The 55,920-nt window shown below is 70.8% G+C and carries 54 protein-coding genes (1 of these 54 only partly in view); 28 read left to right on the top strand and 26 right to left on the bottom strand.

The annotated features are described in order from the left end of the window. Positions 1-7 precede the first annotated feature (7 nt). The 3 genes from AB0J58_RS29780 to AB0J58_RS29790 all read right to left on the bottom strand — a co-directional run bounded on the left by AB0J58_RS29780 (position 8) and on the right by AB0J58_RS29790 (position 1,997). Positions 8-214: a hypothetical protein gene (locus tag AB0J58_RS29780; protein ID WP_364221766.1), complete on the bottom strand. Its 207-nt coding sequence runs from the start codon at positions 212-214 to the stop codon at positions 8-10. Between the two features lie 175 nt (positions 215-389). After that, positions 390-731, bottom strand: a complete 342-nt coding sequence (locus AB0J58_RS29785; protein WP_364221769.1) for a VOC family protein — start codon at positions 729-731, stop codon at positions 390-392. A gap of 339 nt (positions 732-1,070) precedes the next feature. Further along, a complete protein-coding gene (locus AB0J58_RS29790) occupies positions 1,071-1,997 on the bottom strand; it encodes an NmrA family NAD(P)-binding protein (protein WP_364221772.1) in 927 nt (308 codons plus the stop codon). 103 nt (positions 1,998-2,100) lie between these two features. Here AB0J58_RS29790 and AB0J58_RS29795 point away from each other — a divergent pair, with 103 nt between their 5' ends. Continuing rightward, positions 2,101-2,670, top strand: a complete 570-nt coding sequence (locus AB0J58_RS29795) for a TetR/AcrR family transcriptional regulator (protein ID WP_364221775.1) — start codon at positions 2,101-2,103, stop codon at positions 2,668-2,670. A gap of 94 nt (positions 2,671-2,764) precedes the next feature. On the opposite strand, the gene AB0J58_RS29800 is transcribed toward AB0J58_RS29795, so the two are convergent. Beyond that, on the bottom strand, positions 2,765-2,947 hold the full coding sequence (locus AB0J58_RS29800) for a hypothetical protein (RefSeq protein WP_364221778.1): 183 nt from the start codon (positions 2,945-2,947) through the stop codon (positions 2,765-2,767). 685 nt (positions 2,948-3,632) lie between these two features. Here AB0J58_RS29800 and AB0J58_RS29805 point away from each other — a divergent pair. Beyond that, the gene (locus AB0J58_RS29805; RefSeq protein WP_364221781.1) at positions 3,633-4,742 is read left to right on the top strand and encodes a hypothetical protein; all 1,110 of its coding nucleotides are present in this window, start codon (positions 3,633-3,635) and stop codon (positions 4,740-4,742) included. A gap of 232 nt (positions 4,743-4,974) precedes the next feature. Here the strand turns inward: AB0J58_RS29805 and AB0J58_RS29810 are convergent, their stop codons facing one another. Further along, entirely contained in the window at positions 4,975-5,193 is a 219-nt protein-coding gene (locus AB0J58_RS29810; RefSeq protein WP_364221783.1) for a hypothetical protein, read from the bottom strand. A 139-nt stretch (positions 5,194-5,332) separates the two neighbouring features. Here AB0J58_RS29810 and AB0J58_RS29815 point away from each other — a divergent pair, with 139 nt between their 5' ends. Continuing rightward, positions 5,333-5,902 (top strand): TetR/AcrR family transcriptional regulator, encoded by a 570-nt coding sequence (locus tag AB0J58_RS29815; protein ID WP_364221786.1) that lies wholly within the window; start codon positions 5,333-5,335, stop codon positions 5,900-5,902. A 194-nt stretch (positions 5,903-6,096) separates the two neighbouring features. Here the strand turns inward: AB0J58_RS29815 and AB0J58_RS29820 are convergent, their stop codons facing one another. After that, on the bottom strand, positions 6,097-7,203 hold the full coding sequence (locus AB0J58_RS29820; protein ID WP_364221789.1) for an RNA-guided endonuclease TnpB family protein: 1,107 nt from the start codon (positions 7,201-7,203) through the stop codon (positions 6,097-6,099). A 122-nt stretch (positions 7,204-7,325) separates the two neighbouring features. Here AB0J58_RS29820 and AB0J58_RS29825 point away from each other — a divergent pair, with 122 nt between their 5' ends. Beyond that, the gene (locus AB0J58_RS29825) at positions 7,326-8,501 is read left to right on the top strand and encodes a GDSL-type esterase/lipase family protein (RefSeq protein WP_364221921.1); all 1,176 of its coding nucleotides are present in this window, start codon (positions 7,326-7,328) and stop codon (positions 8,499-8,501) included. A gap of 306 nt (positions 8,502-8,807) precedes the next feature. Beyond that, positions 8,808-9,791 (top strand): DUF2804 domain-containing protein, encoded by a 984-nt coding sequence (locus AB0J58_RS29830; protein ID WP_364221792.1) that lies wholly within the window; start codon positions 8,808-8,810, stop codon positions 9,789-9,791. 104 nt (positions 9,792-9,895) lie between these two features. Here AB0J58_RS29830 and AB0J58_RS29835 read toward each other — a convergent pair whose 3' ends face one another. Beyond that, positions 9,896-11,644, bottom strand: coding sequence for a sugar-binding domain-containing protein (locus AB0J58_RS29835; protein ID WP_364221795.1), 1,749 nt, complete (start codon positions 11,642-11,644; stop codon positions 9,896-9,898). Further along, positions 11,641-12,930 carry an MFS transporter gene (locus AB0J58_RS29840; RefSeq protein ID WP_364221798.1) on the bottom strand — a complete coding sequence of 430 codons (1,290 nt, stop codon included), beginning with the start codon at positions 12,928-12,930 and terminating at the stop codon, positions 11,641-11,643. Before AB0J58_RS29840 ends, AB0J58_RS29835 begins: the two co-directional genes overlap by 4 nt. Positions 12,931-13,211: 281 nt before the next feature. Here AB0J58_RS29840 and AB0J58_RS29845 point away from each other — a divergent pair, with 281 nt between their 5' ends. The 3 genes from AB0J58_RS29845 to AB0J58_RS29855 all read left to right on the top strand — a co-directional run bounded on the left by AB0J58_RS29845 (position 13,212) and on the right by AB0J58_RS29855 (position 15,495). Further along, positions 13,212-14,330 carry an alkaline phosphatase PhoX gene (locus AB0J58_RS29845; protein ID WP_364221801.1) on the top strand — a complete coding sequence of 373 codons (1,119 nt, stop codon included), beginning with the start codon at positions 13,212-13,214 and terminating at the stop codon, positions 14,328-14,330. Positions 14,331-14,473: 143 nt separating this feature from the next. Beyond that, positions 14,474-14,653 (top strand): hypothetical protein, encoded by a 180-nt coding sequence (locus AB0J58_RS29850; RefSeq protein WP_364221804.1) that lies wholly within the window; start codon positions 14,474-14,476, stop codon positions 14,651-14,653. Next, on the top strand, positions 14,650-15,495 hold the full coding sequence (locus AB0J58_RS29855; RefSeq protein ID WP_364221807.1) for an SGNH/GDSL hydrolase family protein: 846 nt from the start codon (positions 14,650-14,652) through the stop codon (positions 15,493-15,495). The genes AB0J58_RS29850 and AB0J58_RS29855 overlap by 4 nt, the downstream gene beginning before the upstream one ends. On the opposite strand, the gene AB0J58_RS29860 is transcribed toward AB0J58_RS29855, so the two are convergent. Beyond that, a complete protein-coding gene (locus AB0J58_RS29860; protein ID WP_364221810.1) occupies positions 15,482-16,669 on the bottom strand; it encodes a helix-turn-helix domain-containing protein in 1,188 nt (395 codons plus the stop codon). The genes AB0J58_RS29855 and AB0J58_RS29860 overlap by 14 nt on opposite strands. Before the next feature lie 572 nt (positions 16,670-17,241). Between AB0J58_RS29860 and AB0J58_RS29865 the strand changes: the two genes are divergently transcribed. Beyond that, the gene (locus AB0J58_RS29865) at positions 17,242-22,704 is read left to right on the top strand and encodes a carboxyl transferase domain-containing protein (RefSeq protein ID WP_364221813.1); all 5,463 of its coding nucleotides are present in this window, start codon (positions 17,242-17,244) and stop codon (positions 22,702-22,704) included. Positions 22,705-22,932: 228 nt separating this feature from the next. On the opposite strand, the gene AB0J58_RS29870 is transcribed toward AB0J58_RS29865, so the two are convergent. Next, entirely contained in the window at positions 22,933-24,138 is a 1,206-nt protein-coding gene (locus tag AB0J58_RS29870) for a Cmx/CmrA family chloramphenicol efflux MFS transporter (RefSeq protein WP_364221816.1), read from the bottom strand. 539 nt (positions 24,139-24,677) lie between these two features. Then, on the bottom strand, positions 24,678-25,628 hold the full coding sequence (locus AB0J58_RS29875; protein WP_364221819.1) for a helix-turn-helix domain-containing protein: 951 nt from the start codon (positions 25,626-25,628) through the stop codon (positions 24,678-24,680). Between the two features lie 445 nt (positions 25,629-26,073). Here AB0J58_RS29875 and AB0J58_RS29880 point away from each other — a divergent pair, with 445 nt between their 5' ends. Continuing rightward, positions 26,074-26,502: a DUF6010 family protein gene (locus tag AB0J58_RS29880; RefSeq protein ID WP_364221822.1), complete on the top strand. Its 429-nt coding sequence runs from the start codon at positions 26,074-26,076 to the stop codon at positions 26,500-26,502. A gap of 120 nt (positions 26,503-26,622) precedes the next feature. On the opposite strand, the gene AB0J58_RS29885 is transcribed toward AB0J58_RS29880, so the two are convergent. Next, positions 26,623-27,084 (bottom strand): MarR family transcriptional regulator, encoded by a 462-nt coding sequence (locus AB0J58_RS29885; protein WP_364221825.1) that lies wholly within the window; start codon positions 27,082-27,084, stop codon positions 26,623-26,625. A gap of 84 nt (positions 27,085-27,168) precedes the next feature. Between AB0J58_RS29885 and AB0J58_RS29890 the strand changes: the two genes are divergently transcribed. Further along, a complete protein-coding gene (locus AB0J58_RS29890) occupies positions 27,169-27,546 on the top strand; it encodes a VOC family protein (RefSeq protein ID WP_364221828.1) in 378 nt (125 codons plus the stop codon). Positions 27,547-27,675: 129 nt separating this feature from the next. On the opposite strand, the gene AB0J58_RS29895 is transcribed toward AB0J58_RS29890, so the two are convergent. Together AB0J58_RS29895 and AB0J58_RS29900 are read right to left on the bottom strand one after the other, a co-directional pair. After that, positions 27,676-28,962 (bottom strand): DUF6596 domain-containing protein, encoded by a 1,287-nt coding sequence (locus AB0J58_RS29895; protein ID WP_364221831.1) that lies wholly within the window; start codon positions 28,960-28,962, stop codon positions 27,676-27,678. Positions 28,963-28,977: 15 nt separating this feature from the next. Beyond that, positions 28,978-29,397 carry a YciI family protein gene (locus AB0J58_RS29900; protein ID WP_343979366.1) on the bottom strand — a complete coding sequence of 140 codons (420 nt, stop codon included), beginning with the start codon at positions 29,395-29,397 and terminating at the stop codon, positions 28,978-28,980. A 407-nt stretch (positions 29,398-29,804) separates the two neighbouring features. On the opposite strand from AB0J58_RS29900, the gene AB0J58_RS29905 reads away from it, so the two are divergent. Continuing rightward, on the top strand, positions 29,805-30,377 hold the full coding sequence (locus AB0J58_RS29905) for a TetR/AcrR family transcriptional regulator (RefSeq protein ID WP_364221834.1): 573 nt from the start codon (positions 29,805-29,807) through the stop codon (positions 30,375-30,377). A gap of 274 nt (positions 30,378-30,651) precedes the next feature. On the opposite strand, the gene AB0J58_RS29910 is transcribed toward AB0J58_RS29905, so the two are convergent. The 3 genes from AB0J58_RS29910 to AB0J58_RS29920 all read right to left on the bottom strand — a co-directional run bounded on the left by AB0J58_RS29910 (position 30,652) and on the right by AB0J58_RS29920 (position 34,421). Beyond that, positions 30,652-32,181, bottom strand: a complete 1,530-nt coding sequence (locus AB0J58_RS29910; protein ID WP_364221837.1) for an FAD-dependent monooxygenase — start codon at positions 32,179-32,181, stop codon at positions 30,652-30,654. Positions 32,182-32,417: 236 nt separating this feature from the next. After that, entirely contained in the window at positions 32,418-33,686 is a 1,269-nt protein-coding gene (locus AB0J58_RS29915; RefSeq protein WP_364221840.1) for an erythromycin esterase family protein, read from the bottom strand. A gap of 90 nt (positions 33,687-33,776) precedes the next feature. After that, complete coding sequence (locus AB0J58_RS29920; protein WP_364221843.1) at positions 33,777-34,421, bottom strand: CatB-related O-acetyltransferase; 645 nt, start codon at positions 34,419-34,421, stop codon at positions 33,777-33,779. A gap of 143 nt (positions 34,422-34,564) precedes the next feature. On the opposite strand from AB0J58_RS29920, the gene AB0J58_RS29925 reads away from it, so the two are divergent. Then, positions 34,565-35,143 (top strand): TetR/AcrR family transcriptional regulator, encoded by a 579-nt coding sequence (locus tag AB0J58_RS29925; protein WP_364221846.1) that lies wholly within the window; start codon positions 34,565-34,567, stop codon positions 35,141-35,143. Positions 35,144-35,704: 561 nt separating this feature from the next. Beyond that, positions 35,705-36,508, top strand: coding sequence for a beta-phosphoglucomutase family hydrolase (locus AB0J58_RS29930; protein WP_364221849.1), 804 nt, complete (start codon positions 35,705-35,707; stop codon positions 36,506-36,508). A gap of 92 nt (positions 36,509-36,600) precedes the next feature. Here AB0J58_RS29930 and AB0J58_RS29935 read toward each other — a convergent pair whose 3' ends face one another. Continuing rightward, a complete protein-coding gene (locus AB0J58_RS29935; protein ID WP_364221852.1) occupies positions 36,601-37,179 on the bottom strand; it encodes a PadR family transcriptional regulator in 579 nt (192 codons plus the stop codon). Between the two features lie 102 nt (positions 37,180-37,281). Here AB0J58_RS29935 and AB0J58_RS29940 point away from each other — a divergent pair, with 102 nt between their 5' ends. The 4 genes from AB0J58_RS29940 (at position 37,282) to AB0J58_RS29955 (ending at position 40,629) form a co-directional block, all read left to right on the top strand. Next, positions 37,282-37,926 carry a class II aldolase/adducin family protein gene (locus AB0J58_RS29940; RefSeq protein WP_364221855.1) on the top strand — a complete coding sequence of 215 codons (645 nt, stop codon included), beginning with the start codon at positions 37,282-37,284 and terminating at the stop codon, positions 37,924-37,926. After that, the gene (locus AB0J58_RS29945) at positions 37,923-38,813 is read left to right on the top strand and encodes a VOC family protein (protein ID WP_364221858.1); all 891 of its coding nucleotides are present in this window, start codon (positions 37,923-37,925) and stop codon (positions 38,811-38,813) included. Before AB0J58_RS29940 ends, AB0J58_RS29945 begins: the two co-directional genes overlap by 4 nt. A 177-nt stretch (positions 38,814-38,990) precedes the next feature. Next, on the top strand, positions 38,991-39,197 hold the full coding sequence (locus AB0J58_RS29950; protein WP_364221861.1) for a tautomerase family protein: 207 nt from the start codon (positions 38,991-38,993) through the stop codon (positions 39,195-39,197). 1 nt (position 39,198) lies between these two features. Further along, a complete protein-coding gene (locus AB0J58_RS29955; protein ID WP_364221864.1) occupies positions 39,199-40,629 on the top strand; it encodes an aldehyde dehydrogenase in 1,431 nt (476 codons plus the stop codon). A 50-nt stretch (positions 40,630-40,679) separates the two neighbouring features. Here the strand turns inward: AB0J58_RS29955 and AB0J58_RS29960 are convergent, their stop codons facing one another. From AB0J58_RS29960 to AB0J58_RS29970, 3 genes are all read right to left on the bottom strand, one after another. After that, a complete protein-coding gene (locus tag AB0J58_RS29960) occupies positions 40,680-41,519 on the bottom strand; it encodes an alpha/beta hydrolase (RefSeq protein WP_364221867.1) in 840 nt (279 codons plus the stop codon). Further along, on the bottom strand, positions 41,516-42,109 hold the full coding sequence (locus AB0J58_RS29965; RefSeq protein ID WP_364221870.1) for a WHG domain-containing protein: 594 nt from the start codon (positions 42,107-42,109) through the stop codon (positions 41,516-41,518). Before AB0J58_RS29965 ends, AB0J58_RS29960 begins: the two co-directional genes overlap by 4 nt. 379 nt (positions 42,110-42,488) lie before the next feature. Then, positions 42,489-43,604 carry a diaminopropionate ammonia-lyase gene (locus AB0J58_RS29970; RefSeq protein WP_364221873.1) on the bottom strand — a complete coding sequence of 372 codons (1,116 nt, stop codon included), beginning with the start codon at positions 43,602-43,604 and terminating at the stop codon, positions 42,489-42,491. 91 nt (positions 43,605-43,695) lie between these two features. Here AB0J58_RS29970 and AB0J58_RS29975 point away from each other — a divergent pair, with 91 nt between their 5' ends. The 4 genes from AB0J58_RS29975 to AB0J58_RS29990 all read left to right on the top strand — a co-directional run bounded on the left by AB0J58_RS29975 (position 43,696) and on the right by AB0J58_RS29990 (position 46,387). Next, entirely contained in the window at positions 43,696-44,616 is a 921-nt protein-coding gene (locus AB0J58_RS29975; protein WP_364221876.1) for a LysR family transcriptional regulator, read from the top strand. A gap of 112 nt (positions 44,617-44,728) precedes the next feature. Continuing rightward, the gene (locus AB0J58_RS29980; RefSeq protein ID WP_364221879.1) at positions 44,729-45,517 is read left to right on the top strand and encodes an inositol monophosphatase family protein; all 789 of its coding nucleotides are present in this window, start codon (positions 44,729-44,731) and stop codon (positions 45,515-45,517) included. Between the two features lie 127 nt (positions 45,518-45,644). Further along, on the top strand, positions 45,645-45,986 hold the full coding sequence (locus tag AB0J58_RS29985) for a DUF3147 family protein (RefSeq protein ID WP_364221882.1): 342 nt from the start codon (positions 45,645-45,647) through the stop codon (positions 45,984-45,986). Further along, entirely contained in the window at positions 45,983-46,387 is a 405-nt protein-coding gene (locus AB0J58_RS29990) for a DUF3147 family protein (protein ID WP_364221885.1), read from the top strand. Before AB0J58_RS29985 ends, AB0J58_RS29990 begins: the two co-directional genes overlap by 4 nt. 204 nt (positions 46,388-46,591) lie before the next feature. On the opposite strand, the gene AB0J58_RS29995 is transcribed toward AB0J58_RS29990, so the two are convergent. Beyond that, complete coding sequence (locus tag AB0J58_RS29995) at positions 46,592-46,855, bottom strand: hypothetical protein (protein WP_364221888.1); 264 nt, start codon at positions 46,853-46,855, stop codon at positions 46,592-46,594. Between the two features lie 50 nt (positions 46,856-46,905). Between AB0J58_RS29995 and AB0J58_RS30000 the strand changes: the two genes are divergently transcribed. The 3 genes from AB0J58_RS30000 to AB0J58_RS30010 all read left to right on the top strand — a co-directional run bounded on the left by AB0J58_RS30000 (position 46,906) and on the right by AB0J58_RS30010 (position 49,282). After that, on the top strand, positions 46,906-47,937 hold the full coding sequence (locus AB0J58_RS30000; RefSeq protein ID WP_364221891.1) for a permease: 1,032 nt from the start codon (positions 46,906-46,908) through the stop codon (positions 47,935-47,937). Between the two features lie 67 nt (positions 47,938-48,004). Further along, the gene (locus AB0J58_RS30005; protein ID WP_364221894.1) at positions 48,005-48,781 is read left to right on the top strand and encodes a TIGR03943 family protein; all 777 of its coding nucleotides are present in this window, start codon (positions 48,005-48,007) and stop codon (positions 48,779-48,781) included. A gap of 282 nt (positions 48,782-49,063) precedes the next feature. Continuing rightward, positions 49,064-49,282 (top strand): DUF2795 domain-containing protein, encoded by a 219-nt coding sequence (locus tag AB0J58_RS30010; RefSeq protein ID WP_364221897.1) that lies wholly within the window; start codon positions 49,064-49,066, stop codon positions 49,280-49,282. A 53-nt stretch (positions 49,283-49,335) separates the two neighbouring features. Here the strand turns inward: AB0J58_RS30010 and AB0J58_RS30015 are convergent, their stop codons facing one another. Next, complete coding sequence (locus tag AB0J58_RS30015; RefSeq protein ID WP_364221900.1) at positions 49,336-49,614, bottom strand: hypothetical protein; 279 nt, start codon at positions 49,612-49,614, stop codon at positions 49,336-49,338. Between the two features lie 327 nt (positions 49,615-49,941). On the opposite strand from AB0J58_RS30015, the gene AB0J58_RS30020 reads away from it, so the two are divergent. Beyond that, on the top strand, positions 49,942-50,754 hold the full coding sequence (locus tag AB0J58_RS30020) for an aminoglycoside 3'-phosphotransferase (protein ID WP_364221903.1): 813 nt from the start codon (positions 49,942-49,944) through the stop codon (positions 50,752-50,754). Between the two features lie 4 nt (positions 50,755-50,758). Here the strand turns inward: AB0J58_RS30020 and AB0J58_RS30025 are convergent, their stop codons facing one another. After that, positions 50,759-50,881: a hypothetical protein gene (locus AB0J58_RS30025; protein WP_364221906.1), complete on the bottom strand. Its 123-nt coding sequence runs from the start codon at positions 50,879-50,881 to the stop codon at positions 50,759-50,761. Continuing rightward, on the bottom strand, positions 50,878-51,747 hold the full coding sequence (locus AB0J58_RS30030; RefSeq protein ID WP_364221909.1) for a bile acid:sodium symporter family protein: 870 nt from the start codon (positions 51,745-51,747) through the stop codon (positions 50,878-50,880). Before AB0J58_RS30030 ends, AB0J58_RS30025 begins: the two co-directional genes overlap by 4 nt. A gap of 91 nt (positions 51,748-51,838) precedes the next feature. Between AB0J58_RS30030 and AB0J58_RS30035 the strand changes: the two genes are divergently transcribed. Beyond that, on the top strand, positions 51,839-52,060 hold the full coding sequence (locus AB0J58_RS30035) for a hypothetical protein (protein WP_364221912.1): 222 nt from the start codon (positions 51,839-51,841) through the stop codon (positions 52,058-52,060). A gap of 147 nt (positions 52,061-52,207) precedes the next feature. Here the strand turns inward: AB0J58_RS30035 and AB0J58_RS30040 are convergent, their stop codons facing one another. Beyond that, entirely contained in the window at positions 52,208-53,086 is an 879-nt protein-coding gene (locus AB0J58_RS30040) for an alpha/beta hydrolase (protein ID WP_364221915.1), read from the bottom strand. 157 nt (positions 53,087-53,243) lie between these two features. Here AB0J58_RS30040 and AB0J58_RS30045 point away from each other — a divergent pair, with 157 nt between their 5' ends. Next, positions 53,244-55,920: the 5' portion of a BTAD domain-containing putative transcriptional regulator gene (locus AB0J58_RS30045; protein ID WP_364221918.1), read on the top strand. Its footprint extends 686 nt past the window's final position; the window shows 2,677 of its 3,363 coding nt (coding positions 1-2,677); the start codon lies at positions 53,244-53,246; its stop codon lies off the right edge, out of view.

Raw genomic sequence — 55,920 nt, forward strand, 5'->3', positions numbered from 1 at the left:
ACCAAATCTACTCCCGCCCCCAGCGCTTCGCGCTTTTTTTGGATTCGGTGCGGGTTTTGTTCTTGGGCATCCGTCCGGGCGGCCGGGTCGGGCGCGCGGGGCCCGCCCGCCCCGCGGCGACCAGCGCGTGGCCTGCACCGGCACGGATGTAGGCCAGGTACACGGTGTCGATGCCGTTGTCGATGCCGTTGTCGAGGCCGTCGCGCCACCGCACCCGCCGGTCCTCCACGACGAGTTCGGCAGCCGCTCATGATCTTGTCCTCGCCACACAGGCATGATCATGAGCGGCTGATCCCGTTGGGTCGCACCCCGTCACGAGATCGCATCGGCTGAACCGCGTCATCCCGGCTCACGCAGCGATGACCGGGTGTCACACCAGCCCGGGCCGGTCACACGGGAGCGCCGCCGAACCCGATCTCGTTCCCGTCGGGATCACGGTAGGTGGTCTTACGCACGCCGTTGGAGTAGGTCTCCCGCTCGGCGGGGGCGAGTCCCCGCTCGGCGATCTGCGCGACGAACGCGTCGAGGTCGTCGACGAAAATCGTGTGCATGGCGTAGCCGGCACGCTCGGGCCGCTGCTCGATGAACACGAACCGATGTTCTGCGAGCTCCCATACGGCCTCCGTGTCGCTCGCGACGAACGTGGGCGGAGAGCCCAGCAACCGTTCATACCACTTCAGGGCTGCCGCGTACTCGGTGACCGGAATTCCTGCGAACAAGTCGAGGGCCATGCCGCGATCATATGGACTTCGGCTGGTTTCCGTGGCCGTGCAGCTTCAGCTGTGCCCGCATCGTCGCATACGCCCAGCTCGGCTGACATGGCCCGCCGGATCAGGGTGGAGCCGCCCGCGGTCGGGGGTAGCACCGGCGGGGAAGAGCCGTCACCAGGTTCAACACGGTCGCGTGTACCTGGGTGACAGCTTCGTCACCGACAGCCCGACACCCCCGCGAGAGGCCGGACCCCGCCGAGGAGCCGGCCGGTGTCGGCGGTCGTCAACGTCCCGGCCGGGGCAGGTGCCCTTTGCGCGGCCCGGGTGAGGAGTGAACAGGGCGAGTGTCCCCAGGCAGTGTCAGGCTGTGGCCCGTAGGTGTTCGTGTGCCCATTCCTCGAAGGACGTGAGCGGGATGCCGAGGGCCCGCGCGTACTCCGGGCGGGCGGGCTGCCCGGCCACGTTCATGTGTTCGTGGGAGATGCCCGCCCACGCCGGCATTCCTGCGGCGATCGCCTCCTCCTCGGTCATGTCGGGCGCGGTCAGTTCGGTGTCCAGCACCCGGGAGAGGACCTCGGCGATCTCCGTCATCGTCAGGTGGTCGCCGGCCAGCTCCAGCTCGACGCCGTCGAACCGCTGCGGTGCGGCGACGGCTGCGGCGGCCGCCTTGCCGATGTCGTCGACCGCGATGAGGGAGAGCCGGGTGCCGGGCTTCAGCACGGTCGCCAGGCCGCCTTCGACGCCGCGGGGAATCAGGTAGGCCGCGGACGGGAGGAAGTTCTCCATGAAGCAGCCCGGCTTGATGAGCGTCCAGTGCGTGAAGCCCGCCTTGCGGACCCGGTCCTGGATCTCGGTCTTGGTGGTGTAGTAGGGCTCCAGGGGCGCCCAGCGGCCTTCGGCCCAGCCAGGAGTCTCGGTGTGCTGCCCGGCGCCGGAGACGGACGTGTGCACGAACTGCGGCACGCCGGCGGCCAGCGCGCCTTCGATCAGGTTGACGGCCTGGGTCAGCTCGCCGTCGAAGTCGATGGCGGCTCCCTTGATCACGGGCATCTGCACCGAGAAAACGGCCCGGACTCCCGTCGCGGCCCTGATCAGGGAGTCACGGTCCCGAAGGTCGCCGGTGACCAGTTCGGCGCCGAGGGCTTCGACCGCCCCGGCTCGGTCGGTCGTGGGGTCGCGAACCAGCGCGCGGACGGGGACGCCGGTCGCGAGCAGGGCGCGGGCGGTGGCGCCCCCCTGCTGTCCGGTGGCGCCGGTGACCAGGACGGGTGCGGGATCGGTGGACATGAGGCCTCTCCTGAGGTAGGCGTTCATTAAACGGCGGACCCCGCCGTTTATGCTTCGGTAAGATACGGCGGACCCCGCCACTTAGCAAATGTGAGGTGACGCCATGCCCGCCCAACGCGCGGACGCCCAGCGCAACTACGTACGCCTGCTCGCCGTGGCCGAGGAGGCGATCGCCGCGCACGGCGCCGACGCGTCCATGGAGCAGATCGCCCGCACCGCGGGAGTCGGATCCGCCACCGTGCGCCGGCACTTTCCCAGCCGCCACGCACTGCTGAAGGCGGTCTTCCGTGAACGGGTCGAGAGCCTGTGCGCCCACGCCCGCGACCTGACCGGCAGGGCCGACACCCGGGCGGCGCTGCTGGAGTGGCTGAGCGCCGTCATCGCGGACGCCGCGACCATCCGGGGGCTGGCCGTCGCACTGACCCGCGACCGAGCGGCCGGCCCCGACGTGGCGCACGAGAACTGCTGTTCGGCGCAGCTCACCGAGGCGGGCGAGCCACTGGTGCGCCGCGCCGCAGACGACGGCACGCTGACACCGGGCGTGACCATCGCCGACCTGCTCACCCTGGTCACCGGCATCGCCCTGGCCACGGAACACCACCCCGACCCCGCCGCCGAGGCAGACCGGCTACTCGGCCTGACCGTGGTGGGAGTCAGCCCTCCTCAGGGGTGAGCGGAGGGGAGAACCGGACGACTGCTGAGCTTGCGGGGTGGCCGCAGGCCGCGCCGCCCGGCGGCACGTCAGCAGCCCGGTTCGAGGTGGCCGCTCATTTCCTGTCGCGGTGGTTGTCGAGCAGGCGGACGAGCAGGCTCATGGTGGCGGCGCCGGCGGCGCCGCCACTGAGCAGGGCGGTGGGCCAGGCGGCGCCGGCGGCCAGGGTGAGCGCGCAGGCGATGGTCGTCACCAGCGTGGTGGTGGTCAAGGTGAGAAGTACGGGTACGGAGAACATCGGGGTCGCTCCTGAGGTGGCGTCGCCGGGGACCCGGCGGTCTGGTCATCGGCCCAGAACGCGATGAGCTCGGTCTCGGTGAGCTCATCGCTCGGGCAGTGGGGCGGAATACGTCCGGTGGTCAAGGCCCACGCGGTCACCAGCAAGGTCAACAGCTGGTCGTCGTCGTGAACCCACGGTGGGGGTGGGGAGCCCGGCCGGGTGCCGGTGACGCGGAGAAAGGCAGGCGAAGCGGCCGGGGCGTGCGCCATGGGCTTCCTCCTTCATCGTCGGCACTGGGGTGCGATCAACGATGAAGGTGCCGCCATCTTGGCCGCTACCGATTCAAACATGTCCGGAAGAGACCGGATAAATACCCTTTTGCAAGGTGAGAAATATTTACGTTCTCGACGCCGATATCCCTTTGCCCCGACCTGGCGGGCAGGATTTTCGGCGTCCTTCAGGGCGGCCCGAATCTATCCGATTTCATCCGGTTTCATCCGGACCCGTCCGGATCACTCCGATCTGAGCCGACCCTATCCGGACTCATCCGGACTCATCCGGGTTGCGTAACCGCAGGTCAACGTCTGGTTAATCCCGGACGAAGCGGAATATGCGATCTCCCTCAGCTTGACCGTCGGTTAGTGCCAATATGACTCCCGCTACTACTTGTAGATCACGGATCACTCATTTCCGGCTAAGGGCGATGGCTGAACAACATCGTGTTGCGGCGCTATGCGCCTTCGTCGATCAGCTCAACGAGCTGCGCGGCCTGGCTGGCTCCCCGCCGCTGTCTCGGCTGCACACGCTGTCGATGCGCATTCCAGAGAACAACGAGGGCAGGGGGCTGGCACCGAGCACCACCCACGACATCTTGACCGGCAAACGCAAACGCGCCCCGGCCTGGGCGTGGGTGGCGTCCTTCGTGGCCGCCTGCACGACTGCCGCCAAGCAGACCGGCCTGGACGTGCAGGCCATGGGCGACACCCAGACCTGGTATCAAAGCTGGCGGGCCGCCCACGATGCCCGGTCCGATCCGCCGGCCGTGCCCACCGAACCTGCCACGCCCGCCCTCACCACGCCGTCGGCGGGACCGGCCCCCGCCGTGTTCGCGGCCTCGCCCTCACCCGCACAACGGCCCGAAGCCGAGCAGGCGCCGTCCACACCGGCGCCCCCGGCGCGGCCAACGAGCGGCAGAGCACCGCACCGGTCGAGCACCACGATCGTGTTCGCGCCGCTCCCTGCGGCCCGGCAGCGGTTGTTGCGGATCTACGGCAGGACCGGTACCCGCCTGCTGAACCGCAGCGAGGCCGGCAACGGAGACGACTGCATGCGCCTGGCCGTCATCGCACTGCTGAAAGGCTGGCCCCAAGAGGCACGCCAGTGGCTGCGCCAAGCAGGCGACGCCGGTCACCCCGCCGCGCCGGGCCTGTTCGACGACCCCGATCGCCTGCAGGTGGCCGCCGAACTCGCCTACCACTACGGCCACCGCTACCAGTGCTCGGATCCGAACAAGCTCAGCGTCGCGATGTTCCTCTACCGGCTGGCCAGCGACCACGGCCACGCCGAGGCCGCCTATCGCCTCGCGAGGATCCACCGGGCCAAGGACGAGGACTGGGCGGCCGCGAGTCTGTTCAGCCGCGCGGCCGACAACGGCCACCCCGAGGCCGCCGCAGAGTTCGACGGCGCCTCCGAACAGCTCACCCAGCCCCCGTGGAACGCCGAGGGCGCGCTGCCCATCGGCCTGATCGAAGAACAAGAACCCGCCACGGAGCCGCCCTCGCCGGCCGGCGATCCTCCCGCGGAGTTCACTTGAGGCGGCCTGAAGGCCACCGGTGCCGCCCATCACCCCGGCCACCGGAAAGCGACACGGTGAGACGGTGAGAGCGACGTCGAGGTCCATCGCGAGGACACAGGCAGGCTCGAAGCGGCCCAGGCCGATGATCAGGATCTTGCCCCTTCCCCTCGGATGGGGGCGGTTCTGCCGCAGCGACCGACCTCCAGCAAAGTGTCTATCAGTGATCACCCTGTTACTTCAGGTGAATCCCTTAATTGCCGTGATTCTTCGAACCGCGCTTCCATCGGCCACCGCGCGCGCTCACCGCGACCGGTACCGCCCGGTAGAGCACGCCCCCTCCGCCCCCCGGCCCGTCACCGCGTTCCCGCGGTTCGGGCACCGGCATCACCAGGTCGGTGAACGCGAAGTCGCACTCCTCGGCCTCGCCGACCAGTCCACTCGACGCCTCCCTCGGAGCGGCGGTGATCACTATCGGCTCCGCGGAGCGGACGGCCCGCCCGATCCCGGTGCAGCCCCCTTGCCGGTCGGCGGCCTCCTAAACATCAGACTGATTTGCCTAAAACTATTAGGCAAATGCATAATACATGTCGCCGAAAGGGAGGAAGGCCATGGTTCGAGCGGGACTGACCGCGGAGCGTCTGACCCGGGCGGGGGCGGAACTGGCCGACGAGGTCGGCTTCGACCAGGTGACCGTCTCGGCGCTCGCCCGGCGGTTCGACGTCAAGGTCGCGAGTCTGTACTCGCACCTGAAGAACTCCCAGGACCTCAAGACCAGGATCGCCCTGTTCGCCCTGGAGGAACTCGCCGACCGGGTCGCCTCCGCTCTGGCCGGGCGCGCCGGCAAGGACGCCCTGGCCGCCTTCGCGAACGTCTATCGCGACTACGCCCGGGAGCACCCCGGCCGCTACACCGCCGCCCGGCTCAGGCTCGCCCCCAAGACGGCGGCCGCCAGCGCCGGCGTCAGGCACGCACAGATGACGCGGGCGATCCTGCGCGGCTACGACCTGACGGAGCCGGACCAGACGCACGCGGTCCGGATGCTGGGCAGCGTCTTCCACGGTTACGTCAGTCTGGAGATGGGCGGAGGCTTCAGCCATACCGCGGTCGATCCGCAGGAGTCCTGGTCCTGGATCGTGGATTCCCTCGACGCTCTGCTGCGGAACCGGACCGCACCCTGACCATCAGAGGGCCGCAGCGCACATCGGCGCATCCGAACAATCCGGAAATCTTGATCAACAGGCTGGGGCATTGACCTCCTCCCCTCCTTGAAGAGAGGGGATTCCCACGGTCACCCGTGAGAGTTCCTGCTTCATCGCCGGTTGCCCGCCCGAGAGGACTCTCGTTGAGGTCTCACACCGGCTCCACAGGCTTTTTACCTCTCCGCCAGCCCGGCGGCGAGAATGTTCTTCGCAGCGTTGACGTCCCGGTCATGGGTCGTGCCGCACCCGCACACCCACTGTCGGACACCCAGCGGCATCTTGTCGTGCAAGGTGCCGCACGCCGAGCACAGTTTCGAGGAGGGGAACCATCGGTCCACAACCAGGAGTTCCCGCCCATACCACTGTGCTTTGTACTCCAGCATGCCGCGCATCTCCCGCCAGGAGGCATCCGAGATGGCACGCGCCAGCTTGTGGTTCTTGACCATGTTGCGCACGGTGAGGTCTTCGATCACGACCGTTTGGTTCTCACGGACGAGACGAGTGGTGAACTTGTGCAGATGGTCTCGGCGACGGTCGGTGATGCGGGCATACACGCGGGCGACCACGAGTTTCGCCTTCCGCCGGTTCGCCGACCCCTTCTCCTTGCGGGAGAGGTTGCGCTGAGCTTTGGCGAGCTTGCGGCGGTCGGCCCGCTCATGTCCGGGGTTGACGATCTTCTCCCCGGTGGAGAGCGTCGCCAACGCTGTGGTACCCGCGTCCACCCCGACCGCGCTGGTCGTCGGCTCCAGCGGTCGAATGGCGTCTTCGCAGAGGATCGACACGAACCAGCGGCCCGCCGCGTCCTTCGACACGGTCACGGTGGACGGCTCCGCCCCTTCAGGCAGGGGACGCGACCACACGACGTTCAGCGGACCGTTCATCTTCGCGAGGGTGATCTGACCGTTCTTCCATCGGAAGGCGCTACGGGTGTACTCAGCGCTCGCCCGGGACTTCTTGCGGGACTTGAACGTCGGGTACTTCGCGCGCTTGGCGAAGAAGTTCGTGAATGCCGCCTGCAAGTGGCGGAGCACCTGCTGGAGCGGTACCGACGACACCTCGTTCAAGAACGCGAGATCGTCGGTCTTCTTCCGCGCCGTCAGTGCCGCCGACGACTCCACGTAGGAGATCTTCCGGCCTTCTTGGGTGTAGGCGCGGGTGCGGTGTTCGAGGGCTTTGTTGTAGACAAGGCGGGCGCAGCCGAACGTCCGGGCAAGCTCGGAAGCTTGTTCGGGGGTCGGGTGGAAGCGGAACTTGAACGCCCGCTTCACGATCTGCGTCACGCCTCACATAATACCGCCAGATCAGTTAACTGCGAACACGCGTTCGATTCACATCCGCGCGGCGCCGTGCCGCGTTTCCTCCCGGCCCCGAAGGGCCAGGTTTCCACGCTCAAGGAGGCATGATGAACACCGAGCACGACTGGATCATCACACCCGTCACCGCGGACATGCTGCGCGGCGTCCTCGACGTGGAACGCACGGCGCACGGCCTGTTGCCGCACCGGCTGCCCGCTCGGGCTCGTCGGCAGATCCCTGACGACCAACTGGCCGTGGCCGAGGCCCAGTCGTCCGGCGTGCGGCTGGCCTTTCGCACCCGGGCCACCATCATCGAACTGGACGCACTGCCCACCAAGAGGGCCTACCGAGGTCTCCCCGCCCCGGCGGACGGCGTATACGACCTGCTGGTCGACGGCCGTCTCGCCGCCCAGGCCACGGTGACCGGCGGCAAGGTCCGCACGATCGACATGACCACCCAGTCCGTCGAACTGCGTGAAGGGCCTCACGGCACCGCCCGGTTCACCGATCTGCCCGCCCGTGACAAGGACGTCGAGATCTGGCTCCCGCATACGGAGATCACCGAGCTGATCGCCCTGCGCACCGACGCCCCGGTCGAGTCGGCACCGGACAGCGGGCGCAGGGTGTGGCTGCACCACGGCAGTTCCATCAGCCACGGCTCGAACGCCACCAGCCCGACCGCCATCTGGCCGGCCCTGGCCGCCGCCCAGGGCGGAGTGGAGCTGGTCAACCTGGGATTCGGCGGCAGCGCGCTGCTCGACCCGTTCACCGCCCGCGCGATGCGGGACACCCCCGCGGACCTGATCAGCGTCAAGATCGGCATCAATGTCGTCAACGCCGACGTGATGCGCCTGCGCGCCTTCACCCCTGCGGCCCACGGTTTCCTCGACACCATCCGCGAGGGGCATCCGACCACGCCGCTGCTGGTCGTGTCCTCCATCCTGTGCCCGGTCCAGGAGGACACCCCCGGCCCCCTCGCGCCCGACTTCGACGGCGGTAGCTTGCGGTTCAAGGCCACGGGCGACCCGGCCGAACGCGTCGCCGGACGCCTGACGCTCAACGTCATCCGCGACGAACTCGCCCGGATCGTCGAACAGCGGACGGCTGACGACCCGAACCTGCACTACCTCGACGGCCGCGACCTTTACGGCGAGACGGACTACGCCGAACTGCCGCTGCCCGACGAGGTCCACCCTGACCCCGCGGGGCACCGTCGCATCGGCGAGAACTTCGCGCGGCTCGTGTTCGGCACCGGCGGCCCGTTCGCCACCAGGACCGGCTGACCAGAGGTGATCACTACGGAGCCGTGTCGCCCTGCCGCGCCGTGAGCACCATGGTGGCCACTCCCCCGGCTGTGCTGAGAGATCCGCTCCGCCGGGGCCTGGGCGCGGGAGGTGCGAGACGCCGAGGAACGCGTGATCACGGTCCGCCGGGAGCGGCAACGCCGCCCCGGTGGTGCACCGAGCCTCACGACGACCCTCCGGCGGAAGGCCGCACCGGTGGTGCCCGGGTGCCTCGCGATCCCGTTCCGTAGCGGCGTACGCCCACCCGGGGTGGGGATCCCGGCCGTGCGCCACTACCCTCTGGCTATGCCGACCCACGAGCGGGAGATCACCGCCCCCGTCGACCTGTGCCTGCCCGACGGGCGCCTCAACCCCGACGCGGTCGGCTGGAGCAGGCGCCCGCTGCACCGCGCGAACCTGCGCGGCTGGGGCAGGACCAAACGCTGGGAGTACTGGGGCGTCGTCACCCCCGGCCACATCGTCGGACTGGTGGCCTCGTCGCTCGACTACGCGGGTGTGCACGGCGTCTACGTGCTCGACCGCGCGACCGGTGTGGAGATCACCAAGGACGTGGTCGTGCCGCTGGCGCGCGGCGCGGTGCTGCCGGATCGCAGCGGTGCGGGCCGGGCGTCGGTACGGGGTCCGGGCCTGCGCATCGACATCGACCAGCGCCCCGAGGCCACCTCGCTGCGGGCCGCCGTGCCCGGGGTGCTGCTCGACGTGGAGGTGCCGCTGCCGGAGGGGCACGAGTCGCTCGGCGTGGTCGTCCCGTGGAGCGCCCGGAGGTTCCAGTACACGGTCAAGGACGTCGGCAGGCCGGTGCGCGGCACGCTGACCGTCGGGGAGAGCAGCCACGTCCTCGACGAGGCGACCTCCTTCGCGGTGCTCGACCACGGACGGGGCCGCTGGCCGTACTCGATCACCTGGAACTGGGCGGCGGGCAGCGCGCCGGGGCGGGCGATCCAGCTCGGCGGCAAGTGGACCGACGGCACCCGCTCGACGGAGAACGCGCTGTTCGTCGGCGGGCGGATGCACAAGATCGGCGATGAGCTGGCCTGGGTGTACGACCGGCGCGACTGGATGCGGCCCTGGCGGATGACCGGTCCCGGGGTGGAGGTGGTCTTCCACCCGTTCCACGAGAAGATCTCACGCACCGAGCTGGGTGTGGTGGGCAGCGAGACCCACCAGTGCTTCGGCCACTTCTCCGGTCGCGCCCGGACCGACGAGGGCGAATGGGTCGACCTCGACGGCCTGGTCGGCTGGGCCGAGGAGGCACGCCAGCGCTGGTGAGGACCGCGGCCATGCCGCCCGCCCGGCGCCGGCGGGGGACGGGCCCGGCCGGGGGCTTTCGCCCGATGGGACCGGCCGGGGCGGCCGTCCGGCTCCGGCGGAGGTCAGCCCAGCCGGAGCCTCCCGTTGACGGTCCGCACCAGTTCGGCGGGGAGTTTGAGCACCTCGCGGTCGTAGGTGAGCAGGCCGTTCAGCTCGTCCTCGACGTCGGAGAGCTGGGTGTAGACGGTCGCGCTCAGGCCGCGTGGCACGGCGGGCACGATCTGCCGGTAGTGCAGCCGGGCGAACGCCCCGCCGAGCTGCGCCGCCGTACGGCATCTGCGGTAGCCGAACTCGCGGTCGTTGAAGGTGTGGCCCTCGACGCGCAGCGAGTAGCCGCCGTACTCCGACAGCACCAGCGCCCGCCCGTCGCGCCCGGCCGGCGGGCGGAAACGGCGGAAGTACACGTGCAGGCTCCGCAGGTCGCCCGCGCCCTGGTCGTGCCACCCGCTCGCGTGGTCGACCGTCCGGGTGGGGTCGAGCTCGGCGAGCTCCCTGGCGGCGCCCGCCGCGTCGAACTGGCCCCAGCCCTCGTTGAACGGCACCCACACGGCCAGGCTCACCACGTTGCGCAGCAGCTCGACGGTCTCCCGCAGCTCGGCTGCGAACCGCTCGCGGCCCTCGGCGTCGCCGCGCCCGAACCACCGGTGGCGACGGTCGTCGAGGCGCAGCGGTGTCAGCACCGGCGCGGTGATCACCAGCGGGTGATAGCGGCCGCCGCCGTTCACCATGTCCTGCCAGACGAGCATGCCGAGCCGGTCGCAGTGGTGGTACCAGCGCATCGGTTCGATCTTGATGTGCTTGCGCAGCATGTTGAAGCCGAGCCGCTTCATGGTCTCGATGTCGCAGACCATGGCCTCGTCGGAGGGCGGCGTGTACAGGCCGTCGGGCCAGTAGCCCTGGTCCAGGACTCCGGCGTGGAAGTAGGGTCGTCCGTTGAGCAGCAGCCTGGGCACACCGTCCGCGTCGCACCCGACGCCGAAGGAGCGCACGCCGACGTAGCCGCGTACGCTGTCGGCCCCGAGACGCACCGACACGTCGTACAGGTACGGGTCCTCGGGACTCCACGGGCGGACTTCCGGGATCGGGATCCGCACCGGCACGCCCGCGTCCGCCTCGGCGGACGCGACCACCTCGCCGTCGGCGAGGATCTCGACGGCGGCCCGTCCCGAGGCGGCGTGCACCGTCACCTCGACGCACGAGGCGTCCAGGTGCGGGACGAGCGTGAGCCGCTCCACGTGTACGGCGGGCACGCACTCGGCCCACACGGTCTGCCAGATGCCCGACTGGGCGGTGTACCAGATGCCGCCCCGGCGCAGCTTCTGCTTGCCGCGCGAGTGCTGCCCGGTGTCGGAGTCGTCCCGCACGGCCACGACCAGCGTGTTGGGGCCCTCGCGCAGGGCGTCGGTGATGTCGCAGGCGAACGGCAGGTAGCCGCCGGTGTGCGTGCCCACCTCGACCCCGTTGAGCAGCACCCGGCAGGTCTGGTCGACCGCGCCGAAGTGCAGCAGCACCCGCCCGCCCGGGACGGCGAAGTGGTCGGGCAGGGTGAGCGCGCGCCGGTACCACAGCGTCTGCCCGGGCAGGAGCTGCCGCCCGACGCCGGACAGCGGAGCCTCGGGGGAGAACGGCACGACGATGTCGCCGTCGTAGCCGTCGTAGTCGTCGAGGGCCTCGGGTTCGGCCGGGGAGACGGCGTACCGCCAGCGGCCGTTGAGGTTGAGGTAGCTGTCGCGGACGAGCTGCGGCCTGGGGTACTCCGGCAGCACGGCCTCGGGGTCGAGGGCCGCGCCCCAGCGGGTCAGCAGGGTCATGCGGTCCCCCTGCGGCGCAGCGCCAGCACCGGTACGGCCATGAACGCCACCACGGCCGTGGCGGCCAGGAAGATGGCCGGTGAGGGGACTTGTTTGAGCACCCCGAGCTCCTCGTAGTAGACGTCGGCCCCCTCGATCACGGCGGCGCCCAGGAAGGGGCCGACGATCATGGGGATGAGAATCGCGAAGACCATCCGCAGTCCCTGGACGTGACCGGCGCGGTCCGGCGGCGAGTGGTCGCGGACGATCGCCGCGATGGGCGCGAGCACCAGCATGAACCCGGACATCATGACGAGCCCGGCGGCGATCACCGGGATCATCCCGGTCGCGACGGACATCAGCAGCAGGCCCGTGCCGTACACGGCGATGGCGGGCGGCAGGAAGCGCACCTTGCCCACCCGGTCGATGAGCGGCCCGCAGGCGACGCTGATCACCGAGGAGCCGGTCAGCACCACGGCCAGGACGATCGCGTACCCCTCGATGTTCAGGTATCGCTGCAGGTAGATGATCAGGTAGGGCAGGAAGACCCGGGTGGAGACCCCCCAGATCGTCCACGCGGCCAGGGCCAGGTAGAGGACGGGGTTGGCCCGTATCGCACTCGGCCGCAGCCCGTGTACGAGTGAGGCCAGGTAGGCGCCCTCCTGGCGCACCGGGTCCGGGCGGTCGCGCACGAGCACCCAGGAGACGGCTCCGACCACGACGATGATCGCCCCGATGAGCACGAAGAACAGCCGCCACTCCCCCGCGCGGGTCAGCGAGTCGAACCCGCCGAAGACGGCCAGCATCGACACCAGCGGCATGATCGCCAGCACTGACTCCACCCGGCCCCGGTTCGCCGGGCGGGTCACGTCGGTCACCCACGCCTGGAAGGCCGCGTCGTTCGCCCCGGCGCCGAGGAACGACATCACGCAGTCCAGCGCGATGACCGCGGCCACCGTGGCCGCGACGGCTCCGGCCGCCGGGGCGACGGCCGCGACCGCGTCGACGGTGACGAAGCCGAAGGCCGCCGTGGCCAGCCCCCACAGCACGTATCCGGCGGCGATGAAGGAGCGGCGGCGCCCCACCCGGTCGGAGAGCGCGCCGACCAGCAGGGTGGCCACCGTCGCGGTCGCCGCGCTGGCGGCGACCATGGTGGCGATGGCGCCGGGATCGTCGCTCACGGTGTCGTAGAGGAACACATTCAGGTACATGTTCTCGACGGTCCATGCCACCTGCCCGGCGAAGCCGAGCACGATCAGAGCCGCCCACGAACGTCCGCCCAGCCCGGCGGTGATCTCTGTGGTCACGGCGAGAGACTACAGGGGGTTTTGTCGCTATTTGGGACAGATTTCGCGTCCGTTGATGCCACGAAAACGCAATCCCGCCTTGCCGCACGGGAAAGCCGGCGAAGAGCGCGGCAGGGCCGCGCACCGGCGGCGACCGGGCCCGGAGCCCGATCCGCGCGTTCAGCTGACTGTGACGTGTCACAAGGTTTGACCACTCAGGTTTACCGCCCCCTCCAATTCCCAGAAGAGCGCTGCCAGCCCATGGTTTGTGGGAGACCTGTAGGCGATCACCGGAGTCCCCCATGCAGCGTCGCACCTTCATCGTGTCCCTCTCGGCCGTCGCCCTGTCCGGCACCCTGTGGCAGAACGCCGCGCTCGCCTCCTCGGTGGTCGCGGGCGAGAGCCCGTACGGTCCGCTCGGTGAGCCCGACGGCAACGGCGTCGCACTGCCGGCCGGGTTCGGCAGCAGGGTGGTGGCCAGGTCGGGCCACCTCGTCGGCGGCACCCTCTGGCATCCGGCCCCGGACGGCGGCGCCTGCTTCGCCGACGGCACCGGCTGGATCTACGTGTCCAACTCGGAGGTTCCGCTGGTCGGAGGCGCTTCGGCGATCAGGTTCAGGGCCGACGGTTCGATCGAGCGGGCCTACCGGATCCTGTCGGGCACCAACCTCAACTGCGCGGGCGGGGGCACGCCGTGGAACACCTGGCTGTCCTGTGAGGAGATCTTCCGCGGCAAGGTCTACGAGACCGATCCCTACGGCGTGCGCGGTGCCCAGCAGCGCCCGGCGATGGGCAGGTTCAAACACGAGGCCGCCGCCTGCGACCCCGATCACCGGGTCGTCTACCTGACCGAGGACGAGGACGACGGCTGTTTCTACCGCTTCGTTCCCAACGTCTGGGGCGAGCTGTCCAGCGGCCGTCTCGAGGTCTTCTGCACCGACGACCTCTGGCGGCCGGTACCCGATCCGACACCCGGCGTCCTGCAGAGGCAGACCAGGCATCAGGTGGGCGCCGCCAGGCACTTCGACGGCGGCGAGGGCTGCCACTACGCGGACGGCGTCTGCTACTTCACCGCCAAGGGCGACCGCACGGTGTGGGCCTACGAGACCGGCCGCCAGACGATAACCGCGATCTATGACAGCACCGGCACGCTCACCGGCATCGACAACATCACCGGCACCCGGGGCGGTGACCTCTACGTCGCCGAGGACGGCGGCAACATGGAGATCAACATCATCACCCCGGACCGGGTGGTCGCGCCGATCGTACGGCTCGACGGCCAGGGCGAGTCCGAGATCACCGGCCCCGCCTTCTCCCCCGACGGCACCCGCCTGTACTTCTCCTCCCAACGCGGCACCAGCGGCGAACGGGCGGGGACGGGCGGCATCACCTACGAGATCACCGGCCCCTTCCGTCGCTGACCCTCAAAACCCCCCATGGCTCTTGCCGGAACCCTCCTGCCCATCGCGTTGGCGATCATCATGTTCGGCCTCGGGCCGAGCCCGACGATCTCCGGCTGCCGCCGTGTCGTCGTCCATCCGTCGTCTGTCCGAAGGCCACCGCCGTGGCGCCCGGCCGCCAGATCCTGGTGCCGCCCGCGACCTGCTCCGGCCTGGTGGTCCTCTTCGACCTGCCGCCGGCCGTCGCCTACGGCGTGCTGATGTTCCCCACCGCGGCGGCAGCCGGGTTCCCGCTCAGATCTCGCACGACAGAGCCGATGCCCTTCGAAAGGAGTTCAGCATGATCCGATCAGTGATCGCCGCGATCGTCCTGGTGGTCGCCGTCACCCCCGCCGCCCGCGCCTCGGCCGGTGAGGTGTACGTGGCCCTGGGGGACTCGGCCGCCTCAGGGCCGTTGGTACCCAACCAGGTGTTACCCGACCTCGGGTGCTGGCGCTCCGACCGTAACTACGCCCACCTCACCGCGCAGGCCATCGGGGCCGCCACGTTCCGCGACGTCACCTGCTCGGGCGCCAAGACCAAGGACATGTACACCGCACAGGGCACCGATCTTGGCTCGGTGCCGCCGCAGCTGAACGCGCTCAGCCAGGACACCACGCTGGTCACCGTGCAGATCGGCGCCAACGACGTGGGCCTGACCGGGTTCATCGAGGACTGTCTGAACCTGCTGCCGCCGCCCGTCGGCGACGCCTGCAACGACGACTACATCGAGAACGGGCAGGACACCTGGCGGGTCAAGACCGACGCACTGCGGCCGAAGCTGACCGCTTTGGTCTCCGACATCCGGGCCCGCTCACCGCAGGCCAGGATCTTCGTGGTGGGCTATGGGACCTACGCCCCGCCCAACGGCTGCTACCCCCGGGTACCGATCATCAAGCAGGACGCCAACTACATCCGCGCCACCCTGCAGTACTTCAACCAGGCGGTGGCGGAGCAGGCGGCGGCAGCGGGCGTCGCCTTCATCGACCTGCAGACACCGAGCAAGGGCCACGACCCGTGCACCTCGGCGGGAACGCGGTGGATCGAGCCCTACGTCCCCGCCTCGCCGGCCGCGCCTTTCCACCCCAACGCGCGTGGCATGCGCGGCTTCGCGGACGCGGTGATCGCCGCCGTCAACGGGGCGTGAGCCTCCTGGCCGCCAGCGCGGCTCCGATCTGCTGGAGCTGCGCCGGCTTGGCCGGGTCGAGCCCGGTCAGGCTCACCGCCCGCCGCAACCGGTAGTCGACGGTGTTCGGGTGCACGTGCAACAGCTCGGCCGTGCGGCGGCGGTCGAGCCCGGTCTCCAGATAGACCTTGAGCGTCCGCAGCAGGTCGGGGTTGTTCAGCAGCGGGTCGAGCAGGCCCGCGAGCCTGGAGGTGGCCCGGCTCGGCCGGGTGAGCTGGTACTCCAGCAGTACGTCGGCCAGCCGGTAGGCGCCCGGCGGGTGCCCGAAGATCCGCGCCACCTCCAGCACCTCCTCGGCCACTCCCGCGGCGGCCGGGACCTCGGCGGGCGTCGCCTGCTCGGCCGCCGCCCAGATCGGCACCCCCGCCGCCCTGGACATCGCCTCGACGACCTCGGTCACCATCGGCACCTCGTCGCCGTACGGGAGCAGCACGAGCCCGCCCGTCGCATCGAGCACGGACAGAACCTGCTCGGTGGCGTGACACTGCACGGCGGCCCTGATCCTGGCCAGCTTGCGCCGCCCGGCGATCGATCTGCCGGGCTCGTCCTGCTTCTCATCGGGGTGTTCCCCCACCGTGATCGCCATGACCAGGTAGCCGGGTGCCAGCCGTATCGCGGCCAGGGCCGTGTGATCGCCGCCGAGCAACGCGGAGGCCGCGGCGTGCATGGCGTGCTGCTCCCGGCAGAGCATGCCCTCGCGCTCCTGCAGGTAGGCGGCGCACACCGCGGAGGTCACCGCCTCGGTGTAGATGAGGACGAGGCGGTTCAGGTCGATCACCGCGGCGAAGTCGGCCGGCGTGGCGGTGGCGATCAGGCGGTCCCAGATCCAGCGGGTGCCCAGGTGGTAGGCGGCCAGCAGAGCCTCGAGCGGTACCCGTTCCTGGGCGCGGCGCGCGGCGGAGGCACGTAGCGGGGCCAGTTCGGCGGAGGCGGGCGGGCGCCTGTGGCGGAACATCTCGCAGATCATCCGCAGGTTGTGCTCGGTGATCCTGGTGATGTCGCCGTCGAGCTCCTCCCTGGGCAGCCTCCGGTAGATGGGGATCTCTTCCACGAAGACACGCACAAGCTGCCTGGCCAGGCTGGTCGCCTGGCGTTCCAGCAGCTCGTGCACGGGACATCCAGCCAGGATGAGCACGTCTGACACTGTCTCACACCAGGTTGTGATATCTCACCATTGCTCCGAAGTGGGAAGTGCCCGGCGACATCCCGGCCAACGTCGGGGTGCACTCCTGGGCACCTCGGCCGACGGTTCCGGAACAGGCCGACGCGTTCGTCACCCACGCGGGAATGGGCGGTGAGGTGGTGCGTTGTCAGAGAAGATGTTCTCCGAGGAGCAACCGGAGCAGCAGACCGAGCAGGCGGGGGGCCATCGGCCTCGCCGGCGCCGAGCGGGCGAGCCTGGGAGAAGACAGATCCGAGCCGGGGGTGGAAGAATGACTCGCTGCTCAGCCGGCATGCACTGGCATCCGCATCGAGCCCGCTTCGCGTCACAGTCGAAATTCGGCAAAGCATGCCGTTACTCCGTTCGCACACGCCTTGGTCAGGCGTGGGCGGCCGACGGCTTTTGGTCGTTTTCCACAACTGGAGCCGCGTAGTGTGCGTTGTCTGCGACATGGCGCCGCCAGTTGGTAGACGGAAGGGTGAACACTGCTGGGGGCCGCCGTGTCACGGCGCGCACATCGTTGATCTACAGGAGGGCTCGGTCGGGTGTTCAGTCGTGTCGCCATCGTCAATCGTGGTGAGGCCGCCATGCGGCTCATCCATGCCGTACGGGACATCGCCGCGGAGAGCGGGACACGGGTCGAGACCGTCGCCCTGCACACCGACGTCGACCGCACGGCCACCTTCGTCCGCGAAGCGGACCTGTCCTACGATCTCGGTCCCGCGTCCGCGCGCCCGTACCTCGATCTGAAGGTGCTGGAGCGCGCGTTGGTGGAGACCGGGGCCGACGCCGCGTGGGTGGGCTGGGGCTTCGTCGCAGAGGACCCGGCGTTCGCGGAGCTGTGCGAGAAGATCGGAGTCACCTTCGTCGGACCGAGCGCGGAGGCCATGCGCAAGCTCGGCGACAAGATCGGCGCGAAGCTGATCGCCGAGGAGGTCGGCGTGCCGGTCGCGCCGTGGAGTCGCGGCGCGGTCGAGAGCCTGGACGCCGCCCTGGCGGCGGCGGCCGAGATCGGCTACCCGCTGATGCTGAAGGCGACCGCGGGCGGCGGCGGGCGCGGCATCCGCGTGATCACGAACGAGGCCGAGCTCGCCGACGCCTACGAGCGCACCAGCCAGGAGGCCGCGCGGGCGTTCGGCAGCGGCATCGTGTTCCTGGAGCGCCTGGTCACCGGTGCCCGGCACGTCGAGGTCCAGGTGATCGCCGACGGCGACACAGCGTGGGCGCTCGGCGTCCGCGACTGCTCGGTGCAGCGGCGCAACCAGAAGGTCATCGAGGAGTCTGCGTCGCCGGTGCTCGGCCCCGTGCAGACGGCCGAGCTCAAGGCGTCGGCCGAAAGGCTGGCCGTCGCGGTCGGCTACCGCGGCGCGGCGACCGTCGAGTTCCTCTACCACCCCGGCGACAAGATGTTCGCGTTCCTCGAGGTCAACACCCGCCTGCAGGTCGAGCACCCGATCACCGAGTCCACCACCGGGTTCGACCTGGTCAGGGCGCAACTGCGGGTGGCGTCCGGCGGCAGGCTCGAAGGCGAGCCGCCGGTGGAGCGCGGGCACGCCGTCGAGGCCCGGCTCAACGCCGAAGACCCCGACCGCGACTTCGCACCCTCACCGGGCCGCATCGCACGGCTGGACCTGCCCGCCGGGCCGGGCATCCGCGTGGACACCGGCGTCAGCGAGGGCGACACCATCCCCGCCGACTTCGACTCGATGATCGCGAAGATCATCGCCTACGGCCGCGACCGCGACGAGGCGCTCGGCAGGCTGCGCCGGGCGATGGCGCAGACCACGGTGATCATCGAGGGCGGCGCGACGAACAAGAGCTTCGTGCTCGACCTGCTCGACCAGCCCGAGGTGATCGACGCCAGCGCGGACACCGGCTGGATCGACCGCGTCCGCGGCGAGGGCAGGCTCGTCTCGCACCGGCACTCCGCCGTCGCGCTGGCGGCCGCCGCCATCGAGGCGTACGAGGAGGAGGAGCGCGTCGAACGGCAGCGGCTGCTGTCGACGGCGTTCGGCGGACGCCCGCAGGTGCAGCACGAGAGCGGCCGGCCACTGGACCTCAAACTTCGTGGCGTCGGCTACCGCGTGCGTGTCGCGCGGGTCGGCGCGCATCGGTTCCGCGTCGGCGTCGAAGCGGGTGGCGACGTCCGCACCGCCGACGTCGAACTCGACCGCTTCGACCGGCACACCGGGCGGATCGTCGTCAACGGCACCCGGTACCGCCTGCTCACCGACACGCACGGGCCGATCCACCTGGTCGAGGTGGACGGCGTGACGCACCGGGTCAGCCGCGACGAGGGCGGCGTCGTCCGCTCGCCCGCGCCCGCGCTGGTCGTCGCCACGCCGCTGAAGGTCGGCGCCGAGGTCGAGGCGGGCGCACCGGTGCTGGTGCTGGAGAGCATGAAGATGGAGACGGTGCTGCGGGCGCCGTTCAAGGCGCGCCTGAAGGAATGCGTCGTGTCCGTGGGCAGCCAGGTGGAGACCGGTGCACCGCTACTGTGGCTGGAGCCGCTCGCCGACGACGACGCCGAAGCCGAGAACACCTCGGCCACCGGCTCCGTCGAGCTGGACCTGCCCGCCACACCCGGGAGGATCCCGGTGCGGGAGCGCACCACACGCGGCCAAGAGGACCTGCGCAGCCTGCTGCTGGGCTTCGACGTCGACCCGCACGACGAACGCCGGGTGCTCGACGACTACCTCGCCGCGCGCCGGGCGGCCATCGAGGACGGCCACCGGCCACTGGCCGAGGAGCTCGAACTCATCGACGTGTTCGCCGACCTCGCCGAGCTGAGCCGTAACCGGCCGGCGGGCGAGGACGGCGGCGGTGACGGCCACGTGTACAGCGCCCGCGAGTACTTCCACACCTACCTGCAGAGCCTCGACGTCGAGCGGGCCAGGCTGCCGGAGGCGTTCCAGGCCAAGCTCGCCAAGGCGCTCGGGCACTACGGTGTCACCGAGCTGGAGCGCGCCCCCGAGCTCGAAGCCGCGGTCTTCCGGATCTTCCTCGCCCAGCAGCGCGTGTCCGCCGACGCCGCGGTCGTCGCGACGCTGCTGCGCGCGTGGCTGCGGGAGCCGCCGCCGGACGAGACGCTGCGCGAGCCCGCCGGTCTCGCGCTGGAGCGGCTGGTCGCCGCGACACAGGTCCGCTTCCCGGTGGTCTCCGACCTCGCGCGCGGCGTGGTGTTCGCCTGGTTCGCCCAGCCGCTGCTGCGCCGCAACCGCGCCCGTGTCTATGCGAACGTCCGCAAGCACCTGCGCCACCTGGACGCGTACCCGGACGCGCCGGACCGCGCGACGCGCATCGCCGAGATGGTGCGCAGCACCGAGCCGCTGGTGCGGCTGCTCGGCCAGCGGCTTGTCCGCGACGACCTGGACAACGCGGTCATGCTGGAGGTACTGACCCGGCGGTACTACGGCAACAAGGGTCTCACCGGCGTCCGCACCGGCGAGGTCGCGGGCTGCACGTTCGTGGTCGCCGAACGCGCGGGCTCGTGCGTGGTCTCCTCCGCGGTGAGCTTCGAAGCGCTGGGCGGCGCGCTGCGCGGGCTCGCCGAGCTGGCGGGCGACGAGAACGCCATCGATGCCGACATCTATCTCGCCTGGGAGAACCAGCCGGAGGACTCCGACGCGATGGCCGCCGCGCTGCACGAGGTCGTCAGCGCGCACCCGCTGCCGGACCAGGTCCGCAGGCTCACCACCACCGTCGCGGGCAGCGGCGGCGCGGTGATGCACCACCACTTCACGTTCCGCCCGTCGACCACCGGGATGGCCGAGGAGCGGCTGATCCGTGGCCTGCATCCGTACATCGCGCAGCGGATGCAGCTGGAGCGGCTGAGCAAGTTCGACCTCACCCGGCTGTCGTCGTCGGACGAGGAGGTCTACCTCTTCCAGTGCGTGGCGCGGGAGAACCCGTCGGACGACCGCCTCGTCGCGTTCGCCCAGGTGCGTGACCTGACCGAGCTGCGCGAGCACGACGGCAGGCTGGTCGCACTGCCGACGGCCGAGGACACCGTCGCCACCTGCCTCGACTCGATCCGCCGCGCGCAGTCCCGGCGACCGTCGAAGAAACGCTTCAACACCAACCGGATCGTGCTCTACATCTGGCCGCCGAGCGACATCACCCGCGCGGAGCTGGAGATGATCGCCGGACGCGTGCTGCCGACGACCGCGGGCGCCGGGCTGGAGGAGATCCTGTTCATCGCGCGGCAGCGCGACCGGAAGACCGGCGAGCTGGCCAAGATCGCCGTGCGCATCTCCTTCGACGCCACCGGCGGCACCGAACTGACCGTCGGCGAGCCGTCGGACGAGCTGGTCGAGCCGCTCGACGACTACCGGCAGAAGGTGCTGCGCGCGAGCAGCCGCAACACGGTGTACCCGTACGAGCTGACCGGCCTGCTCGGCGACTTCGTCGAACACGACCTCGGCGACGACCAGGCGCTGGTGCCGGTCGACCGGCCGAAGGGGCGTAACACCGCGGCGATCGTCGCGGGCGTGGTCACCACGCCGACCCGGCGGCACCCGCAGGGCCTCACCAGGGTCGTGCTGCTCGGCGACCCGACCAAGTCGCTCGGCGCGCTGTCGGAGCCGGAGTGCCGCCGCGTGGTCGCCGCGCTGGACCTGGCCGAGCGGATGCGGGTGCCGCTGGAGTGGTACGCGTTGTCCTCCGGCGCCCGGATCTCCATGGAGTCGGGCACGGAGAACATGGACTGGGTGGCCGCGGCGCTCAAGCGGATCGTCGAGTTCACCCAGGACGGCGGCGAGATCAACATCGTGGTCGCGGGCATCAACGTCGGCGCGCAGCCGTACTGGAACGCCGAGGCCACGATGCTCATGCACACCAAGGGCATCCTGGTGATGACGCCGGACTCGGCGATGGTGCTCACCGGCAAGCAGTCGCTCGACTTCTCCGGTGGCGTGTCGGCCGAGGACAACTTCGGCATCGGCGGCTACGACCGGGTGATGGGCCCGAACGGGCAGGCGCACTACTGGGCACCGAACCTGGCCGCCGCGCGGGACGTGCTGATGTCGCACTACGACCACACGTACGTCGCACCCGGCGAGGAGACGCCGCGGCGGGCCAAGACGACCGACCCCGTCGACCGTGACATCTCCGACTTCCCGCATGTCCTGGTCGACAGCGACTTCACCACCGTCGGCGAGATCTTCTCCGCCGAGGCCAACCCGGACCGCAAGAAGCCGTTCGACATCCGGACCGTGATGCGGGCGCTCTCCGACCAGGACCACCCGGTGCTGGAACGCTGGGCGGGCATGGCCGACGCGGAGACCGCAGCGGTGCAGGACGTGCACCTGGGCGGCATGCCGGTCTGCCTGCTCGGCATCGAGTCACGGGCGGTACCCCGGCGCGGCTTCCCGCCCACCGACGGCCCGGACACCTACACCGCGGGCACGCTGTTCCCCCAGTCGTCGAAGAAGGCCGCGCGGGCGATCAACGCGGCCAGCGGCAACCGGCCGCTGGTGGTGCTGGCCAACCTGTCGGGCTTCGACGGCTCGCCGGAGTCGATGCGGAAGCTGCAGCTGGAGTACGGCGCCGAGATCGGCCGCGCGATCGTGAACTTCCGCGGGCCCATCGTGTTCTGCGTGATCTCGCGGTACCACGGCGGCGCGTTCGTGGTGTTCTCGAAGGCGCTGAACCCGAACATGACCGTGCTCGCGCTGGAAGGCTCGTTCGCCTCGGTGCTCGGCGGCGCCCCCGCCGCCGCGGTGGTGTTCTCCGGCGACGTCAACGCCCGCACCGCGGCCGACCCGCGCGTACGGGACCTGGAGACCCGCGTCACGGCCGCCTCCGGCGCCGACCGCGCCGCGTTGACCGCGGAGCTCGACGAGCTCCGCTCGTCGGTCCGTGCGGAGAAGCTCGGCGAGGTGGCCACGGAGTTCGACCGCGTGCACGACATCCGGCGCGCGGTCGAGGTCGGCTCCGTCGACGCCGTCATCCGCGCCGCGGAACTGCGCCCACGGATCATCGAGGCCATCGAGTCCCGCCTGCGCTGACAGTGAGGCACCTGGTCGAGGACCTCGCCGTGGCTTCTCAAGCCGGCCCGCACCGGTGCGGACGCGTTCCGCGCCTCGCGAACGGCGGGCAGCTGTAGACCCCACCACCTCGACGTCTTCCAAGCGACCCGCGCCGTGATCGACCGACACGGCGCGGGTCCCTGTCCCGCCGACGCACTCGCCACCGTCGCCGGCGTCACCGCCGAGGACGCGCGCCGGGTGGTGCGGTCACACCGTGGTGCGGGACGCCGGCGTCTCCTCACGCGGTGTGCTCCGCAGGCGCCGTACCACCTGGGCGAGGCCCGCTGCGACGAGCGCCGCCGCCACCAGCAGGGCACTGACCCACAGCGGCGAGCGGTAGCCGAGTCCGGCGGCGATGGTGAGGCCGCCGACGGCGGGTCCGACGGCCGCACCCACGTTGAGGGCCGCGGTCGCGAAGGAGCCGCCGAGCGAGGGTGCCTGCGTCGCCGCGTACAGCACCTGGGCGATCAAGGTCGAACCGACGGCGAACGAGAGGGCCCCCTGGACGAAGACGAGCAGGAGGACGGCGGTCGGACTGCCGGCCACGGCGGTGAAGAGCGCCCACCCGGCGAGCAGGGCGATCCCGCCCGGAATCAGGACCCGCATCGGCCGCGTGTCCGACAGGCGACCGCCGACGGTCACACCGGCGAACGATCCGAGACCGAACAGCGCCAGCACCGCCGGCACCCAGCGCTCGGAGAATCCGCTGACGTCGACGACCAGCGGGGTCAGATAAGTGAAGGTGCAGAAGGTCGCGGCGTTCACCAGCGCGGCCAGCAGCAGCACGACCAGCAGTCGTGGGCCGCGCAGCGCCCGCAGTTCGCGCCGAGCACGGGGACGGGCCTCGTCCGGGTCGCCGGTCGCCTGAACCGTGTCGGGCACCGAGCGCAGCACGGCGAAGACGGCCGGCAGGGAGATCAGGGCGACGGCCCAGAACGCCGCACGCCAGCCGAACGCCTGACCGAGCGCGGCACCGGCGGGCACACCGGCGACACACGCGAGCGTGATGCCCCCCAGCAGGATGGAGGTCGCCCGCCCCTTGGCGTTCGGCGCGACCATATCGATCGCCGCCGCGAGCCCCACAGCCAGGAAACCGGCGTTGGCCAGCGCCCCGAGGACCCGGGTCACCAGGAGCACGGAGAAGGTGGTGGTGACCGCGCCGACGACATGCACGAGCATGAACGCGACCAGGAAGACGAGCAGCGCCCGCCGGCGCGGCCAGCGCAGACTGAGGACCGCCATCAGCGGAGCGCCGACGATCATTCCTGCGGCGAAGGCCGACGTCAGCGCGCCGGCGGCCGAGACGGACACATTCAGTTCGTCGGCGATGTCCGGAACCAGCCCGGACAACATGAACTCGGACGTTCCCTGGGCGAATACCGCCAGTCCGAGGATGTAAATGGCAAAGGGCATGAGCAGAGAACTCCACAGCCACGTCGAAAGGGATCACGAAGGACACGGGACACCACCCCGGCACTCCCGAATTGGCCGCACGAAGCGTGCGTTCATCCGGGGCACACGGGGGCCTACCGTGTGAAGGAGACCCGGCCTGGCGCCACCAGCGGTACGACGAAGGTGACGGAACTACCGGGAAGAATCAGTCCATAAGACGGTGATCCGGCGGCGAAAGGACACGCGGCCTCAGCGATGGCGCTGCCGCGTGACACCACAGGAAGCCACCGAAGAACCGGTGGCTAACGTCTTGACGCCTCGGGACCGGACATGGCCACATGATAGCGAAGAACCGTGGAACTCTTGAGGCCTCGTGCCAGGTGCCGACGGCCGTCGGGCGGGGATGGTGTTCCAGCGCCCGGAGTCGGCGGGCCGGGCGCCGGTGTCTTGCCGGGGGTGTGGGCGGCAGGAATCGCGCGTCGAGTACACGGCGGGCACGCCCGTCACGAACCCGGCCGGTCCGGCCCCGAAAACTCGTTCACGGCTCAGAGGCGGAATCTTCAGGAGGCGTTCGTCCGGAAAGAGGAGCGGTAGGACTGCGGCGTGACGCCGACGACGCGCTTGAACCGCTCCCGGAACGCGGTGGCCGAACCGAAACCGGCCTGCGCGGCGATGCGTTCGACGCCGTGGCCGGTGGTCTCCAGCAGGAACTGCGCGCGCCGTACGCGTGCTCGCAGCAGCCACTGCAGCGGGGTGGTGCCCGTCTGCTCGCGGAAGCGGCGGCTGAAGGTCCTCTCGCTCATCCCGCTGCGCGTGGCCATCTCCGCCAGCGTCACCTCCTGGGCGAGGTTGTGCTCGATCCACGACAGCACCGGCTCCAGCAGCGACCCCTGGGGTACCGGCGGCTGGGCGTGCGGGATGAACTGCGCCTGCCCGCCCTCCCGTTCCAGCGGCGTCACCGACAGCCGGGCCGAGTCCGCGGCGACCGCCGAGCCGAAATCCCGCCGGATGATGTGCAGGCACAGGTCCAGGCCGGCGGCGGCCCCGGCCGAGGTCAGGATCTGGCCGTTGTCAACGTACAGAACATCCGGCCGCACATCCACCCGCGGGAACATCCGGGCCAGCCGACGAGCCGCCACCCAGTGCGTGGTCGCGCTCAGTCCGTCCAGCAGCCCGGTCGCGGCAAGGGTGAACGCCCCCACGCAGATGGAGGCGATCCGGGTGCCGGCGGCCGCGGCCGCGCGCAGGGCGTCGAGCACCTCCCGGGCCGGCGGGGCGGCCTGTTCGGAACATCCCGGCACGACGATCGTGTCCGCCTCCCGCAGCGCCTCCGGGCCGTGCGGGGCGATGAGCGTGAAGGCGTCGCCGGCCACCTGCGGCGTCGCGGCACAGACCAGGACCCGGTACGGCCGGCGCCCGTCCGCCAGCCGGGCACGCCCGAACACCTCGATCGGCGTCGCCATGTCGGCCGCCACCACATGGTCCAGAGCCAGGACCGCCACCGTGTGCATGAGGACACGGTAGGCGAGAATTCGCCGACCACGAACAGGCAGGTGAAGCGCCTGACGCGGCCGTCTTCGCAGCCAGGGCCCGATGGCGGGAACCCGTTGGAGATTGTCGGTTCAGCCCCTGGGGCGCCGAGGACGGCCGCTCTAGCCTTGCGCTGCGAGATCCGGGCAAGCGAAGAAGGAGCAGCGCCGATGCATGCATGACTTTTAGCTGCCATCACACCCTGATGAGGTGCCGCACGCCGCGGGCATGCCGTGATCGCCGAACCGGTGAGGGCCGAAGGCGCCGCCCGCGACCCGCGGCGCACCCTCATGGCCGCCGCCCTGGCCCGGCTGCCGGAGATCGGCGGACCGCCGGTCCTGCGGCGCCTCGACAGGGCGACGGAGCGGACCGGGCAGGTCCGCGTCAACCGAAGCACCCCTACCCCAGAACGGATCGTCACACTCCATGTCCATCGTCATGCCGATCGTCATCGGGCTGATCTGCGTTTCCCTCATGTCCCTGATCCCCGAGCCGCGTCGACGCCAGGTCAACGCCGTGCTGGTCGGAGGTGCGGGCGCCGCCTACCTCAGCGGGGGCGGGCTCGGGTACTGGGAGTTCGTCCTGCCGGTCGTCATGACCTATGTCGCCTACCGGGGGCTCAACAGCTGGACCTGGATCGGCATCGGCTGGCTGCTCCACACCGCCTGGGACGTCGTGCACCACCTCAAGGGAAACCCCATCCTCCCCTTCGCCGAGCATTCCTCCTTCGGCTGCGCCATCTGCGACCCGGTTGTGGCGCTGTGGTGCTTCGCGGGCGGGCCATCGATCCTGGACTGGGCGCGTGCCCGTCTGTCCCGCGAGCCCGCGATGCCGATCGGCCCTGCCGGAGAGTGAATCGGCTCAGCTCCGGGTCCAGTCGAAACACCGGACAAGATCAACTCATCGAGGACTCCGAGCTGGGCGGACAAGGTCAGCCGGGCGCCCTGGCGCGGCCGGCCGCGGTGGCTCGGCGGGTCAACCGCCAAGGGCTTCCGCCATGCGGTCGAGGTCGGTGAGGAGGGCGGCCAGGCGCCGCTGCGGGACCGCGTCGACCATGTGCCGTTCGATGGCATAGACGGCGGACCGGGCCGCGTCGAGACGACTGCGGCCCTCTGCGGTGAGGTGCGCGGGAAGGGCGCGGCCGTGGTCGGCGCTGGCAGGCCGGAAGATCAGGTCTGCGTCCTGAAGACCGCGAAGGACGACGTTCATGGATTGCCGCGTGACGAATGCGCCGCGGGCGAGCTCGGCGTTGGACAGGCCGGGCTGCTGGTCGAGGAGTTCGAGGCATGCGTACTGCGGCACCGTCAGGCCGTGCTCGCGCAGCGCTTTGTCCATAGCGCCGCGCAGCGCCGCAGCGGCGCGTTTGAGGCGGTATCCCACGTGCTCGGTGACGTCCCGAGCGGGATGGGGCGGGTCCACGGGCTTCCGGTCTTCCATGTCAGCATTTTGACATAGGTGGGCCGCCGCGAGTACATTCCCTTAATGTCAAAGTCCTGACATAAAGGAACCCCGGGAGGACCCATGACCGCCACCGTCGACGGCCCTGACTTCATCGCGCTGCAGGTACGCGATGTCGAGGCAGCGGCCGCCTTCTGCGAAAAGCATCTCGGACTGCGACGGGCACCGGCCTCGCCTCCCGGTGCGGTGGTGTTCACCACCGCGCCGATCCCGTTCGCCGTCCGCGAGCCGCTGCCGGGTGTGGACCTCGACGACGTCGCGCGGCCCGGCCTCGGGGTGGCCCTGTGGTTCCGCACCACGGACGCCCAGGAGTTGCACGACCGGCTCGCCGCTGCCGGGGTGCCCATCATCACTCCGCCCAAGGACAGTCCCTTCGGCCGCATGTTCACTTTCACCGGCCCCGAGGGCTACACCCTCACCGCGCACGGAGGCCGACCATGACCGCCGCCATCATCCCCTCCGGCTCTTTCTCGCTCTCGGCGAGTGTGCGCCTCCCGGAGGGCTCCCCCCGCGAGAGTCGTGTCCTGAGCCGACAAGGGAAAACGCGTCTCGGGTGTTCCTCCGGGCCGGTCAGCCGAGGTCGGCGAGTTTACGTTCCAGCACCGCCCGCTCGCGCTCGTTGCCGCACAATCGTATGGCGAGCTCCAGTTCGGTGCGCGCCTCGCCGATACGGCCCAGGCGGGTGAGCAGTTCCCCGCGAACGCTCGGCAGCAGGTGCGAGTTCGACAGCGCTCCGGCGGCCACCAGCTCGTCCACGATCGGCAGCGCCGCAGCCGGCCCCCGGGCCATGGAGACCGCCACCGCCCGGTTGAGGTCGACAACCGGTGACGGCGCGAGCCGGCCGAGCGCCTCGTAGACGAGCACGATGCGCTCCCAGTCCGTCGCGTCGACCGACGGGGCGAGGGCATGACATTCGGCGATCGCCGCCTGCAGGCCGTAGGCGCCCAGCCCCCGGCCGACCCGCGCCGCGCGAGCCAGGGCGGCTCGTCCCCGGCGGATCGCGGCGCGGTCCCAGCGGCGGCGGTCCTGGCGCTCCAGCAGCACCGGCTCGCCGTCCGGTCCGGTGCGGGAGGGGAAGCGCGCCGCGGTCAGCTCGAGTAGCGCCAGCAGGCCGTGCACCTCGGGCTCGTCCGGCACCAGCCGGCTCAGCACCCGCGCGAGGCGCTGTGCCTCGCTCGCGAGGTCGAGTCGGATCAGACTGTCACCGGAGCTGGCCGAGGACCCTTCCGTGAAGATCAGGTAGACCACGCTGAGCACCGAGCCGAGCCGCTCGGCCCGCTCCTCGGCCGACGGCAGCTCGAACGGCACCCGGGCCGCCCCGAGGGTCTTCTTCGCCCGAGTGATGCGGGCCTGAACGGTGGCGGCCGGAACGAGAAACACCTTGGCGATCTCGTCACTGGTCAGACCGCCGACCACCCGCAGGGTGAGCGCCACCCTCGCCTCCCGCGACAGCACGGGGTGGCAGGAGATGAACATCAACGCGAGCACGTCGTCATCGATCTGGTCCGGATCCCACAGCACGCCCTCGGCGTCCCGGACCGGATCGGCGGGTGCGCTCCCCGAGAGCACCTCCCCCTCGCCCAGGTCGCGGGCGAGGGCGGCGTACCTCTCGTCAAGGGCGGAGCGCCGGCGGAACGCGTCGATCGCGCGGCGCCGGCCGACGGTGAGCAACCACCCCGCGGGGTTGCGGGGCACGCCGTCGCGTGGCCAGGTCACGAGTGCCTCGGCCAGCGCCTCCTGGGCGAGGTCCTCGGCCAACGCGAAGTCTCCGGTGTAGCGCGCGAGCGCGCCGACGATCCGTGCGGACTCGATCCGCCAGACGGCGGCAACGGCCTCACGGCCGGTGGGCTCGGCCATCTCCTGCCGATCCGCTCAGAGCTGGCCGGTGGCCTCGCGCCACGCCCGTTCCTTCTGGACCCACTCGTTGTCCTGCGGGAACTCGTCGATCGTGGTGACCCGGCGGATCTCGGTCTTGAAACCCGGGCCGGTCATCGGCGACCGCCTGGCCCACTCGACGGCCTCCTCCTTCGACGCCACGTTGAGGATGTAGAACCCGCCGAACAACTCCTTGGTCTCGCCGTACGGGCCGTCGGTCACCACGGGCGGCTCGGCGGAGTAGTCGACGACCACCCCCTCGGCGGCGTCGTCGAGTCCCTCCGCGGCGACCAGCACACCGGCCCGGATCATCTCGTCGTTGTACCTGCCGACGGTCTCGAGCATCTTGCCGAAGTCGATGTCCGCCATCCCCGCGAAGGCCTCGTCGGTGGCGCGCATGATCAGCATGTACTTCATCGTGCTGTCTCCCTGGGGTGTCCGGGACCCTCTCGCGGATCCTCTCATCCCTAGGTCGAACGGGAGTGCCGTGAATCGACACAACCGCCGATCTTCTTCCGGCATTCGGATTCGGAGGGCGGCCATCGACGCGCCCGGGCACGGCGACAGGCCGGGAACCGAGCAGGACGGCTCACCGCGCTTCCTCACCCGCCACCTCCCGGATGACGGCACTTCGGCCACGGTGACCTGGGTCCGCTGTGAAAGTGCGCGTGGCAACCGGACACCGATGAAGATGACGAAGAGGTGGAGTACGACGGCCAGGCCATAGGCGAGGGGGTGGGCTTCTCCGACCAATGTCAGGGCTAGAGGCACGATCGACGCTACCATAGCATTGGTAGAATTTCTAGTGGTGCTAGGATCGTCTCATGTCGATTCAAACGCGCCGGGAGCGGGAGCGGGCGGAGCGGGAGCGATTGATCATCGCAGCGGCCCGGGAGCTGGTCGAGGCCGAGGGCTGGGAGGCGGTGACGACCCGTCGCCTCGCCGAACGGGTCGAGTACAGCCAGCCGGTGCTCTACAGCCACTTCAAGGGCAAGGACGCCATCATGGCGGCGGTCGCGGTCGAAGGCTTCGCCGACCTGGCCGCCGAGCTGCGCGCGGCCCGTACGTCGGCGGCCGACCCTCGCCAGGCCCTCGCCGACGTCGGCGCCGCGTACGCCGCGTTCGCCGAGCGGCGACCCGCGTTGTACGACGCGATGTTCACCCATGCCGTCGACCTGCCGCCCGCCGGCCCCGAAGCACCGGCCGCCCCGCATGCGGCCTTCGGCGAGTTACGCGAGGCCGTACGGCCGCTGGCCGGGGAGGACGACCTGGGTCTGCTCACCGAGACCCTCTGGGGCGGCCTGCACGGACTGATGACGCTCACGCGAGGCGGCAGGCTCCGGCACGAGGGCCACGAGCGGCGGCTGGCGTTGCTGCTCGGCCGCTTCTCGCGCTGATCCGCTGATCACAGTTGTCCTCCCGCGTCTCACAGCCGGTGTCCACCCTTCGGGACGAACCCCTACAGGCGCCGGCCCACAGCGAAACCGTCAACTTCCTCAGCGCCATCTCCGTGGAGATCGACACCGACGCCAGCGGCTACCGGCCCCTGCGCCACCGTGCTCCTCCCTGATGAGACGCCCTCCGACCTGGCCGCTGGGCAGGTGGCCCCGATCCATATCGCCGGGCTCCATCAGGCCGCCCGCGCCGCGCCCGGCCGGCCCCTGGTCCATGTCAGGGTGTGCCGAACCAGTTGGAGAGTGCTTCGCGCAGCGCCGGCGCGGCGGTGTCGGCGGGTTCGTCGATGGTTGCGGCCCAGGCGATGTGGGCGTCCGGGCGGATCAGCAGGGCATCGGCCGATCGCCGGCCGGTCTTGGCGGTGTGGACGTCGACGCGCTGCCCCCAGGCGCGGGCGGCCTTGCGAAGGTCGGGGCGGCCGGCGAGGTCGAGGAGGATGGGCCGGGCGGGGTGCAGGAGTTCGGCGACGCCGGTGATTCCCTGGTCGGTGTGCAGGGTGAGGTCGGGCGCGAAGGTGCCGGCCAGGGGGTGGGGGTTCGTGCCGGGCATCGGGTAGCGGATGTCGGCGCCGACGACCATGGCTCCCATCCGGCGCAACGGCTGCTCGTCGGCGAGCAGTTCGGAGAACACTTCGCGGAGGGCTTCGGCGGCCGCGTCGTGCCCGCGCCGCAGCGCCACCTGGGCTCGGGTGTGCAGCATGGTACGGGCGCCGGCGAGGTGGCGTTCGGCGTGGTAGGTGTCCAGCAGGCTGGCCGGCGCCCGGCCGTGCAGGTCGGCGGCCAGCTTCCAGGCCAGGTTGACCGCGTCCAGCAGGCCGGCGTTGAGCGCCACGCCGGTGGCGGGGAACAGGTGCGCCGCGTCGCCGGCCAGCAGGATGCGCCCGTCGCGGTAGCGCTCGGCCTGGCGGGCCTTGAAGGTGAAGCGCGACAGCCGGGTCGATCCGGCCAGGGGCAGGTGCGCGCCGAGCACGCGGCGGATGCTGTCCTGGAGTTCGGTCAGGGTCATCGGGACGTCGTCGTCGTACTCGGTGGTCTCGTCCTCGATGGTGTAGAGGGAGACGCTCGGGGCGCCGGGTGAGGAGCCGACGCCGAGCAGACCCTGGTCCGTGCGGGTGAAACCCGCGCGGATCGCGCCGAAGCCGGGGACGTCGAGATCGCCGTTGTCCAGCACGGTCACCGAGCCTGGCAGCGTGACCTGGGCCAGCCGGTTGACCTCCGGGTAGGTGACGCCGGGGAAGCCGATGCCGGTCCAGTCCCGGATGCGGCTGCGCGCGCCGTCGCAGCCCACCAGGTAGCGGGCGTTCACCCGGTATGGCCCGTCCGGGCCCCGCACCTCCACCATCACCCCGGCGTCGTCCTGGTTCACCCCGGTCACCTCGTGCCCGCGGCGTACGGCCGCGCCGAGCTCGTCGGCGCGTTCGTCGAGCAGCCGCTCCAGTTGCTGCTGCGGCAGCGGCAGCGCGTGCAGCGGCGGATCCGCCAGCCGGGTGAAGTCCAGATGCACCCCGCCGAACGGGAACCGAGGCGCCGGGACGGGGCCGGTGCAGGCTGCCTGGAAGCGTTCCAGCAGGCCCCGGTAGCGCAGCAGCTCCAGGATCTGCCCGCCGAGACCTCCGGCCTTGGGGGTGTCGCGGCGGTTCGGGTACCGCTCCAGCACCAGCGGTCGCACCCCGGCCAAGCTCAGTTCAATCGCCAGCATGAGGCCGGTCGGTCCGGCCCCCACAATGACCACGTCAGCGTTCTTCATCGGTCGCTTTCCTCGCAATCTGTCGTTGTCCGCAACACGCGCATGTCGTTCACTCGCCGTTCTGCCGATCCTGTGCCTACGCTGACGATCTTCTGCGCGGCTTGGACGATGGCGCCCTCGGTCTCGACGCGCATCCACCGTGGCCTGAGCGGTACGGCAGTGGGTGGCGTCCCGCTGACCTCGTGGTGCCGGTCGAACGGAAGCCTGGCCGGGGTGGGATCGTGATGTGTCGCATTTCAGTTGTCGATGTCGGCGACGGTGGAGGTCGGGGTGTTGAGGATGCCGTCGAACGCCTCCAGGACGGGCGTGTGCACGTAGGCGCTCTGGATCCGGATGCGGTCGGGGCCGGTGGTCTCGTGCGCCTGGCGGAGGTCGGCGATGCTGAGCCCGAGCCCGGCCTCGGCGAAGGCGGCCTCGATACTGCCCGGCTCGGGCGGCTGCAGCACGGTGTTGTCGATGGCGAAGCCGAAGCGCGCGTTCTCGTCGGGGCGCATGTCGGCGGTGTGTCCGGCGGGGCTGGTCAGGGCGAGGGCGACGTAGTCATCGCCCAGGGAGTTGTGCAGGTGCTGCCCCATGGGCAGCCCCGTGAGGTGGCCGTCGAAGGAGATCGGCGTCTTCTGGATGTGGGCGTTGTGGGCCGCCAGCACGATGCGGGCCTCGGGGCCGGAGCGCTCGAGGTGCCACAGGACCGACCCGGCCATGTAGACATCCCTGGCCGAGGTGTCGGCGGTCAGGCCACTGCCCGCGTACAGGCCCGCCATGGCGCGAAAACCGTAGTCGGCGGTACAGGCGGCCTCGAGGCGGCGCCGGGCGATGTCGTAACCGTGCTGGTCACCACGGGAGAGGTAGAGCAGTTCTACGGCGCGGAACCGGATGAGCAAGCGCGTCAGGATCGCCCTGAGGGCGTCCTGCTCGGCAGCGGCCAGGCGGGTCCAGGCCGGTGCGGCCGAGGCCGCGGAGGCGCCGGCGAACGACTCGGCGATCCGCATCGCCCGCTGAATCATCGGGAGGGTCTCGGGATCGACCTGGCGCAGGTAGTCGGCGACCGGGGCCAGGGCTGGAAGCAAGGACCCACCAGCCGCTGGGATGTCGATCCCGGCGAAACGCACTGGCTCAGCGGCTGAGGCGTTGTACCGGCGCATCCAGCGCAGCGGCTCGTCGACCCCCACCGGAATCGCCGCATCGAGCCGGGCCGCCAGCTCACCGTCCGTGCCTTCCCCCCGGGCCCAGGCGTCCAGGGGGAAGCCCTCACTGAAGCCGTACTCGAAGGCCAGGACGGTGAAGCCGCAGCGTTCCACCAGGAACCGCAGGATGCGCTGGCGCATGACCGAGAACTCGGTGATGAAGTGGGAATTCTCACCGACCGCGACGACGCGTGCGTCACCGACGAGGTCGCGCAGCGGCTCCAGGTCGTCGAGCGGCGCCTCGGGGTCCAGGTGGACGAGCGGGACCGCGTGTCCGCGAAGCCAGTCGGCGAACGGGTCGCGGCGGGACGGAACAGGCATGCTGACAGCTCGATTCTCATAGTGAAAGGTGAAGGAACGACAGATGGAGGTGCGTGACACTGTGGGCGGAGGCATCACCCGCGGCGCGTCCTACCGCCTGCGGGCCGCCGCTTCCTCCAACTCGTCGACGCTGCCGGACATGATCGTGGCGACGTGCTCGATGAGGTGCTGGAGCGGCCAGTCCCACCAGGCCAGTGCGAGGAGGCGGGCGATGTCGGCGTCACCGTAGCGGCGGCGGATGAGCCTGGCCGGGTTGCCGCCGACGATGCTGTAGTCGGGCACGTCGTCCACGACCACGGCGCCGGAGGCGATGATCGCTCCGTGGCCGATACGGACGCCGGGCATCACCATGGACCGGTAACCGAACCAGACATCGTTGCCCACCACGGTGTCACCCCGTCCGGGCAGGCCGGTGATGAGGTCGAGATGTTCGGCCCAAGACCCGCCCATGATCGGAAAAGGGAACGTCGAGGGGCCGTCCATGCGGTGGTTGGCGCCGTTCATGATGAACCGCACGCCCTCGCCGAGCGCGCAGAACTTGCCGATGACCAGCTTCTCCGGCCCGTAGTGGTACAGCACGTTGCGGGTCTCGAACGCGGTCGGATCGTTCGGATCGTCGTAGTACGAGAACTCCCCCACCTCGATCAGCGACGAGGTGACCAACGGCTTCAGCAGCACCAGGCGCGGCTGCCCGGGCATGGGATGCACCACGGTCGGGTCGGCAGGAACGGGCATCACGAGATCGTCTTCTTTCCGATGAGGGACGGTGGTGTGTTGAAGAACGTCAGGCCTCGCCGCCCCGGCGTCGTACGCGCCGGGGCAGGGCACACCGCCTGTAGTTCTCGGAGACGGGCGGTGACTTGGCCGTTCTTATCGGCATGACCGACACGCCCCACCGTCGCGGCGCCGACCGGACCGAGGCCATCATGCGGGCCACCCTGGAGCTCGGCCAGGAGATCGGCTACGCCAGACTGAGCATCGAGGCGGTCGCGGCCCGTGCGGGCGCCAGCAAGCAGACCATCTACCGCCGCTGGTCATCCAAGGGTGCCCTGCTGCTCGACTCGCTGTTGTCACTGAACGAGCCCGGCCTGGACTACCCCGACACCGGCGACATCGTCGCCGACCTGCGCGCACAGATCTACTCGGCCATTGACCTGCTGGCCGGGCCACCCTTCGGCCCCTTGTTCAAGGCCCTGATCGGCGAGGCCCAGCACGATCCCCAGATCGCCGCCGCGCTCAACGAGCGCTTCATCGCCCCACAGGCGGACAAGACCGTCGCCCGCCTTCGACCTCGATCTGGCCATGGCGATCCTGTCCGGCCCGCTGTACTTCCAACTCCTGATCACTCAGGAACAACTGACCCACGCGTATGTCGACCGGATCCTCGACGCCCTTTTCGCTGGGCTGGGCCCCAGCCACGCATACTGACGTCCCGTCTCAGGCCACCACGCTCATAGCGAGGAGCCATGAGACGCGGCTCGCGGCCGGACCTGTCCAGGGCGAACACCGTAGCCTGCGCGACATCGCCACCCGGCTCGTCATCACCAAGAGCACGAAGAAGGGCCGGCCCCCTTCCCCTGCCACCGTCCTGCGCATGCTTCGCGAACACGACGAAGCCGCCGCAACAGCGGATCTCGGCCCGGGGGCTGGAGGAGGCCCACCACAGCGCCTCCCCCTCTCACCACTTCCGCGGGCTGAGCAATCCGACCGACACCGAAGCCGACCCGTCCATCACCTGCCGGCTCCGGGCTTACTCGACGGTCGTGCCGGTCCGGGCGGGCCAAGGTTTCGGAGACGTTGGTCCCTGTCCCGTGTGCCGAGCGGCCCTATGCCCGCCCGGTGCGTGCGACCAGTGTGAGGGTGAGGAGCCGAACGAGCCACCGAGGGGAAGACGGGACTCAGTTTTGATCACCTGTTCTCCGTCCCGATCGTGACGTGGTCGCCGAGCTCCCGGGCGGCCCTCTGGCCGGACCGCGGGATCGACACAGGTCACGGCCACACGCGGAACGGAGAATCCCATGAACATCGAACGCCTCACTGATCGGGGCGGGGCAGGCTGCGGGCCTCCGGCCTACAAGGCGGTGATCTTCGATATGGACGGCGTGGTCACCGACACCGCGGCCGTGCACGCCGCGGCGTGGAAGGCGCTGTTCGACGAGGTGCTACCGGACCTGACCGAGTCGCCGGTTCCCGGATTCGACGTCGAAGAGGACTATCGTCGCTACGTTGACGGCCGTACCCGGGAGGACGGCGTGCGGTCGTTCCTGGCCGCGCGCGGGGTCGCACTGCCCGACGGGAATCCCGGAGGTCCGCCCGGACCGCGCACCGTGCACGGGTTGGCGGCTCGCAAGCAGGAACTGTTCGCCGAGCGACTGGCCGAAGGCGGAGTCACCGTCTTCCCCGGCACGGTGGCGCTGCTACGGCGGCTACGCGCCGACGGCCTGCTGACCGCGTTGGTCACCTCCAGCCGCAACAGCGAGGCGGTGCTCGCGGCGGCGAACGTCAGTGATCTGTTCGACGCCCGGGTCGACGGCAGCGACGCCGTACGGCTCTCGCTGGCCGGCAAGCCCGATCCGGCCATGTTCCTGGAGGCGGCGCGGCGGCTTCGGGTCGATCCCGCGCGCTCGGTGATCGTAGAGGACGCGGAGGCGGGCGTGCGGGCCGGTGCGCGCGGCGGTTTCGGCCTGGTCGTCGGCGTGGATCGGACCGGCAACCGGGCGCGGCTGCTCGCGGCCGGCGCGCACCTGGTGGTGGAGGACCTGGCGGCGCTCTGTTACCAGCGGGTTTTCCCGTCCGGGACGCGGAGTTCGACCTCCAGATAGCGTGGCGACGGTTTGTCCGGCAGGGGTTGGCGCCCGGTGCGCAAGGTGCAGGTCGAAGAAGACACGGACGTACGTGCGGGTGATCTCTTCGGTCAGACGCCTTCCGCGAGGAGGCGGAGGCTTTCGCGGGCCCAGTCGACGCGGGCCTGGGCGACGGCGACCTGGCCCGCGAAGACGTTCGCCTTCAACCCGGCGATGCGGTCGTGCTCGGCCGGCGGGCGGTTCTTCAGCCGTTCCTTGAGCAGGTCGGTGTCCTTGGCCAGCAACGCTTCCCGGTGCGCGCGCCACTCGGTGATCAGCTGCTCCTGCTCGGCGATGTACGCCTTGAGCACGGACGCGGCCCGATCCGCGTCGATCATGTCGAAGAAGAGTGCCTGCAGCGAGAACGAGTCGCGTACCGGGGCCGGGGTGTGGCCGGTGCCCAGCCAGGTCCTCAGCTCCTCGAGCCCGCGCTCGGTGATCGAGTACACCGTCCGCTTCAGCCGCGTGCCACGGATCTCCTTCTGACCTTCGATGAGCCCGGCCTGCTCCATCTGGCGGAGCGTCGGATAGATCTGGCTCTGCGGCGCGGACCACACCCAGCGCGGGGCGGCATCGAAGAAGCGGGTCAGTTCGTACCCGTTCATCGGGCGCGCCTCCAGGACGCCGAGCAGTGCGTGCTGAAGCGACATGCCCCCAGCATAGAGGCGTCCCACTTGCCCTAGAACATGTACAAATATACCTGTATTGTCCTGCCTGTTTTTGTAGATGCGCACGGGCAGAGAGGTACTGGTGTGAACACAGAGCTGGCGGACGCCGGACGGGCGCTGGCAGCGGCTGGGCTGGTCACCGCGTTCGGGCACGTGTCACTGCGAATCGGGGACGACCGGCTGCTGATGACCCCTCCGGTGCCGCTCGGGACGCTCGGGCCTGACACACAGCACGCCGAGGTCCCGCTGGATGCCACCGACCTGCCCGACGGCACGCCGCGCGAGGCGTGGATCCACCTGGAGATCGCCCGGGCGCGACCCGGCGTGCGGGCGATCTGCCGGGCACAGCCGCCCACCGCCACGGCCCTGGCCTCGGCGGGGGTGCCGATCCTGCCGCTGCACGGGCAAGGGGCGTTCCTCGGGCCCGAGGTGCCCGTGTTCGACGACGCGACACTGGTACGCGACCGCGCGCGCGGGCGGGCGCTGGCCGAGCGTCTGGGCGCGGCGCCTGCCGTGATCATGCGGGGCAACGGCGCCGTGACCGTCGGCGAAAGCGCCGGCCAGGCCGTCGCCCTCATGTGGGTGCTGGAGGCCTCCGCCCGCATGAACGCCACCGCCGCCGCCTCCGGCACCCCCACCCCCCTCACGCCCGCCGAGCAGGAGTCGTGGCGGGCCGTGCGATCCGAATTGTCCAACCGCATCTGGTCCTATCTCCGGGAGTTGTCATGATCGAGCTCGAGGACATCGCCTACGTCCGGTCCGGCGCCGCCGACCTGGACACCGCCCTGCGGTTCGCCGTGGACATCGTCGGCCTGGAGCTCACCGCCCAGGAGGGCGGCGTCGCCTACCTGCGCGCCGACCAGCGCCACCACTGTCTTGCCCTGGTCGAAGGGGAGTCCGGAGTCATCAGCTCCGGGTTCACCGTCCGGGACGAGGACGCGCTCGCCGCCGCCGAGACCGAGTTGGAGAAGGCCGGCGTCACCGTCGTACGGGGCGACGCCAAGGAGGCCCACTCACGCCGGGTCCGGGACTTCCTGTCGTTCGACGACCCGTTCGGCAACCGCATCGACCTGGTGACCGACCAGGTGACACTGACCGCACCGGTCCGCTACGGACGCGAGGCCGGCATCACCGAGTTCGGGCACCTGTGCCTGGACGCCCCGGACGTGCGCGAGGCGTACCGCTTCTGGTCCGGCCTGTTCAACGCCCGGGTGTCGGACTGGATCGGCGACTGGGCCTGCCTCATGCGCATCGACCAGGTCCACCACAAGCTGGCCGTGTTCCAGGGCAGCCAGCCGGGGCTGTGCCACCTCAACTTCCAGATCGACTCGCTCGACGCGTTGATGCGCAACCATCACTTCCTGGAGGCCAACGGGGTCGAGATCGAGATGGGCCCCGGCCGCCATCCGCAGTCGACGGCGGTGTTCGTCTACTTCAAGGGGCCGGAGGGGATCACGTACGAGTATTCCTGGGGCGTGCGGCTCATCACCGACGAGGACGCCTGGCGGCCCCGCTACTTCGACCCGGCCGAGCCGGGCTCGATCGACATGTGGCAGGGCCCCACGCGCCGCGTCCACACCCAACCCCAGATCCGCCGCCCTCTCGGCCAGGGCTGAGCCCGCTCCCCCGTGCCTCACCCGGCCGAAACGGCAGCCACAGGAAGGTGATCGATCGCATGGTGAACGGACCACGGATCGTGCTGACGAGCGGGACGACCGACGCGATGCCGCGCCGGCGTGGCTCGTCGGTGACCGTACGCCTCGGCGACCTCGACTCCGTGGCGGGGGTGTGACATGCCGCTGGTCGAGGTGACCTTGGCCGAGGGCCGCGAACCCGGCGCGATCCGGGCGCTCATCCACGAGGTGCACGCCGCCGTCGAGCGCTCGCTCGGCGCCCCCGCCCAGAGCATCCGGGTGATCGTACGCGAGGTGCCGCGCACCCACTGGGCGGCCGGAGACCAGACGCTCGCCGAACGCGACGAGATCAACAAAGGTGACTGACATGGAATTCTTCGGACACGTGATCGACGGCGCCGAGGTGAAGTCCTCCGGCGGCGAGACGTTCACCAGCGTCGACCCCTACACCCGCGAGCCGTGGGCAGAGGTCGCGCTCGGCGGCGCGGCCGAGGTGGAACGGGCCGTGGCGGCGGCGCGGCGGGCATTCGACGAGGGGCCGTGGCCACGCATGGGCCGCGCCGAGCGCGGCAGGCTGCTGCATCGCCTCGCCGACCTCATCCTCGAACACGCCGACGAGCTCGGCCTGGCCGACACTCGCGACATGGGCAAGCCGATCACCCAGAGCCGCGGCAACGATGTGCCCCGTGCCGCCGACAACTTCCGCTTCTTCGCCGACCACGCCCGGCTGACCACGGCCGAGACGCTGCCGATGGACTCCGGCCACCACGCCTACACTCGCTACGAGCCCGTCGGTGTCGCCGCCGCCATCGCCCCGTGGAACTTCCCGCTGATGCTGGAGACCTGGAAGATCGCGCCCGCGCTGGCCTGGGGCAACACGGTCGTGCTCAAGCCCGCCGAGGACACCCCCGCCTCCGCCACCATCCTGGCCAGGCTCGCGCTGGAGGCGGGCCTGCCGCCCGGGGTGCTCAACGTCGTCCACGGCTACGGCCCGGACTCCGCCGGGCAGGCGCTCACCGAGCACCCTGGGATCGACCGGATCACCTTCACCGGCGAGTCCGCGACCGGCCGGGTCATCTCGGCCGCGGCGGCCGGGCACCTCGTGCCGGTCAGCCTGGAGCTCGGCGGCAAGGGCGGCAACGCGGTCTTCGCCGACGCCGACCTCGACAACGCGGTGAGCTGGTCCATCAAGGCGATCTTCACCAACGCCGGGCAGGTGTGCCTGGCGGGGTCGCGCCTGTACGTCCAGCGTCCGGTGTTCGACGAGTTCATCGCCCGCTTCACCGCCGCGGCCGAGGCGATGTGCCTGGGCGACCCCAAGCTGGACTCCACCCAACTCGGCCCGCTGGCCTCGAAGACCCACTACCGGAAGGTGCGCGGCTACGTCGAGACCGTCGCCGAGGAGGGCGGCTCCGTCCGCTCCGGCGGCCTCGGCGACGGCTGGTTCGTCCGCCCCACGGTGATCACCGGCATGCCCGCCACCGGCCGCCACCAGCGCGAGGAGATCTTCGGCCCGGTCGTCACGGTGACGCCGTTCGACACCGAGGACGAGGTCGTGGCGCTGATGAACGACACGCGCTACGGGCTCAACGCGATGCTGTTCACCGAGAACCTGTCCCGGGCGCACCGCGTCTCCGCCCGTCTGCGGGCCGGGACCGTCTGGGTGAACTGCTTCTTCGTCCGCGACCTGCGCGCCCCGTTCGGCGGGGCGGGCGACTCGGGGGTCGGGCGCGAGGGCGGCACCTTCAGCCGGGAGTTCTTCACCGAGCCGAAGGCCGTCGTCATGCAGATCGACTGATCCGCGGCCGGCGCCGGGGTCGCCCGAGCGGCGCGACCGTCATCGGCTTTCTAGGTGTCCAGCACCTTACGGAGCAGCTCACCGAACTCGGCGGGGTGCGTGCTGAGGCCCGTGTGCCCGCCGGGGAAGTGGACGAGCTCCGTGCCGTACCGCTCGGCCAGGAAGGCGGCGGGACGGTAGGGCAGTTCACCGCGCGAGTCCGCTCCGCCCGCGAGTACGAGCCGGTCCGACAGGGCCGCCAGGCGATCCATGTCCGGGACGTAGGCCATGAAGCTCGGCACGATACGTCCGAGGAAGTAGGACATGTCCGCCATCGTCCGCTCGGCTCGCGCCGCCGCCTGCGGCGGCAGGTCGGTGACCGCCCGGGCGTCGACGGGATCGGCACCGGGCCGCCTGAGGCCGGCTGCGAACTCGGCCGCCGCGGGCATCGGCCCGTCCCGGCGGAGCGTGTCTTGGACGCGGGCGAGCAGCGCATGGTGCTCGGCCGCGTCCGGCAGCACCCCCACCAGCGGCGGCTCGTGCGCCACGACGCGTTCGATCCGCTCGGGATGGCTGGTGAGCAGGTGCAGCGCGACGATCGCCCCCGAACTGCAGCCGACCACGAGGGCGGGCTTGTCCGGCGACAGCAGCTCCAGCAGCCGGAACCCGTCGTCGGCGTGCTGTGCGACCCGCTGAGCGGCTTCCGGGGCGTCCAACGGACTGCGGGACAGGCCGCGCGGATCATAGGAGGCGACCGTGTAATCGGCGGCCAGGTCATCTGCGACGCCGTCAAAGGAGGCCGCGCCGCCCGTGCCGCCGGGGATCAGCAGCAGGAGGGGGCCTCTCCCGCGCACCTCGTAGTGCAGGGTGGCGCCGTCCACGCGCAGGCGGCCAAGAGTCGGTCCGGTCATGACGGGTCTCCTTCATGGGATGTGGGCCAGCGCTCCAGGAGGGCGTGCAGGGCGTCGAGGCAGCGGACCCAGGAGGCCTCCGCCGGACGCGCGTGCGCGAAACCGCCGGCGGCCTCGAGGCTGACGAAGCCGTGCAGTGCGCTGCGCACCAGCCGGACCGCGTCGGTCAGGTCGGGCTCGGCCAGCGCGTAGGCGCGCAACATGCTGTAGGTCAGCTCGACCGCACGTCGCGGCCCGGGTGCCCGGGCCGCGAGCTCGGGATCGATCTGCGTCGGAATCTGCGTCGCGGTGTACCGGCCCGGGTGTTCATGGGCGTACGCCCGCCATGCGTTCGCGAACGCCACCAGCGCGTCCTTGCCGGCTCGTCCGGCGGTGGCCTCCGCGATGCCGATGGTCTTCTCGTCCGCCGCCAGCAGCGCGATCCGCCCGCGCAGGTCCTCCAAGCCGCGTACGTGCACATACAGGCTCGCGTCCTTCACCCCCAGCCGCCGCGCCACCGCCGACATGGTCACATGGTCGAGCCCGACCTCGTCCGCCAGCTCGGCGCCCACCAGCGTCACCCGGTCCGCCGTCAACCCTGCCCGCGCCATGCCACACCGCCCTTCCCTTAGGGTCACTAGGAAAAAACTAGGATCCCTAGGATAGCCCTTGGGTCGAAGATCGCAAAACAGGGCGATCACATCGGGGCCGAGGGACGGCAAGGCGTTCCTCCCGCACGCGCGCGCCCTCGTCAACGCCGCCGACCAGGCGCTCGCCGTACTGCGGGGCCGGCACCGCGCGCTCCGAGTCGATGCGCTGGACACCCGGACAGCGGCCATCGACCTGGTCCACGGGTTCTACGAGATCGCCGGGGAAGCCGACATCGAGATCATCACCTCGGACGGCCTCGGATCCGCACGCGACACACTCGCCCGAGGAAACCCTCGGGAGCATGCGGACCTTCCAGACGACATCGCCGCACAGATGAGTTCAGAGGCACGAAGAGGCATGCGGATTGGCCGCGCTGCCCTCGGTGCACAGCAACACCACCGTCGAGACCGGGCCAAGGCCCAGCGTGGTACGACGCTCGCCGGCGCCGTCGCCGGTGAGCACGGCGCGAACGCCGGCGAGCGAGGCCGCACCGCAGGGGCCACAGGAGACACCGAGGGCGGCGAGGTCACCGGCCGCGCGGGCACTGTCGGCATCGGCGATGGCCACGGCGGCATCCAGCCCACCACGCAGGTGAGGCCAGGCGATAGCGGAGGGTGTGCCGCAGTTCAGCCCGGCCATGATGGTCTCACCTGTGCTGACACTGACCGGTTCGCCACATAGGAGGCTCTCGATGACACAGGGGGCGGCCATGGGTTCCACCGACAACAACGCCGGGGGCGGCCCCGCCGGACGACTGCGGTAGTGGGTGACGACGGCCTGGGCCAGCGAGCCCACGCCCACCGGGATGGCGACAAGATCGGGCATCCCCGCTCCGGCCACCGTCAGCTGCTCGTCGATTTCGGCACAGAGGGTGGAATAGCCCTCGACGATCCAACCGGGGATCTGCTCATAGCCCGGCCAGGCGGTGTCCTGGACCAGAACCGTATCCGGCGCCCCGGCCGCCCCGGCCGCCCGGCGCACCGCCTCGTCATACGAGCCCGCGACCTGAACGACCTCGGCCTGCTCGGCGGCGATGGCCGCCACAGCCTTCGGATGAACGCCTTCCGGGATGAAGACGCGGGCGCGCTGGCCGAGCAGACGTGCCATATGAGCCACAGCGCGGCCATGGTTGCCGTCGGTTGCGGTCACCAACGTGACCGGCCCCGCCCCACCGTGCCGCGCCCGCTCGGCAAGGGCACGGTGCACCGCCCAGGACGCGCCCAGCACCTTGAAGGCGGGCAGCCCCAGGCGAGACGACTCGTCCTTGACGAAGACCCGCCCGACCCCCAGCTCGGCGGCAAGCCAGGGAAGTTCGACCAGCGAGGTAGGGGCGTACTCGAACAGGGAGGCGTGGAAGTCCCGCACCTCGGCGGGGGCGGGCGCACAGGTCCAGAACCTGGCGGCGGGCCGCGCGAACCACGGCAGCGTACGGACGGAGGAAGCGGTCTCAGACATCGCAGCCAGCGTGCGACACACACACCAATCGGTCCAGCGGATGTTTCCCACCTATATTCGTCGGAGAATCCGACCGATCGAAGGCTCGCCGATGTTCGACCTGCACCGACTACGTCTGCTGCGCGAACTCAAGCACCGCGGCACCCTCGCAGCCGTCGCCGCCGCCCTCTCCTACAGCCCCTCCTCCGTCTCCCAGCAGCTCTCCCAGCTGGAGGCGGAGGTCGGCGTCCGGCTACTGGAGCCGATCGGGCGGCGCGTGCGGCTGACCGAGCAGGCAGAGATCCTCGTCGCGCATACCGAAGCGGTACTGAAACGCCTGGAGCGCGCCGAGGCGGACATCGCCGCCTCACTGACCGAGCTGACCGGGACCCTGCGCATCGCCTCGTTCCAGACCGCCACCCTCGCCCTGATACCCGGCGCACTGAGCATCCTGCGCGATCTCCACCCCGGCCTTCGGCCCCATGTCACACAGATGCCACCGGAGGTGGCCCTGCCCGCGCTGCAGGCCCGCGACTTCGACCTGGTCATCGCCGAGGAATACCCGGGCAATCCCAACCCCCGGCCCGCCGAACTGGAGCAGGAAGACCTGCTCGACGACTCCCTCCGCCTCGCGCTGCCCGAACCGGCCGACGACGCGGACGGTCCCACGGCGTCGCTGCGCTCACTCGCCGACCGTCCCTGGGCCATGGAACCCGAGGGTACGACCGCCCGCCACTGGGCCATGACCCTGTGCCGGAACGCCGGTTTCGAACCCGACGTACGGTTCGAGACCACCGACCTCCTGATCCACCTTCGCCTCGTCGAACAAGGCCACGCCGTCGCCCTGCTTCCCGACCTCGTATGGATCGGACAGTCCCCGACCGTCACCCTGCGGCAACTTCCCCGTGGCCAGCGCACACGCCGCATCTTCACCGCGGTACGCCGAGGTCGCAGCCGGCACCCCGCCATCAGGGCATGCCGCCACGCACTCCGGCAAGCCGCCGCAGCGGCGACGGCCCCGATCGACACCTGACGGGGACGGTACGCGATCGCGTCATCAAGACCGCTTCGAGTTCGGGATCGTCCGGATAGCGGCCCGACGCGCTCCTTCGTCACCGCCTCCCGGCTCGCGTACCCTGCGGATCATGCCGATCACTGACGTTGAGCTGGCCTGTACGGCGGCGCGGGCGGGAGCAGCCGTCGTGCGCGCCATGTTCGGCGCACCGCTGACGCGCCTGGAGAAATCCGGCGGTGACTTCGCCACGGCCGCCGACGTGGCGGCGGAGCAGGCCGTCCTTGACGTCATTCGCGCCGCCCGGCCCGGTGATGCCGTGACCGGCGAGGAGAGCGGGTCCACGGGCCCGGCGGGGGCGGAGCGCACGTGGCTGGTCGCCCCCCTGTGCGGCACGCTGAACTACGCCGCGCGCACCATGCTGGTGGCGGTGAACGTCGCCCTGCGCGTGGGCTCGGACATCACGGTGGCGGCCTCGGCCGACCCGTTCGCCGACGAAGTGTTCTGGACCGACGGCGTCCGCGCCCACATCCGCCGCAGCGGTGTGGACGAGCCGCTCAAGCCGTCGCCGGATTCGCGGCTGGTGGACGTCAACCTCGACCCGCCGTTCCCGAACTCACCCGCCTTCCGTGCCACCGCCCTGCTCGCCGATCCGGGATTCGCCGAGCGGTTCCGCCCGCGCGTCGTCTCCACCACCCTGGCGGTGGCCTGGGTGGCCGCCGGCCGGCGAGCCGCCTACGTCACCGACGGCCGGCTCCACGACAGCGTGCACTTCGCCGCCGGGATCGCGTTGTGCCGTGCCGCCAGCTGTATGCTGACCGGCCTCGACGGCCGGCCGCCGCATACCGGCGCGGGCGGGCTCATCGCGGCGGCCGACCAGGAGACCCACACGGCGCTGCTGGACCTCATCCGCAACCAGTAGTCCCATCAGCTGCCACCAGGCACATCCGAGGGGTGTCGGTCCTGGTCAGCGGCCACGACCATAGGGCAGCGTGATGACGTGGGAAGCCGTTCCGTCAGCGACTCCGGGGTGAGAGGGGCGAGCACGTATGAGCCAGGTGTGGACGATCGCCCTGCGCGGGCTGTCCGGTGGCCTGCTCGTCATGGCCTTCGCCCTGATCGGCGAGATGGTGAGCCCGAAGCGGTTCGCCGGCGTCTTCGCCGCGGGGCCGGCCGTCGCCCTGGCGGGGATGACCGTGACCCTGCTGTTCATGGGCGGCCGGCAGGTCGCGGACTCCGCACTGGGGATGATCGTCGGATCGGTGGCGCTGGTGGCGTACTGCGCCTCGGCGGTGCCTCTGGTGCGGCGTCTGGGAGCCCTCGCCGGCTCGGCGGCCGCGATCGCGGTATGGGCGGCCGTCGCGACGGCAGGCCGTCTGCTGATCGCATGAGCGCCCCACGCAGGATGCGGATCCAGCCTTCCAAGCTGCGCAGGGTCACGCTGCCGGGGATGGCGCTGCGCTTCGCCTTCGGGGCGGCCGTCTCCGTGGCCGCCGGCCTGGTGGGAAACCGCTGGGGACCGGTCACGGGCGGGGTCTTCCTCGCCTTTCCAGCGGTTCTGGCCGCCACCCTCACCCTGATCCAGGACGAGGAGCACAGCCGGATTCCGGCCTCCAACGATGCCCGTGGCGCGGTGCTCGGCGCGGTCGGCATGATCGCTTTCGCCCTGTGCGTCTGGGCGCTCGCCACCCGGATCCCCACGTTCGTGGCGATGGGGATCGCGCTCGTGGCGTGGGCGATCGTCGCCGCTGTTCTGTACCTGCTCATCTGGGGCGTCCGCCGGAGCCGGTGACATCCCCGGGCCGAGATGACGGATCACCGTCCGCGACCTGCCGGATGCCCTCCGCCGCAGTGGCCGGCGCCGTGTCGGGCGGTTACGCGTCAGCCGGCAGGCCCCGGCCTCCTCCCCGTCCCCGCCGATCGCATCGGCCCGGCGATGTCGTCCGGCTCCTGACCGCTCGGCTCGCGGACGGACCCGGTCCGCGACGCACAGGCCTCAGGAGGTGCCGCCGAAGTCGACATCCTTGGTCTCGACCGTTCCGGCCGTCCGTCCCGGTGCCGCCTGGTGGGTCCAGTACAGGTTCGTGTGCGCGATGACCCGGTCCGGCGGCGGCGCCCCCCATGCCGTCTGGTCCTCCGTCGTGTGGGCGTCGCCGACGAGGACCGTGTCGTAGCCCCTGGCGAACGCGCCGTGGAGTGTCGAGCGGATGCACCAGTCGGAAGGAGGCAGCCCGACGGCTCTGCGCCCCGTCGTGCTCAAAGATCAAGATCTTGTCAGGAACAATGTGATGACCTGACACGATAGGGCGCATGTCTGAGCTCCGAACCGGTCCGCCGAGGGAGTGGACCGACGACGACAGCCCGGTCCCACCTGACTCCTGGGGGCGTTCTCGCTCCGCGAGAAGCGCTCTGCCATGGGGGTTCATGCTCGTCATCGTGTTGCTGGCGGTGGGCCGGTTCGCGTTGGCACCGCACCTGACCGCGCCCGCGCTGCAGACGTGGGCCACGATCTTCGTGGCGATCTGCGTGCAGGCGCTGCCGTTCCTGGTCTTCGGGGTGGCGCTGTCGGCGGCGATCACGGCGTTCGTCCCGGCGTCGTTCTGGACCAGGGCGCTGCCGAGGAATCCGGCCGTCGCGGTTCCGGTCGCGGGGGCGGCGGGAGCGGTGTTGCCGGGGTGCGAGTGCGCCTCGGTCCCGGTCGCCTCGGGACTGATGGCCCGGGGGGTGACCCCGGCCGCCGCACTGGCATTCCTGCTCGCCTCTCCCGCGATCAACCCGATCGTGCTGGTCGCGACCGCCGTCGCCTTTCCCGGGCAGCCGCTGATGGTGCTGGCCAGGTTCGGCGCGTCGCTGACCGTGGCGGTGCTGGTCGGCTGGCTCTGGCTGAGATTCGGCCGCAGCCAGTGGCTGCGCGTTCCCTCCCGCCCGCACGGCGAGGGCCCGGGATGGACGCGGTTCGGCGAGGCGATGCGACACGACCTGCTGCACGCGGGCGGGTTCCTCATCGTCGGCGGGCTGGCCGCGGCCACGCTGAACGTCGCCGTTCCCCGCGAGTGGCTGGCCACGGTCGCCGAGGTGCCGTGGCTGGCCATCCTGGTCATGGCGCTGCTGGCGGTGTTGCTGTCGATCTGCTCGGAGGCCGACGCGTTCGTGGCGGCCTCGATGACCGCGTTCTCCCCCACCGCGAAGCTGGCCTTCCTGGTGGTCGGGCCGATGGTCGACCTGAAACTGATCGCGCTGCAGGCCGGCACGTTTGGTGGCGCTTTCACGGCCAGGTTCGTCCCGCTGACCTTCGCGCTCGCCGTCCCGGTAAGCACGCTTTTCGGATGGTTGCTGCTGTGATGTCCTCACGGTCTTCGAAAGACCGCCGGCCCAGGCTCGGCCTGGCGAAAGGAACTCGCGAACTCTGATGAACCGTGTCACCCAGAACCTCGTCCTGACCCTGCTGGGCTGCGCGGTGCTACAGATCTCGGCGTTCTCCACGACCTATCTCAACTACGTCAAACCCGGCTTCCGGCCGTTTCTCATCGGCGCCGGTGCGGTACTGGTGGTCCTCGGCATCATCGGGCTGCTCCAGGCCGCGGGGGCGAAGAAGGGCACGGAGGGCGGGGCCGATGATCGCCCTCTCGCACCGCACCACTCGGACGAGCACGACCGGCCCGGCGAAAACACGCACGGGCACCCGCACGGCGGGCCCCGGGTCGCGTGGCTGCTGTGCCTGCCGGTGTTCGCGATCTTCCTGATCGCACCCCCCGCGCTGGGCTCGTTCGCCGCCTCCCGGGATGACACCCCGCCGCCCCGCGACCAGCCCCTGAGCGCCTTCCCCCCGCTGGCCGGCGACGGCCCGGTGGACATGCCGATCGGTGAGTTCATCGGCCGAGCCTGGGACGACGACAAGAAGTCCCTCACCGGGCGTGAGGTCAGACTGACCGGTTTCGTCGTCCCCGCGAAGAAAAAGGGGCAGTGGTACGTCACCCGCATGCAGCTCGCCTGCTGCGCCGCGGACGCGTTCCCGCTGAAGGTCTCCGTCAGGGGATTGCAGGCACCGCCCGCCGACACGTGGATCGAGGTCACGGGCACCTGGATCCCCCAGACGTTCAAGAAGATGCCCGCCGGAGTCGTCCACCCCCAGCTCACCGGCAAGAGCCTCACAAGAATCGAGACCCCCGACGAGCCGTACGAGTAGGCCGGCCAGGTCTCCTCGGCCTCGGGCGACAACGCGGCGGGCAGGGGACGCCTGTCCAAGGTGCCGATCGCGGCGGGGTTTTGGGCCCGACGCCGCTCACCCGGCCTTCCTGCCCCTGACAGCGAAGATCTTCGAGTCGGTTTCCCGTGATGTTTGCCCAGTGCGAGGCGGGTATGCCCCTGCCACGACGCACGAAAGGAACAGCAGATGGAACGAGACAGAGACGATAGCGGGCAAAGTCTGGGCGTCAATCACGCGCACCAGCCAGGATCACCCGAAGGGTTGAGCGCCCAAGAGGTGGACAGCCGAAGCGACCTGGCCAGGTGGATCAGCGGCACACACGTTTTTCCGGCCGACCGCGAGACGTTGCTGAAGCGGGCGAGATCCCAGTCGGCGCCCGACGAGGTGCTCTCCGTCATCCGGTCGCTGCCCGATCGCACCTACGAGAACATGGAAGGCGTCGCCCAGGCGCTCGGCCTCGCCGAGGAGCAGCACGACTGAGCGCACCGCGCTCACGGCCGTTCGGACGACTCGCAGCTTTCGCCCCTGGCCGATCAGGTGCCCCGGCTCCCCTGACCGCTGCGTTCGACGTGGTCGCGGAAGTCGGCGAGCGGAGAGCCGAAGACGCCGTGATCGTCGGAGTGCACCGGCAGCACACGGCGCGGATTGATCAGATTCACCCAGTCCGCGCCCTGCCGGCCGTCCATCGTCACCATCAGGACGCCCGGCGATTTCGTACCGCCCAGGTGAACGATGGCCACGTCGATGTCCGGGAAGCGTCGCGGGATGGCGTCCAGTTCCCTGCTCAGCAGCGTGTCGCCGCTGATGTGCACGCGCGCAGGCGCACATGGCCCTCGGGGCTCATGAACTCCAGCAGGCTCCCCATGACGGGCGGCATGAGGACGTTCGCCACGCCGGGGCCGTGGCGCGCGGGCAACGAGGTGATCCTCACCGAACCGTCCTCCGCCCGGAGCTCGTGGTCACGCCAGGTACTCAGCCCAACCGCCGCATCGAAGCCCTGCCGCCTCAGCTTCCGCGCGGCCTGCGGTGTCGTCTTCCCGCTCTCCCCGGGATGGGCCCGTGTCCGCGGCGGCGTGTCGCTTTGCCGTTCCTTGACCCGCCTGTCGTCGGCGCCGCCCCCATGGGAGGATCCTGTCTCCATGAGCCGCCCCGTCATCTCCGAGATCCCAGCCGGTCCGGTGACCGTCCCCGCCGTCGTCACGGCGCTCGCCGACGACGACACCGTCACTCCTGTGTGGCGCAACGAACTCGGCGGCCTGACCTTCCGCCTCGAAGGCGGGCATGAGGACGTCAGGTACGTCAAGTGGGTCGCCGCCGGCACTCCGGAGATCGATCTCCCCGGCGAGGCGGAACGCCTGACCTGGGCGCGGCGATGGGCGACCGTCCCGCGGGTCGTCGAACACGGTACGGACGCCTACGGCACGTGGCTGGTCACGGCGGCACTCCCTGGCCGCTCCGCGGTGGACCCCCGGTGGATCGCGGACCCGCCGACCGCGGCGGCCGCGATCGGCCGAGGGCTGCGCCTGCTCCACGACGCCCTGCCCGTGGAGCAGTGCCCGTTCAACTGGTCCATCGATCGGCGGCTCGCCCGCGCCGACGAGCGCATCGCCGACGGCGAGGGACCGGCCGGCTGGTTCCCCGAGCACCGGCACCTGGGCCTCGCCGAAGCCCGGGCACGAATCGGCGATCCGCCCGCGATCGACCGCCTCGTCGTCTGCCACGGGGACGCGTGCGTCCCCAACACCCTGCTGCACGACGACGGCGTGTTCGCCGCGCACGTCGACCTGGGCTCACTCGGGGTGGCCGACCGGTGGGCGGACCTCGCGGTCGCCGCGTGGAGCACGGAATGGAACTACGGCCCGGGGTACGACGGGGTCGTGTACGACGCGTACGGGATCGCCCCGGACCCGGAACGCATCGCCTACTACCGCCTGCTGTGGGACATGGCGTGACCGGTCACACCTGATCGGCGTCCATGCTCGCGGTGGCACGCACCGGGAACGGGCGCGTGCCACCGCGGCTTTCCGGATCCCACCCGTACGCCTCGTCGATCGAGGCACGGGCGGGCAGGGCGATCACCGGTCCGAAGGCATCGGCTCTGTCGTGCGAGACCTGAGCAGGAACCCTGCCGCTGCCGCGGTGAAGAACATCAGCACGCCATAGGTCGCGGCCGGGACGGCCATCTGGGAGCTGTTCAGCAGGGAGAGCGCCACCGCGATCGACAGCGTGGCGTTGTGGATCCCGATCTCCATGCAGGAGGCGACGGCCTGGCCGCGCTCCACTCCGGCCAGGCGCGGCGCCCAGTAGCCGACGATCAGGCTGATCACGCTGAACACCAGCGTGATCAGGCCCACTGACTGGATGTAGCCGCTGAGGTTGTCGAGCTCCTGAAGCAGGGCACCGGCGATCACCAGCGCCAGGATGACCGCCGAGGCGATCTTCACGGGCGTGTTCATCCGTTCGGCGAAGCTCCGTGCCCTGGCGCGGACCGCCATGCCGACGGCGACCGGAACCAGCACGATCGCCATCACCTGCAGGCTCTTGTCGAACTGCAGGCCGAGCGTGCCCGAGCCGACCTCGAAGTAGGACAGCGACAGGTTGGTCACCAGGGGCAGCGTCACGACCGCCAGTACCGAGTTGATCGCGGTCAGCGTCACGTTGAGCGCGACGTCACCGCCGAACAGATGGCTGTAGAGGTTGGCCGTCGTGCCGCCGGGCGAGGCGGCCAGCAGCATCATGCCGACGGCGAGCGCCGGCGGCAGGTCGAAGAGGACCACCAGGCCGAAGCAGATCGCGGGCAACACCAGGATCTGGCAGCCGAGCGCCACGACGGTGGCCTTGGGATAGACGACGACACGGCGGAAATCGGAGATCGTCAGGCTCAGCCCGAGGCCGAACATGATGATCGCCAACGCGATGGGCAGGAGGGTTCCGGCAAGAGCCATGGGGGATGCTCCTTATCAGCGATCTGTCGCTGGGGCGGCGTGGTGCCGTGGCTGAGGTACCACCCACACGATCATCGTCACGGTCGTGGCGGTGAGCAACCCATCGACACAGATCGTCACCTGCCGTACACCGCCACGGTCCCACGCCGCCCCGGACCAGTTCATGATCCATCTGGCGTTGTGGGAGAGCCCCTGCCCGGAGACCGCCTGGCTGGAGCACATGAGCGACACCGACCACCTCGGCCCCCGCGCCGGCACCCGCCACCGACCGACCACCGGCGGGACGGGCACCGCCCCTCGCTCAGCCCGCTGATCACCACCCTGGTACTGCTCCCGGCCGCGCCGGCCCCGTTCCGCTTCAGGCCGGTACGGAGGCTGTCGATCACCTGCGACGGTCCTCCCCCTCCCCACCACGAAGGAGACAGGCCGGTCCCCCGCCTCCGCCACGACGGGGGCGGGTCTACCTGGCCAGGAGGCCGCGCAGCGCCTTGACGACATCGGCGGGGGCCTCTTCGGCCATGAAGTGGCCACAGGAGACGGTGGCGTGTTCCTGGTGGGGCGCCCACGCCTCCCACAGGGCGGCGGCGTCGAAGCCGAGGGCCGCGCCCCAGTCCTGCTGCAGGACGGCCACCGGCATGCGCAGCCGGTTCCCGGCCCGGCGGTCTGCCTGGTCGTGCTCGACGTCGACGGCGGCCGAAGCCCGGTAGTCGGCGACGATGGAGGGGACGGCTTCGCGGGAGGCCTTCAGGTAGGCGGCGCGGATGTCGGCGGGAATCGCCTCCGGATTCCGGGTCCAGATGTCCAGGAAGTAGCCGAAGAAGGCGTCCGCGCTGGCGCTGATCATCTGTTCGGGCAGGCTGGGCGGCTGGGCCATCAGGTAGAGGTGAAAGCCGACGGCGGCTGAGGTGCCGTGCATCACGTCCCACATGTCCAGCGTCGGCAGGACGTCGAGCGAGGCGAGATGAGTGATCGCATCGGGGTGGTCCAGCCCGGCGCGGATGGCGACCAGGGCACCCCGGTCGTGGCCCGCCAGGGCGAAGCGCTCGTGGCCGAAGGCGCGCGCGAGGGCGATGACGTCGGCGGCCATGGTGCGCTTGGAATAGGTGTGTCCATCGGTGTCGGCCGGCTTGTCGCTGTCACCGTAGCCGCGCAGGTCGGGGCAGATGACGGTGTGATCGGAGGCCAGGTCGGCGGCGACGTGCCGCCACATCAGGTGGGTCTGGGGGAAGCCGTGCAACAGCACGACGGGGCTGCCGGAGCCGCCTGCGGCGACGTTGAGCGACACGCCTTCGGTGACGGTGACGCGCTGGTAGTCGAATCCGGTGATCCTGGGTTCCACTGTGAGGACCCTTTCCGCTAGGCCCGTCTGTTCTTGTCGGGCGGCTGCGACCAGCCTGCCCGCCGGCGCTCAGCAGCCGGTCAGCGGCGGCTGAGCGGTGGCTGAGCCGCGCTGCCGACAAGGGCCCGGCCGAGACGGCCGGATAACATCGGGTGACATGACCAGCGAGGCGACGGCGCGAGCGGTGACCTTCGGTGTGCTGGGTCCGCTGGAGGCTTCGGACGAGCACGGCCCGCTTCCGTTGAAAGGTCCCCGGCACCGAGCGGTACTGGCGCGGCTGCTGATCGCCAGGGGCGGGGTCGTCCCGGTCGACCGCCTCGTCGACGATCTGTGGGATCGGCCCCCGGACGGGGCGGTCGGGGTGATCCAGACGTTCGTCTCCGCGCTGCGCCGCGCGCTGGAACCGGACCGCCCTCCCCGGCAGCCCGCCCGGCTGCTGGTGACGGCCTCCCCCGGCTACGCGCTACGGGCGGAGCGGCGGTCGGTGGACGCCTGGCGGTTCGAGGCGGCGGCGGGTGAGGCCGGCTCGCTGCTGGCGGCGGGACGGGCCGGGGAGGCGCTGGTCGGCCTGGAGGAGGCGCTGGCCCTGTGGCAGGGCCCGGCGTACGCGGAGTTCGCGGAGGAGGCGTGGGCACGCGGAGAGATCGCCCGCCTGGACGGCCTGCGACTGCTGGCCGTGGAGCGGCGCGCGGAGGCGCTGCTGGAGCTGGGGCTGGCCGCCGAGGCGGTGCCTGACCTGGAGGTCCACGCCGCGGGCCATCCGCTGCGCGAGGACGCCTGGAAGCTGCTGGCGCTGTCGCTGTACCGATCGGGCCGGCAGGGCGATGCCCTGGCCGTCCTGCGCCGGGCCCGGGAGGCGCTGGTCGGGGAACTGGGCGTGGATCCCGGCCCCGGGCTGCGAGGGCTGGAGGCCGACATCCTCGCCCAGGCCCCCCACCTCACCGCCCCGGCCAAGACCGGCGGCGTCATGCCGTCACCGCGGGAGGCGGCGGTGTCGTACCCGGCGCCCGCTGATCCTGCCGGGCGGCCGTTCGTCGGGCGCGCGCGGGAGCTGGGTCACCTGGAAGAGGCCGCCGCGACCGCCGTGCGGCGGGGCAGGCCCGTCCTGGCCCTGGTCTCCGGCGACGCCGGCGCGGGAAAGACCGCGCTCGCCGAGGCGCTCACGGGCACGCTGACGGCGCGGGGCTGGACCACGGCGTGGGGCCGCAGCCCCGAGCATGACGGGGTGCCCGGCACCTGGCCGTGGACACAGATCGTCGAGGGCCTGGCCGCCGCCGGGGCCGGGCCCGCCCCCGCCTTGGTTCCTGTGCCGGACGGCACGGCGACCACACCGTCCGCGGCCCGGTTTCGCATGCACCACGCGGTCGCCTCCTACCTGGCCGGGGCAGCGCGGCGAGCACCGGTGATGGTGGTCTTCGACGACCTGCACCGGGCGGCGGCGGAGACTCTGGACCTGCTGACCACGCTGGTGACGGAATCCGCCGCCGGGCCGGCACTGCTCGTCGGGACCTACCGGGCCACCGAGCTCTCCCCCGCCCTGACCGACGCGCTCGCCGGGTTCGCCCGGGTGGAACCGGCCCGGGTCTACGTGGGCGGCCTGTCCGAGACGGCCACGGGCGAGCTCGTCCGTACCGTCGTCCAGCGGGACCTGGACGCACGGACCGCGCGGGTGATCCACCGGCGCAGCGGCGGCAACCCGTTCTTCGTCCGCGAGCTCGCGCGGCTGGTCGACGCCGAGGGACCCGCGGCGCTCGACGCCGTTCCCGCGGGCGTGCGGGACGTCATCCGCCACCGCCTGGCGCGGCTGCCGCGACCGGCACGGACGGTGCTGCGGCAGGCGGCCGTGATCGGCCGGGACGTCGACGTGGACGTGCTGGTCGCCCTCGCGGCGGACGAGGATCTCGTGGTCGACGCCCTGGAGTCCGCGCTGCTCGCGGGCTTTCTGACCGAGCGGGAACCGGGCCGGCTGCGGTTCGCCCACGCCCTGGTGCGCGACACGCTCTACGGCGACATCTCCGGGCCACGCCGGGCGCGCTGGCACGCCGCCGTCGCCGAGACGATCGAACAGCTGAACCCGGGTGACATCACCTCGCTCGCCCACCACTTCGGCCACGCCGAGACCCGGTCCACGGCCGCCCGAGCCGCCCGCTACGCCCGCGCGGCGGCGCTGCAGGCCGAGCGGGGATTCGCCCCGCACGAGGCGGCACGGCTGTGGCGGCAGGCCCTCGCCGCCCACGACCGGGCGGCGGAGGGCGACGTGCGCAGCCGGCTGGAGGCGGTCATGGGCATGGTGCGGGCACTGGCCGTGACCGGCTCCCTGGAAAGCGCCAGGCAGTACCGCGCGGAGGCGATCGCCACAGCCGAGGAGCTCGGCGACCCGCAGCTGACCGCCGAGGTGATCAGCGCCTTCGACGTGCCCGCGATCTGGACCCGCAACGACGACGAGGACCTCGCCCGGCAGATCGTCCATGTGATCGAACGCACTCTGACCGCCCTGCCCGAGGGCCAGGCGGCACAGCGCAGCCGTCTGCTGAGCGTCCTCGCCCTGGAACTGCGCGGCGGCCCCACCGACCGCGGACGCCGGGCGGCGCGGGAGGCGGAGGCGATCGCCCGCCGGCTGGGAGACCCGGCCCTGCTCGCCCTCGCCCTCAACGGCCGCTTCATGCAGGCCTTCCAGCAGGCCGGCATGGCCCCGCGTCGTGCCCGGATCGGCGATGAACTGGTTGATCTGGCCACCCGGCACCACCTGGTGACCTTCGAGGTGCTCGGACACCTCATCCTCATCCAGGCCCACTCCGCGCTCGCCGACTTCGTCACGGCCGACGCGCACGCCG

The sequence above is a fragment of the Streptosporangium sp. NPDC049644 genome (genome assembly GCF_040675205.1).
GTDB lineage: Bacteria > Actinomycetota > Actinomycetes > Streptosporangiales > Streptosporangiaceae > Streptosporangium > Streptosporangium fukuiense.

Coding starts and splice junctions, on each gene's coding strand:
- AB0J58_RS29785 (WP_364221769.1), bottom strand. CDS start 731: ATGGCCCTCGACTTGTTCGCAGGAATTCCGGTCACCGAGTACGCGGCA.
- AB0J58_RS29790 (WP_364221772.1), bottom strand. CDS start 1,997: ATGTCCACCGATCCCGCACCCGTCCTGGTCACCGGCGCCACCGGACAG.
- AB0J58_RS29795 (WP_364221775.1), top strand. CDS start 2,101: ATGCCCGCCCAACGCGCGGACGCCCAGCGCAACTACGTACGCCTGCTC.
- AB0J58_RS29800 (WP_364221778.1), bottom strand. CDS start 2,947: ATGTTCTCCGTACCCGTACTTCTCACCTTGACCACCACCACGCTGGTG.
- AB0J58_RS29805 (WP_364221781.1), top strand. CDS start 3,633: ATGGCTGAACAACATCGTGTTGCGGCGCTATGCGCCTTCGTCGATCAG.
- AB0J58_RS29815 (WP_364221786.1), top strand. CDS start 5,333: ATGGTTCGAGCGGGACTGACCGCGGAGCGTCTGACCCGGGCGGGGGCG.
- AB0J58_RS29825 (WP_364221921.1), top strand. CDS start 7,326: ATGAACACCGAGCACGACTGGATCATCACACCCGTCACCGCGGACATG.
- AB0J58_RS29830 (WP_364221792.1), top strand. CDS start 8,808: ATGCCGACCCACGAGCGGGAGATCACCGCCCCCGTCGACCTGTGCCTG.
- AB0J58_RS29835 (WP_364221795.1), bottom strand. CDS start 11,644: ATGACCCTGCTGACCCGCTGGGGCGCGGCCCTCGACCCCGAGGCCGTG.
- AB0J58_RS29845 (WP_364221801.1), top strand. CDS start 13,212: ATGCAGCGTCGCACCTTCATCGTGTCCCTCTCGGCCGTCGCCCTGTCC.
- AB0J58_RS29855 (WP_364221807.1), top strand. CDS start 14,650: ATGATCCGATCAGTGATCGCCGCGATCGTCCTGGTGGTCGCCGTCACC.
- AB0J58_RS29870 (WP_364221816.1), bottom strand. CDS start 24,138: ATGCCCTTTGCCATTTACATCCTCGGACTGGCGGTATTCGCCCAGGGA.
- AB0J58_RS29875 (WP_364221819.1), bottom strand. CDS start 25,628: ATGCACACGGTGGCGGTCCTGGCTCTGGACCATGTGGTGGCGGCCGAC.
- AB0J58_RS29880 (WP_364221822.1), top strand. CDS start 26,074: ATGTCCATCGTCATGCCGATCGTCATCGGGCTGATCTGCGTTTCCCTC.
- AB0J58_RS29885 (WP_364221825.1), bottom strand. CDS start 27,084: ATGGAAGACCGGAAGCCCGTGGACCCGCCCCATCCCGCTCGGGACGTC.
- AB0J58_RS29890 (WP_364221828.1), top strand. CDS start 27,169: ATGACCGCCACCGTCGACGGCCCTGACTTCATCGCGCTGCAGGTACGC.
- AB0J58_RS29895 (WP_364221831.1), bottom strand. CDS start 28,962: ATGGCCGAGCCCACCGGCCGTGAGGCCGTTGCCGCCGTCTGGCGGATC.
- AB0J58_RS29900 (WP_343979366.1), bottom strand. CDS start 29,397: ATGAAGTACATGCTGATCATGCGCGCCACCGACGAGGCCTTCGCGGGG.
- AB0J58_RS29905 (WP_364221834.1), top strand. CDS start 29,805: ATGTCGATTCAAACGCGCCGGGAGCGGGAGCGGGCGGAGCGGGAGCGA.
- AB0J58_RS29910 (WP_364221837.1), bottom strand. CDS start 32,181: ATGAAGAACGCTGACGTGGTCATTGTGGGGGCCGGACCGACCGGCCTC.
- AB0J58_RS29915 (WP_364221840.1), bottom strand. CDS start 33,686: ATGCCTGTTCCGTCCCGCCGCGACCCGTTCGCCGACTGGCTTCGCGGA.
- AB0J58_RS29920 (WP_364221843.1), bottom strand. CDS start 34,421: ATGCCCGTTCCTGCCGACCCGACCGTGGTGCATCCCATGCCCGGGCAG.
- AB0J58_RS29925 (WP_364221846.1), top strand. CDS start 34,565: ATGACCGACACGCCCCACCGTCGCGGCGCCGACCGGACCGAGGCCATC.
- AB0J58_RS29930 (WP_364221849.1), top strand. CDS start 35,705: ATGAACATCGAACGCCTCACTGATCGGGGCGGGGCAGGCTGCGGGCCT.
- AB0J58_RS29935 (WP_364221852.1), bottom strand. CDS start 37,179: ATGTCGCTTCAGCACGCACTGCTCGGCGTCCTGGAGGCGCGCCCGATG.
- AB0J58_RS29945 (WP_364221858.1), top strand. CDS start 37,923: ATGATCGAGCTCGAGGACATCGCCTACGTCCGGTCCGGCGCCGCCGAC.
- AB0J58_RS29950 (WP_364221861.1), top strand. CDS start 38,991: ATGCCGCTGGTCGAGGTGACCTTGGCCGAGGGCCGCGAACCCGGCGCG.
- AB0J58_RS29955 (WP_364221864.1), top strand. CDS start 39,199: ATGGAATTCTTCGGACACGTGATCGACGGCGCCGAGGTGAAGTCCTCC.
- AB0J58_RS29960 (WP_364221867.1), bottom strand. CDS start 41,519: ATGACCGGACCGACTCTTGGCCGCCTGCGCGTGGACGGCGCCACCCTG.
- AB0J58_RS29965 (WP_364221870.1), bottom strand. CDS start 42,109: ATGGCGCGGGCAGGGTTGACGGCGGACCGGGTGACGCTGGTGGGCGCC.
- AB0J58_RS29970 (WP_364221873.1), bottom strand. CDS start 43,604: ATGTCTGAGACCGCTTCCTCCGTCCGTACGCTGCCGTGGTTCGCGCGG.
- AB0J58_RS29975 (WP_364221876.1), top strand. CDS start 43,696: ATGTTCGACCTGCACCGACTACGTCTGCTGCGCGAACTCAAGCACCGC.
- AB0J58_RS29980 (WP_364221879.1), top strand. CDS start 44,729: ATGCCGATCACTGACGTTGAGCTGGCCTGTACGGCGGCGCGGGCGGGA.
- AB0J58_RS29985 (WP_364221882.1), top strand. CDS start 45,645: ATGAGCCAGGTGTGGACGATCGCCCTGCGCGGGCTGTCCGGTGGCCTG.
- AB0J58_RS29990 (WP_364221885.1), top strand. CDS start 45,983: ATGAGCGCCCCACGCAGGATGCGGATCCAGCCTTCCAAGCTGCGCAGG.
- AB0J58_RS30000 (WP_364221891.1), top strand. CDS start 46,906: ATGTCTGAGCTCCGAACCGGTCCGCCGAGGGAGTGGACCGACGACGAC.
- AB0J58_RS30005 (WP_364221894.1), top strand. CDS start 48,005: ATGAACCGTGTCACCCAGAACCTCGTCCTGACCCTGCTGGGCTGCGCG.
- AB0J58_RS30020 (WP_364221903.1), top strand. CDS start 49,942: ATGAGCCGCCCCGTCATCTCCGAGATCCCAGCCGGTCCGGTGACCGTC.
- AB0J58_RS30030 (WP_364221909.1), bottom strand. CDS start 51,747: ATGGCTCTTGCCGGAACCCTCCTGCCCATCGCGTTGGCGATCATCATG.